Below are 57,671 nucleotides of genomic sequence, written 5' to 3'. Positions count from 1 at the left end.
ATTGAATATGCCCCGCAAGGTAGCCAACAAATGCCACCACCATGATCAGGGGACCTGGTGTTGTCTCGCCGAGCGCCAAACCATCAATCATTTGATTAGCGCTGAGCCAATGAAAATGCTCTACAGCCCCTTGATAGACATAAGGTAGAACTGCGTAAGCGCCGCCAAAGGTTAGAAAGGCGGCCTTAGTAAAGAACCATGCAATATTGGGGTATAGAGTCTTCCAACCAAAAATTGCTACTAATGCAGTAATAGGAATTAGCCAACAAGCAAGTGCAACAAGACTATGTCGAATCGTTTTTGAATAAGTAAATTTCGCATGCTCAGGTGTAGGGGTATGGTCATCAATGATGGTGCTGCCAAATTGTTTTGCTTCTTTTGCGTCATGCCCGCTACCTTGTTGGAAATATTCTGGATAGCGTTTGCCTGCCCAGTAACCAATTGCTGCTGCAATGAGTACGATGATTGGAAAGGCCAGATTCAGAATAAAAATAGCAAGAAAAGATCCCAGAGCAATCCATTGGAGCGCTTGATTGTGAATTGTGCGTTTACCAATTCGTACGGCAGCATGTAAAACGATCGCAGTAACTGCAGGCTTGATGCCAAAAAAGATTGCAGCAATCCAGGGAACCTGTCCGAAGGTGAGGTAAACCCACGATAGGGCAATCAAAATAAGCAAGGAAGGTAGTACAAAGAGGGTGCCTGCTAGGATGCCACCCCAACTGCGATGCATGAGCCAACCAATATAGGTCACTAGCTGTTGGGCCTCGGGCCCTGGTAATAGCATGCAGTAGTTCAGCGCATGTAAAAAGCGCCGCTCAGAAATCCAGCGACGCTTTTCAACCAACTCTTGGTGTAGAACGGCAATCTGTCCTGCGGGCCCACCAAAACTGATGAAGCCTAGCTTAGCCCAAAACTTCAGGGCCTCGCGCAGTGGAATGCTCAAACCTCATCCATTCCGCCAACTACTTGGCTAAAGCCGTTATCAACATAAATGATTTCAGCGGTAATGCCATTTGCAAGGTCAGATAATAAGAATGCAGCCGTATTGCCCACATCATCAATTGTTACATTGCGACGCAGTGGAGCCGTTTCCTCAACTGCTTGCAAGATCTTGCCAAAGCCTTTGATGCCGGAAGCGGCTAGAGTTTTAATTGGGCCAGCGGAGATGCCGTTAGCACGAATCCCTTTAGGACCAACTGAGCCAGCGAGGTAGCGAACAGAAGCTTCAAGCGATGCTTTTGCTAAACCCATAGTGTTGTAGTTAGGAACATTCTTCATTGATCCCAAATACGTCAAAGTGAGCAATGAAGATTTGTCGCGCAACATTGGGAGTGCTTCTTTTGCCATTGCTGGGAAGCTGTAAGCAGAAATGTCGTGAGCAATCTTGAAGCCTTCACGTGAAAGACCTTCCAAAAAATCACCCGCAATCGCTTCGCGTGGAGCAAATCCGATCGCATGTACAAAACCATCAAACTGAGGCCAGGATTTAGCTAAATCCTTGAAAAGTGCACTGATTTGTTCATCGCTGCCCACATCGCAGTCAAAAATGAGTTCGGTATTGAATTCTTTTGCAAAATCAACAATACGGTCCTTAAAGCGCTCGCCCACATAAGTAAAGGCTAGTTCGGCACCTTCACGGTGGCAGGCCTTGGCTATGCCATAGGCAATAGAGCGGTTAGAGAGGAGGCCGGTAATGAGGATTTTTTTGCCGGTGAGAAAGCCCATGTTTTGTCCTTTACTTCAAATATGATTAGCTATCTACAATTGTTGCATATATGCCCACCCTAAAGCCCATTCGACAAATTGCCTATTTCTTGCTGCTAGCCCTGCTAGTCGGGCTTGGGGCCAATATAGCTCTTGCAGGACAGGGGATTGCGCAATACGGCAAGCCCAAATATCCCGAGGGATTTGCCCATTTTGATTACGTCAACCCCACCGCTCCCCGCGGTGGAACCCTGGTCTTGCCAAACCCAGGGCAAAGAACGAGCTTTGATAAATTCAATCCATTCACTCTCAGGGGTATTACCGCCCCTGGAATTGAACTCATGTTTGAGTCCTTGGCCGAAGGAAGCGCCGATGAGGTCTCCAGTATTTACGGTTTATTGGCAGACGATATTCAAGTGGCTAAAGATCATAAGTCGGTCACCTTCCGTATTCGCCCTGAGGCAAAATTTTCTGATGGCAGTCCAGTCTTGGCTGCTGACGTTAAATATAGTTTTGATACCCTGATGAGCGGTAAAGCTCACCCTCGTTATAAAACAACGTTTGCCGATATTAAAGAAGCAGTTGTTTTATCTGATCGATCTATTCGCTTTGATTTTAAGAATGACAACGCTGAACTACCTATCTTGGCGGGGACTTTCCCAGTGTTCTCACGTAACTGGGGTAAGCAAGCAGATGGAACGGTTATTCCGTTTGAAAAGCTTGCCTTTGAAACGCCGATCGGTAGTGGGACGTATTTGATTGAATCTTTTAAAGCAGGCAAATCGATTGTTTATAAAAAGAACCCAAACTATTGGGCTGATCAACTCGGTAAACCGTTAAATGTCCGTGTTGGTTTTTATAACTTTGATCGTGTTCTTTACAAACTCTATAGCGACGATGCTGTTAGGCTGGAAGCCTTTAAAGCAGGCGAGTTTGATGCGCTAGTTGAGTATCGCGCCAAGATCTGGGCCAAAGGATATGTGGGCTCTAAGTTTGATCAAGGTATTCTCTTAAAGAAGGCATTCTTAAATCACAACGGCGCTGGCATGCAAGGTTTTGCCATGAATGTGCGACGTCCTATTTTTAAAGATGCGCGCGTACGCGAAGCTTTAGGTTATGCACTCGATTTTGAATGGCTCAATCGCCAAATATTTTTTGATCAATATAGCCGCATCAATAGTTACTTCACTAACAGTGATTTGAGCGCTAACTTTGATGACCCTCGTAAGCCTACGGAGTCAGAGCTCAAGTTGCTTAAACCTTTGAAGGCTAAATATCCTCAGTGGGTGCCGGATGCGGTTTTTGGCCCAATGCCTGCAGCGCCATCAACCAAGCCACCTGGTAGCTTGCGCCAGAACTTAAAGAAAGCCCGTGAGCTCCTTCTCCACGCAGGCTGGCAATATCGCGATGGCGCATTGCGTAATGAAAAGGGCGAGCCATTTCGCTTTGAGATTGTGGAGGATGGCGGATTCTTCTTGAGGGTGATCTCTGCTTATGTACGCAACTTAGAAAAGTTGGGGGTGCAAGTAGATATTCGGACCAGTGACTTTGCTTTGCATCAAAAACGGATGAATGAATACGACTTTGATATGACTACCGTCAGATTTCAGGACTCCCAAAATCCAGGCAATGAACTCTGGGATCGCTTTGGCAGCCAGGCTGCCAAAGAAAAGGGCTCTGACAATGTGATTGGTGTGCAATCACCCGTGGTTGATGCTTTGATTGACGAAATTACCAAAGCACAAAACCGGGAACAGTTAAGAACCGCAACAAGAGCTCTGGATAGAGTCCTGTGGAATAGTTATTACGTTGTCCCACAGTGGTACAACCCAACTCATCGGGTCGCATTCCGCCAGGAGATGCGCTACCCAGAACCTCCTTTGTATTACTCGGCCGAGGCATGGATCATGCAAAATTGGTGGAAAGAAGAGGGCAAATAATGCAAGGTCAAATGCGCGCCTATATTTTTAAACGTTTGCTCCTAATGATTCCGACAATCTTGGGGGTATTAACTCTTACCTTTGCAGTAGTGCAATTTGTCCCAGGTGGTCCAGTAGAGCAAATGGTATTGGAGTTAAAAGGGAAGGGTGGTGCTGCAACAGGTGGCTCAGAATCTTCCGGCTCTGGCTCAACCTACCGCGGTCGTCAAGGCGTCGATGCACAGCGTCTAGAGGAAGTGAAGGCTTTATATGGTTTTGATAAGCCGCCACTCGAACGCTATTTCATGATGTTAGGTCGCTTTGCCAGATTCGATTTAGGTGAAAGCTACTATCAACACGAAAGCGTTTGGACATTAGTGGTCTCTAAGCTACCAGTCTCGATCAGTATTGGACTGTGGACCTTCTTTATTACGTATTTAGTCTCGATTCCCTTGGGTATTGCCAAGGCGGTCCGGGATGGCTCTCGCTTTGATGCAGTTACCAGCAGCATGATCCTGGTTGGTTATGCGATTCCTGGATTTGTGCTGGGTGTCTTATTACTCGTTCTCTTTGGTGGCGGTAGTTTCTTGCAACTCTTTCCACTGCGTGGTCTTACTTCAGACAATTGGAGTGATCTGAGTTTGATTGGCAAAGTCATGGATTACTTGTGGCATTTAGTGTTACCGATTACCGCTTCTGTTTTGGGTAGCTTTGCCGTAGTCACTATGCTGACTAAAAATTCTTTCCTGGAAGAGATTCGTAAACAGTATGTTTTGACTGCGCGCGCAAAGGGCCTTACTGAAAAGCAAGTATTGTGGAAGCATGTATTCCGGAATGCACTTTTGCCTTTAGTGACAGGATTCCCAGCTGCATTTATCGGCGCATTCTTTACTGGTTCGCTGTTGATCGAAACGCTATTCTCATTGGATGGGCTTGGCTTGCTTTCATACGAGTCTGTGATGCGTCGTGACTACCCAGTAGTTTTCGGTACGTTGTATTTATTCACGCTGATTGGTTTGTTCACCAAGTTAATTTCCGATCTTTGCTATGTCTATGTAGACCCACGTATTCAGTTTGGTGCGGGAGGCGGCTCATGAGTCGTTGGCAGCGCTTCAAGAATAGTCGCATGGGTTATACAAGCCTATGGATCTTCATGGTCCTGTTTGGCTTATCGATGTGTGCTGAATTGATTGCAAATGACAAGCCTTTGGTAGTTCGCTATGAAGGCCATTTCTATTTCCCAATCGTAAAGAGTCAGCCCGAAACGGTTTTTGGTGGTGACTTTGCAACACCGACTGATTTTTTGGATCCAGATATTCGCCAGAACATTACTAGCAATGGTAATTGGGCAATCTACCCGCCGATTCACTATAGCTATGAGACGCTCAATTACTTTTCACAAGTGCCCAATCCGGCACCACCCTCCTGGGAGAACTGGCTAGGGACCGATGATCGTGGGCGCGATGTTCTGGCGCGCCTGATATACGGTTTCCGCTTATCGATTCTATTTGGCCTTGCTCTGACGATCGTTGGGGTGAGTGTGGGCATCATCACTGGATCTTTAATGGGCTTCTTTGGGGGTAAGTTTGACCTAGTTTCTCAGCGACTGATTGAAATCTGGTCCGCTATGCCAGAGCTGTACTTGCTGATCATTTTTGCCTCAATCTTCAATCCTAGTGTTTCGCTGTTGATCATTTTGTTAGCCGCTTTTGGTTGGATGGGTTTGTCAGATTACGTCCGGGCTGAATTTTTCCGAAATCGTGCTTTGGAATATGTACGTGCGGCACGAGCACTGGGCTTAACTAATTTACAAATCATGTGGCGTCACATCTTGCCGAATAGCTTGACTCCGGTGATTACCTTTTTGCCATTTCGCATGAGTGCCGCCATTTTGTCTTTAACCAGCTTGGACTTTTTAGGCTTAGGCGTTCCTCCGGGAACGCCAAGCTTGGGTGAACTACTGTCTCAAGGAAAAAGCAATCTTGATGCTTGGTGGATCTCCTTATCAACCTTTGTTGTCTTGGTTGCCACGCTACTGCTATTAACATTTATGGGCGAAGCATTGCGTAATGCTTTTGATTCTCGTAAGGCTGGCGTTATGAGTGGAGGGCGCTCATGAGCTTGCTACGTTATGAAGATCTTTGCATCTCATTTGGATCAGGTCGCCGCGAAAAGTTTGCAGTGAGCCATCTCGATTTAGCAATTGGCATCGGTGAACGTGTGGCATTAGTTGGGGAATCTGGTTCAGGTAAGACACTGACTGCATTAGCGCCATTGCGACTGGAGCCTGAGGGCGCAAAGGTTTCCGGCAAGATTCTGTGGAATAAAAAAGATGGGAAGGGCACGGTAGACTTGCTCTCGATGTCTATGCAAGATATTCGCGAGATTCGTGGTCGCGAAATTGCGATGGTGTTTCAAGAGCCAATGACGGCTCTGAACCCACTCTTTACTGTAGGCAATCAAATTATCGAGGCAGTGCAGATCTATCAACCTTTGATTTCTAAAGCAGACTCGATTGATGCTGCAATTGATTTACTCCGCAAGACTGGAATACCTGAGCCCGAGCGCCGCTTTCACTCTTATCCACATCAACTCTCGGGCGGTCAAAGACAGCGCGCCATGATTGCGATGGCTTTGGCATGCAAGCCACGGCTACTAATTGCAGATGAACCTACGACAGCTTTAGATGTGAGTTTGCGTTTGCAAATCTTAGATTTGCTCAAAGAGCTCCAAGAAGAATCCAAGGATCATGGCGGCATGGGAATTCTGTTGATTACCCACGATCTCAATTTGGTGAAGCATTTTGCACAACGCGTAGCCGTGCTCAATCAAGGCAACTTGATGGAGGCTGGACCAACTAAACAAGTGTTTGAGCATCCAGAGGACCCCTATACACGCGCCATGGTCAATAGTGAGCCGGTTCGCGACATAGCGCCACTGATGCCATTAGCTCCAGTGCTATTGAAAACAGAGGACCTCTCCGTTGCCTACCCAAGCTCAGAGTCCGTCTCTTGGTTTAAAAAAGCGCCATCACATAAAGTATTGAAAAAAGTCAGCTTTGCATTAAAGCAAGGTCAGACCATTGGCGTGATTGGTGAATCTGGCTCTGGCAAAACCACTTTGGGGATGGCTGTACTTGGTTTATTAGGCGACTCCATGGCAGAGGTTAGCGGCAGCGTTGATGTGCTTGGTAGTGACTGGCAAAAACTCAAGCCCATTGAGCGACGTGCAATGCGCTCTAGCCTACAGGTGATCTTTCAGGATCCTTTTGGTTCGCTATCACCGCGCATGAATGTATTGCAGATTATTTCTGAAGGCTTGGATGTGCATTTTCCAAAGCTTTCTGCTGCAGAACGAGAGACGCGTGTAGTGGACATGCTCAAGGAAGTAGGTTTAGATCGTTCTGCGCTTCTGCGCTACCCTCACGAATTTTCTGGAGGACAGCGCCAACGAATCGCCATTGCGCGCGCCTTAATTTTGCGTCCTCAAATTTTGGTCTTGGATGAGCCCACCTCAGCATTGGATGTTTCTATTCAAAAGCAGGTGCTTGCTTTATTGACTGAGCTGCAGAAAAAGTACAACTTAGCCTATCTCATGATTAGTCATGATTTGGCTGTGATTAGAGCAATGTCCCATGAGGTCATGGTTCTCAAAGGCGGCAAGGTGGTGGAATTTGGTGATACCGAAACCCTCATTAAGCATCCCCGTCAGACCTATACCAAAGAGCTATTTGCAGCTGCCGAACTGACTTAGGAGCAAATAAGGGGGTGGCGTAAAACCCTATTTAATGGGCTACTTTGGTGCATTTGCCCTGAATTAAAGCAAATTTACCTTAATAAACAATGGCTTAAGCATAGAGTGAAGGCTTGGTTAATTAAGAGTTCTTTGTTAAACTGATCGGATGTCATTGAAAAAAGCACTTCTTTTGAAACTGCTGGGCCTGAGTTTAGGTGCCATCATCTCTGTATCTGCCTATGCGGTTGATGCAACGGTAGAGGCATCCGCAGATGCGGTGGTTCCTAAAGAAAGCATGTTCCAGGCAGGGCGCTCCTACATTGCTCGAGTATCTGATCGCTTGGCTGATACCGTGACTGGCAAATCAGAAGAATTGATTAACCGCGCTATGGAAGTGATTGGCGTGCGTTATCGCTGGGATACGGAATTACCTCAGTCTGGACTGGACGGCAGTAGTTTTGTTGGCTACGTCTTCAAAGATAAGTTGGGATTCTTATTGCCGCGTAAGTCAACGCAAATGAGTCGTGTTGGCAAGCCAATTACCCGTGAAGAATTGCAACCAGGGGATCTCGTATTTTTTAATACGATGCGCCTCACTTTTTCTCACGTAGGAATCTATGTGGGTGATAACAAATTCATTCACTCACCCTCTAAAGGTACCAATGTTCGAGTAGATGATCTCGGTAGCCTCTATTGGGATAAACGTTTTGATGGAGCGCGTCGTTTAGATGGTAGCGACAATCTGGATGACTCTGAACGCCAAGAGCTTTTCAACGAAGTCAAAAATCTCAAGCGTAAGTCACGCAGCCTTTAAGTAAAAGCTTTTGAGGCTGATGCTTGCTAGCTCTTAAGCTTCTCTTTAATTAATCCCATTTGCTCTTGTGCTGCAGCTTCGCCGGCAAGTATGGCGGAATTTCTGGATTTGAAATCACCACTGCCCATTTGTTTTAATTGCGGCTGAATCACGATGTCTGCACTTTTAAGTTCGTACTGATTGATACTTCTTTGCATGATGGAGATGGTTTGTTGCAAGACGCCCAAGGTTCCGCTGGCATCTTGGTGAACAGGTTCCGAAGAAATATTCACAGCAATGACTAAGGTTGCCCCCATCTGTCTTGCGTAGCTGACTGGTACTGGCGCTACTAAACCGCCATCCACATATTCTTTACCGCTGATCACTGCCGGCTGGAATACTCCAGGTACGCTGCAAGATGCGCGAACAGCTAAGCCGGTATTGCCTGTTCTAAACAAAACCCCTTTGCCCGACTGCAGATCAGTGGCAACAATTCCCAGGGGGATGCGCATTTGTTCAATCGATTTGTTTTGCACTTCTCGGTTAACCATGTTTTGTAGGGCATCACCCTTGATGAGGCCGCCAAATCTGCCAGCAAACGGAAGTCCCCAGTCAGCAATCGTGGCCTCATCTAGATTGAGGGCTAGGCGATTGAGATCATTCCCGGAGGCGCCTGATGCGAGCAGGGTGGCAATAACGCTGCCAGCGCTACTACCCACAACAATATCGGGTCTGATGCCCTGAGCTTCTAATGCCTTGATTACGCCCACATGAGCAAAGCCTCGAGCTGCTCCAGCGCCCAGAACCAAGCCAACAACGGGTTTTTTGCTCCCTACGAGGCTGCAAGAGCTTAAACCTGCACCTCCAAGAAGGGCTCCCATGCCAATTCCGAGGCCCAGTAGGCTACGTCGCTCCATGGAATCTATGTTCCTGGGCTGCGATAAAGGGGGTTTGGTGGAATTCTTGTGCATGTAGCTATTGTATTGAGCCTACCTTATAATGGGTGCAAGGTGAACGAAAAGTACTTCGTTTCAGCGCGGGCATATCCCAAGAAGAACTGATGAGATGGATTGTCCGTAGTAGCTTGAAAACACCAAAACCCATTACTAAATACATTTTTAAAGCCTAATCAGGATTGCTCCTGGTAGCCCGGATTTTATGGACGATCACAATAAGCGCGTCATTGAAACAGCCCTCCTATGCGCACAGGAACCACTCACCGTTGCTGATTTGTCTCGCTTATTTATAGAAGACATCACTACGGCAGATATCGACGAGGCTTTAGTTGAGCTGCAACGCGCTTGGGATGACAAGGGCATGGAACTAGTGCATATCGCAACTGGCTGGCGTTTTCAAAGCCGTCTGTCGATGCGCGAGTACCTTGATCGCTTGACTCTTGAAAAGCCACCGAAGTATTCACGTGCTGTGATGGAAACTTTAGCCATCATCGCTTACCGCCAGCCCGTAACCCGTGGTGAGATCGAGGAAATTCGTGGTGTTGCTGTCAGCAGTAACGTCATGAAGCAGTTAGAAGATCGCGGTTGGGTTGAGGTGATTGGCCATAAAGAAACGGTTGGTCGACCAGGCTTATATGCCACTACCAAACAATTTTTAGATGACCTTAGTCTGACTAATTTACAAAGCTTGCCGATGTTGGAAGATGCTGCGCCAATGGCTGCTGCAGCGCAATTGGGTCAAGCCGTAATGGAATTTGATCCATCTGCCACCGTAGAGACAGTAGTAATCGATGCTGATGCTCAAGAGGTGAGCGAGATTGAAGAAGAGACAACTGAAGTCACTGTAGAAGAAACCATCATCGAGGTTTCTGTACAAGGTGCTGAAGAAGTTACCCCTGAGTCTGAAGATAATCCAGATGAAACCAAATAATAATTAATGACAAGCTCTAGCGAAAACGATTCATCCCCGGTAGTTAATTCATCGGCAACTCCCTCCAATGCGGACGCTGCGCCATCGAACTCAGATGGGCAAAAGCCTGAAGGCGGAGAGCGTGGCGAACGTCGCCCACGTCGCCAAGGCGCGGGAGGCAGTAAGCACCCATTTAACAAGAAACGCCCATTTAATAAAGATCGGCCACGCCGCGAGGATGGTGAGGGTAATGGCCCCCGAGAAGGCGCCAAACATCAAGGGAATAACCAATCCACTAAATTGGCACCCAATCCAGCTGACAGTGAGGCTTTGTTTGCTTCAGTTGTCTCTGGTGAGTTTGATGCTGCTTTAGATGCTCCTGAAGTTGAGGATTTAAAAAATCCCGATGGTGTGAATGAGAATGAGGTTTCTCATCAAACTGGTGCAGAGCGTCACGCTCAACGTGCACAACGTTCACGCGAAGATGAAGATTCAGATGCGCCAACAGAAGAAGAGATGAGTAGTTTGCAATTTGCAAACGTAGATGATTTACCGCTGAGTTTGCGTGATGAAGTTTGGTCTGACCTCGATGGTTTAGATGATGATGCCGATGATGAAGATACCGTTAAGTTGCACAAGGTATTGGCTGATGTTGGCATGGGATCCCGTCGCGATATGGAGGACTTGATTATTCAAGGGCGCGTATCGGTTAATGGATTACCGGCCCACATTGGCCAGCGTATTGGGCCAACAGATCAAGTGCGCATTAACGGTAAACCAGTGCATCGCAAGATTCAGACTAAGCCGCCACGCGTGATCATGTATCACAAGCCTGCCGGCGAGATCGTGAGCCAGTCTGACCCCGAAGGTCGTCCAACTGTATTTGATCGTTTGCCTAAACCGCGTCAAGGTCGCTGGATTGCCGTAGGTCGCCTGGACTTTAATACTGAAGGCCTTTTGTTGTTTACCACTTCTGGTGAATTGGCTAATCGTTTGATGCATCCACGTTACGGCGTTGAACGTGAATACGCCGTGCGTATCTTGGGCGACTTAAGTCAAGAAAATACATCGCTATTAAAGAGTGGTATTACGCTCGATGATGGCCAAGCTAAATTCTTACGTTTAGCGATGGGTGGCGGTGAAGGTGCTAACCGCTGGTACCACGTTGCATTAAGCGAAGGTCGTAATCGCGAAGTGCGTCGGATGTTCGAAGCAGTTGGTCACACGGTATCTCGCTTAATCCGAACTCGTTATGGCATTTTCTTATTACCCCCTCGCTTGAGGCGCGGCAAATGGGAAGAGATTGAAGCCGGTGGCATCTATAACTTGATGAAGTCTGCAGGCTTAAAAATGCCTCAGCCACAAGACAAGGGCCGCAACCCGAATCCTAATAATCGTGATCGTCGCCCTATGGGTGAAGATTTCCAGCCGGATCCAATGCAAACCTCTGTTTCTTACTGGGGATCCCGTGATGCTTTAACCCTTGCTAGCGGCCACAATGGCCTCACGCATCAGGGTCGAGGTGGGAAACCAGGCGGAGGCGGTGGTTCGGCTGAAGGGCGCGGTCCTTTCCGAGGTCGCACCCAAGGCGGAAGGCCTGGTCAAGGCCAAGGCGGTCGAAGTGGACAAGGTGGTCAAGGCGGACAAGGCGGTCAGGGTCAAAACCGTAGTAAAGGCGGCAAAGTTCACCATGGGCAGTCTGCTTTTGTGACTGGCAATCCTCAGGCTCCTGGAAATGGACCTAAACGAAGCGCACCAAAAGGGCGCAAACCCTTCAATAAAGGACCAAGAAAACCCCGTAATCCAGGCGAAAGCTTCTGATTTGTATCGGTTTTCTGCCAAATAGGCTATAATTTCGGTCTTACGGCAGGATTCTGCTGTTTTTAGTGGTTACCGACTGATGTTGCGATCAACGTAAGTCGGCCTGTTCTGAATTTCGAGAATATGGGCTTTGAAGCCCATTTTTTTTTGCCATTTTGGTATGAAGGGGTGTCGTGAAGGATCAGCAGGTTATTTCTGCAGAGCTAGAAAACTTGGGTTACACGCTAGTGGAGATAGAGCGTGAAGCTGGGGGATTGCTGCGCGTCACGATTGAAAACCCGGATTACGAACGCTTGATTTCCGTATTGGATTGCGAGAAGGTGAGTCATCAGTTGAGCTACACCTTGCCAGTTGAAAACATCCCTTATGAGCGTTTAGAGATTTCCTCTCCAGGATTGGATCGTCCAGTAAAAAGTGCTGCTGATTATGAGCGCTTTGCTGGAATGCAAGTAGATTTGAAGTTGCGTGTTGCCGTTGGCGGCCGTAAGAATTTTCGTGGTGAGTTGCAAGGTTTGCTGAGCGGTGAGTTGAATTCACCGGATGCAAAGTTTGGTTTGGTATTTGAGGGTGCTGATGGTCAGCCCTCTCAATTGGAGTTCTCTTTAGCCGAGGTCGATAAGACTCGGTTGGTCCCTGTTATTGATTTCAAAGGAAGAAAGTCATGAGCCGAGAAGTTCTCATGTTGGCAGACGCGTTAGCGCGTGAAAAGAACGTTGATCAAGCGATCGTATTCGAAGCGCTGGAGATGGCATTAGCCTCTGCGACCAAGAAGCGCTACGCTACAGAAGATGTGGATATCCGCGTTTCGATCGATCGCGAAACTGGTGAATATGAAACCTTCCGTCGCTGGTTGGTTGTTCCCAATGAAGCCGGTCTGCAAGAGCCAGATAAAGAGATTCTGCAATTTGAAGCTCAAGAGCAACTTGCTGACATGGAAGTTGGCGACTATATCGAAGAGCAAATCGAATCTTTAGCCTTCGGTCGTATCGGTGCACAAGCTGCTAAGCAAGTGATCTTGCAGCGCATTCGTGACGCTGAGCGTGAACAGATTTTGAACGACTACCTTGAGCGTGGCGAAAAAGTCATGACCGGTACCGTTAAACGTGCTGACAAGAATGGCCTCATTATTGAATCTGGTCGTGTTGAAGCATTGCTCCGCCGTGATCAAATGATTCCAAAAGAGAATTTGCGTTCTGGCGATCGTGTACGCGCATACATCCTCAAGGTTGATCGTGAAGCACGTGGCCCACAAATCGAACTCTCACGTACTTGCCCAGATTTCTTGATCAAGTTGTTTGAGAATGAAGTTCCTGAGATGGAGCAAGGTTTATTAGAGATCAAAGGCGCTGCCCGTGATCCTGGTATTCGCGCAAAAATTGCTGTGATTACTTATGACAAGCGTATCGATCCAATCGGAACTTGCGTTGGCGTACGTGGCACACGTGTAACCGCGGTTCGCAACGAAGTTGCTGGCGAAGCAGTGGATATCGTATTGTGGTCTGAGGATCCAGCCCAGTTTGTGATTGGCGCTTTGGCTCCAGCCCAAGTTTCATCAATCGTGGTTGATGAAGAGCGTCATGCAATGGACGTAGTGGTTGACGAGGAGAATTTGGCAATCGCTATTGGCCGCAGTGGACAGAACGTTCGCCTGGCGAGTGATTTGACTGGATGGCAGATCAACATCATGACTCCTGAGGAGTCTGCTGAAAAAACTGAAAAAGAAGCTTCTTCTGTACGTCAATTGTTTATGGACAAGCTAGACGTAGACCAGGAAGTGGCTGATATTTTGATTGAAGAAGGTTTCAATACATTGGAAGAGGTGGCTTACGTGCCATTGTCTGAAATGTTAGAGATCGATTCATTCGATGAAGATACTGTGAATGAATTGCGTACCCGCGCTCGTGATTCTTTGCTAACTATGGAGTTAGCAAAAGAAGAGCGTATTGGCGAAGTGTCGCAAGACTTGCGTTCCTTAGAAGGAATGACCACAGAGCTGATTGCTAAGCTTGCTGACAATCAGGTACATACCCGTGACGACCTTGCTGAACTAGCTGTTGATGAGCTGGTTGAGGCGACACAAATTGACGAAGAAACTGCGAAAACGCTCATCATGAAAGCGCGCGAACATTGGTTTACTTCATGAGAGGAAGTAGTGCATGGCAACAACAGTAAAAGTACTCGCTAAAGAATTAAAACGTACCGCGCCAGACCTCTTGGAGCAGTTGAAGGCGGCCGGTATCGAAAAGGGTTCTGAGGACGATAGCATTACCGAAAAGGACAAAACTGTCCTGCTTGAGCATTTGCAAAAAGAGCATGGCAGCGCAGATACTGGCGCGCGTAAAAAAATTACTCTCATCAAGCGTGAGAGCTCAGAGATTCGTCAAGCAGATTCTGCTGGGCGTACTCGCACCGTGCAGGTTGAAGTGCGTAAAAAGCGTGTGCTTGTTAAGGCTGGCGATAAGGCGCCTGAAGAGACTCCAGTTCCAGCGGCAAAAGAAGTAGCTCCAGCAGCGCCCGCTAAACCTATTATTTCAGAAGAAGAATTAGAGAAACGCGCGGCTGAAGCAACACGCCAGGCTGAGTTATTGGCTCGTCAAGAAGCAGAAATGAAGGCCGCTGAAGAAGCACGCCAAAAAGAAGTGGCAGCGCCTGTCATTGCTAAAGAAGAAGTGCCCGTAAATCAGGCGCCAGATGCTGCTGTAGCTGCTGCAGAGAAAAAAGCGGCCGCAGATAAAGCAGCCAAAGATTTGGCTGCTAGCAAAGAAAAAGAGTTGGCTGACATTCGTGTCCGTCGTGCCGCTGCTGAAGCCGAGGCTTTGGCAATTCGCGACATGATGAGCGCTCCTGCGCGTGTTCTAAAAGCACCAAGTGAAATTGCTGCTGAAGAAGCGAAAAAAGGCACTCTACATAAGCCTGCAAAAGTTGAAGGTGCTGATGACAAGAAGAAGGCTGTCGCTAAGGTTGGCGGCAAGACCATTAAATCTGCTGAGACATCATCTACTTGGCAAGAAGAAGGCGCTAAGAAGCCTGGCGGCTTAAAGACACGCGGTGATTCATCCGGTGGTGTTGGTGGTTGGCGCTCAGGCGGCGGTCGTAAGAAGCAGCGTCAAATTGCTGAAGCGAACGTAGATACCAACTTCCAAGTGCCAACAGAAGCTATAGTGCGTGATGTTCATGTACCAGAAACCATTACTGTTGCTGAGTTAGCTCATGCAATGGCAGTAAAGAGCGCAGAAGTGATTAAGCTTTTGATGGGTATGGGCCAAATGGTTACCATCAATCAAGTACTTGATCAAGATACAGCTATGATTCTCGTAGAAGAGATGGGTCATAAGGCCTTTGCTGCGAAATTAGATGATCCAGATTTAGATCTTGGTACTGATGGTCACGATGCAGAGTTGTTGCCACGTCCCCCAGTAGTTACGGTGATGGGTCACGTTGACCACGGTAAAACCTCCTTGCTCGATAAGATCCGTGCTGCCAAAGTGGCTACCGGTGAAGCTGGTGGCATTACTCAGCACATTGGCGCATACCATGTGGAAACTCCACGCGGCATGATTACCTTCTTAGATACTCCGGGTCACGAAGCCTTTACGGCAATGCGTGCTCGCGGTGCTAAGGCAACGGATATTGTTATCTTGGTTGTTGCGGCTGATGATGGTGTGATGCCCCAAACTAAAGAAGCGATTCACCATGCGCTTGCAGGTGGCGTTCCGATTGTTGTGGCAATTAATAAGATCGATAAACCAGAAGCCAATTCCGAGCGCGTTAAAACTGAGTTGGTGGCGGAGCAAGTGGTTCCTGAAGAATACGGTGGCGATGTGCCATTTATTCCAGTGTCCGCAAAAACTGGCGAAGGCATTGATGCTTTGTTAGAGAACGTACTCTTGCAGGCTGAGATTCTGGAATTGAAGGCGCCTAAAGATGCGCCCGCTCAAGGCCTAGTCATTGAGGCACGTTTGGATAAAGGTAAGGGTCCTGTGGCAACCGTATTGGTTCAATCAGGCACGCTCAAGCGTGGAGATATGTTGTTGGCAGGTTCAACCTACGGACGCGTGCGCGCCATGTTGGATGAAAACGGCAAGCCATGTAACGAAGCAGGCCCATCCATCCCGGTAGAAATTCAAGGTTTAGCCGATGTTCCTGCCGCTGGTGAGTCAGTTCAGGTGGTTCCAGATGAGCGTAAGGCTCGTGAAATCGCATTGTTCCGTCAAGGCAAGTTCCGTGATGTGAAGTTGGCGAAGCAGCAGGCATTCAAACTTGAAACCATGATGGAAAACATGGAAGAGGGTGCGGTTGAAGCTAAGTTGTTGCCGTTGATTATTAAGGCTGACGTACAAGGTTCTCAAGAAGCTTTGGCGCAGTCATTAATGAAGCTTTCTACACCAGAGGTGAAGGTTCAAATTGTTCACGCAGGTGTGGGCGGTATTACTGAAACTGACGTGAACTTGGCTGTTGCATCTAAGGCCGTTATTTTTGGATTTAACTCCCGCGCAGATGCGGCGGCACGTAAGTTAGCCGAGAACAATGGTGTGGATATTCGTTATCACAACATTATTTACGACGCAGTAGATGAAGTGAAATTAGCGCTGAGCGGCATGTTGACTCCAGATAAAAAAGAAGAAATCACTGGTCTCGTTGAGATTCGTCAAGTCTTCTTAGTGTCTAAGGTTGGTGCAATTGCAGGTTGCTTGGTGGTTGATGGAATCATCAAACGCACATCTAGCGTTCGTCTCTTACGTGACAACGTTGTTGTTTGGACTGGTGAGCTGGACTCTCTCAAGCGCTTCAAAGATGACGCTAAAGAAGTTCGTGCCGGTGTCGAGTGCGGCCTGTCATTAAAAGGCTACAACGACATCAAAGAAGGCGACCAGCTTGAAGTGTTTGAAGTTACTGAAGTTGCACGTTCACTCTAAGCAATATGCATAAAACTAGTCCGCATCGCAACCAGCGTCTCGCCGATCAAATTCAGCGAGACCTGGCCGAACTTATTCCGCGTGAATTGCGTAGTCCGAGTTTGGGCTTGATTACTTTGCAAAGTATTGAGCTCACACCCGATCTAGCGCACGCTAAGGTGTTCTTTACAGTTTTGGGTGCAGAGCCTGAGCATGCATTAAAAGCACTTCAAGAAAAAGCGGGATATTTGCACTCACTCTTGTTTAAGCGTTTGCATATTCACACTGTTCCTACCTTGCATTTTCACTATGACAGCTCAGTAGAGCATGGCATAGAGATGTCTCGATTGATCGATCAAGCAGTAGAGAGCGATCATAAAGACGAGACTAAGTAATTCATGACTATACGGATCGACGGCGTAGTGCTACTAGATAAACCCGCTGGAATGAGTTCGCAGGGTGCGGTTACTGCCGTCAAGCGCGCCTTTAATGCTGACAAGGCTGGCCATACCGGTACATTAGATCCAATGGCGACTGGCTTATTGCCTATCTGCTTAGGGGAAGCAACCAAGTATTCGCAAGATCTGCTTGAAGCTGATAAGACCTATATTGCTCGAGTAAAGTTTGGCTCGCGCACTGATACCGGTGATGCTGAGGGTCTGACCATTGAAGAATTACCCTTGCCTGTATTTGCAGGTGAAGTTGAAATCAGATCCGCATTAGATGCGTTACTCCCTAAATTTACAGGGCCGATTTCTCAAGTTCCGCCAATGTATTCCGCACTCAAGCGTGATGGCAAGCCTTTGTATGAATATGCTCGTGCTGGTGTTGAGTTAGAACGTGCCCCGCGAGATATTACGATTCACTCCATTCGTTGGACTGACATTGCTTGGCCGGAAGCTACATTAGAAGTCAGCTGTAGCAAAGGAACTTATATTCGTGTCCTAGCTGAAGATATTGGTAACGCCCTAGGATGTGGTGCTCATTTAGTTGGGTTGCGCCGAACCGAGGTAGGACATCTCAATCTTGAGCAGTCCTTTACGATTGAAGCGATTCAAAGCGGCCTTCAAAATAGTGCTGACTACATACTGCCTGTTGATGCCCTATTGCAAACATTGCCCCACTTAACGGTGGATGAGCAACAAGCTAAACGTCTTGAGATGGGACAGCGTGTTCCTCTTAATTTACCTTCCATTGAAGCATTGGTGCGTATTTATCGCGCTACCGCTGCTCCTCACAACTTTATTGGTACTGCTGATTGGCGCTCTGGTGTTTTACATCCAAAGCGCTTAATTTCGCAGGCACAGTAACTAACCCTTTTACTTATCTTTAACTTTAGAAGCTTCACATGACTAAACGCGCACTACGTAACATTGCCATCATCGCCCACGTTGACCACGGAAAAACTACCTTGGTTGACCAACTCTTACGCCAATCCGGCACATTCCGCTCAAATGAAAAAATGACCGAACGCGTCATGGACTCAAACGACTTGGAAAAAGAGCGTGGCATTACTATTTTGTCCAAGAACTGTGCGGTGGAGTATGACGGTACACACATCAACATCGTTGATACCCCAGGACACGCGGACTTCGGTGGTGAAGTAGAGCGTGTTCTCTCGATGGTTGACGGTGTATTGCTCTTGGTTGATGCGGTTGAAGGCCCAATGCCTCAGACCCGTTTCGTAACTAAGAAAGCCTTGGCTTTAGGTTTGAAACCAATTGTGGTGATTAACAAGGTTGACCGTCCAGGCGCGCGTTGCGACTACGTTATCAACGCAACTTTTGAGTTGTTTGACAAGCTTGGTGCAACTGAAGAGCAGTTGGATTTCCCAGTTATCTATGCATCAGGCTTGAATGGTTATGCAGGAGAGTCAGAAGATGTGCGTGAAGGTAATATGCGCCCCTTGTTTGACGCTGTTCTGAAGCACGTCCCTGTGCGTGATGATGATGCAGACGGTCCCTTGCAATTCCAGATTTCTTCAATCGACTACAACAGCTATGTTGGCAAGATCGGTGTGGGTCGTATTAGCCGGGGACGCGTGAAGTCTGGCATGGAAGTAGTCTGCATGAATGGTCCTGATGGCACACCATTCAAAGGCCGTATCAACCAGGTATTGAAATTTAAAGGCCTCGAGCGAGAAATCGTTGACGAAGCGGTTGCTGGCGACATTGCCCTCATTAATGGTATTGAAGAGTTGGCCATTGGCACAACAGTATGTGCAGTTGATAAGCCAGTTCCACTACCAATGCTCAAGATTGATGAGCCTACTTTGACCATGAACTTTATGGTGAACACTAGTCCATTGGCTGGTCGCGAAGGTAAGTTTGTAACTAGCCGCCAAATTCGTGAGCGCCTTGACCGTGAATTAAAGGCCAATATGGCTCTGCGCGTAAAAGAAACTGATGATGACACTGTATTTGAAGTCTCAGGTCGCGGCGAGCTGCATCTCACCATCTTGGTAGAGACCATGCGTCGTGAAGGCTATGAGATGGCAGTTTCCCGTCCACGTGTTGTCTTTCATGAAGAGAATGGCGTCAAAATGGAGCCGTATGAGAACTTAACAGTGGACGTAGAAGATGCCACTCAAGGTTCCGTAATGGAAGACTTGGGTAAGCGTAAAGGCGAGCTGCAAGACATGGTGAGTGACGGAAAAGGCCGTACTCGTCTTGAGTATCGTATTCCTGCACGTGGCCTGATTGGGTTCCAAGGTGATTTCATGACTATGACTCGCGGTAACGGCTTAATGAGTCATACATTTGATTCTTATGCGCCTGCAAAAGATGGTATCTTGGGTGAGCGTCATAACGGCGTATTGATCAGTCAAGATGATGGCGAAGCAGTTGCTTACGCTATTTGGAAACTACAAGATCGTGGTCGCATGTTCGTAAAACATGGCGATCCTGTTTACGAAGGTATGGTGATTGGTATTCATAGTCGTGACAACGACTTAGTTGTGAACCCGATCAAGGGTAAGCAATTAACCAACGTACGTTCTTCAGGTACTGATGAAGCAGTTCGCTTGGTAACGCCAATTGATTTGACTTTGGAGTATGCGGTTGAATTCATTAGTGATGATGAGTTGGTTGAAGTAACGCCGAAAAGCGTACGTATCCGTAAGCGTCACCTGAAAGAGCATGATCGTAAGAAAGCATCTCGCGAGTAAACTCTCTCTAGCTACACAACAAAAGTCACCTCCGGGTGGCTTTTGTTCTTCATTGAAATCAAAACTATAAATTAATCATTTATTAGTTAAATAAATAAAACTAGATATACATGCTGCCATCGATTGAACAACGCCTTGCCCAAGAACTTTCCGCTAAACCTGCTCAAGTAGCTGCTGCAATTGCATTAATGGATGAGGGTGCTACCGTGCCATTCATTGCCCGTTATCGTAAAGAAGCTACCGGCGGCTTGGACGATACGCAGTTACGATTGTTAGAAGAGCGCCTTAGTTATCTTCGTGAGCTAGAGGATCGTCGTAAGACAATCGTTGCTTCTATTGAAGAGCAGGGCAAGATGACGCCAGAGTTACTGAAATCCATCATGCTGGCAGAGGACAAGACTCGATTAGAAGATCTCTATCTGCCATATAAGCCTAAGAGAAGAACCAAAGCGCAAATCGCTTTAGAGGCTGGCTTGGAACCATTGGCAAATGACCTGCTTAATAATCCCAAGCTTGATCCAGAAACAGAGGCCGCTAAATATCTCAAGGAAGCGTTTCAGGTTGATGGTGTTGATAATCCTGGAGTCCCAGATACCAAGACCGCCCTTGAAGGTGCTCGCCAAATTTTGATGGAACGCTTTGCGGAAGATGCTGCATTAGTTCAGTCTCTCAGGGAGTATTTGCAGGATCATGGAGTTGTCGAATCCAAGGTGATCACTGGTAAAGAGCAGGAGGGTGAGAAGTTCGCTGATTACTTTGATTACTCCGAGCCAATTAAAGCAATTCCATCACATCGTGCCTTGGCTTTATTCAGAGGTCGTCGCGAACAGATGTTGATGGTCAATCTGCGCCTAGATACCGAAGAAGAAAAGCCCAAATGGGATTCAGCACACAATCCTTGTGAAAACCGGATTGCCAATCATTTCAAGATCAAGAATGATGGTCGCCCGGCTGATGCATGGCTAGCCGATACCGTACGCTGGACTTGGCGTATCAAGTGCTCACTCCATTTAGAGTCTGAACTCATGACAGCGCTGCGTGAGCGCTCAGAAACTGAGGCGATTAATGTATTTGCCCGTAACCTCAAAGACCTGCTACTAGCAGCGCCTGCTGGCCCAAGAGTAACCATTGGCCTTGATCCCGGAATGCGCACTGGTGTGAAGGTTGCGGTAGTTGATGCTACAGGCAAAGTGGTTGATACCGAGGTCATTTATCCCCACCAGCCAAAAAATGATTGGGCAGGTTCATTGCATACCTTAGCCAAGTTAGCTGAAAAGCATAATGCCACTTTGATCTCAATTGGTAACGGCACCGCATCTCGCGAGACTGATAAATTGGCTCAAGAACTCATTAAAGCTAAGCCAGAACTTAAGCTCACTAAGATTGTTGTCTCAGAAGCCGGTGCATCGGTTTACTCGGCATCAGAATACGCATCAAAAGAATTACCGGGTATGGATGTTTCGCTTCGCGGCGCAGTATCGATTGCTCGTCGCTTACAGGATCCCTTGGCTGAGTTGGTCAAGATTGATCCTAAATCGATTGGCGTAGGCCAGTATCAGCATGATGTGATGCAAACCCAGTTGGCTAAATCATTAGTCGCAGTTGTGGAAGATTGTGTGAATGCTGTCGGTGTTGATGTGAACACGGCTTCAGCCCCATTACTAGCAAGGGTTTCAGGTTTAAGCACCACTGTGGCTGAAGGCATAGTGGCCTATCGCGATAGCAAGGGCGCATTTAAATCGAGAGCTGATCTCAAGAGCGTTCCGCGTCTCGGCGATAAAACATATGAACAGGCTGCTGGCTTCTTGCGCATTATGAATGGCGATGATCCATTAGATGCCTCTGCAGTGCATCCTGAATCCTATCCTTTGGTAGAAAAGATTCTGAGGGATATTAAGAAGGGCGTAAAAGAAGTGATTGGTGATGCCGGCTTGCTGAAGTCACTTTCGCCGGAAAAGTATGCGGATGGTCAGTTTGGTGTGCCTACCGTTACTGACATCATTAAAGAGTTAGAAAAGCCGGGCCGTGATCCACGCCCAGAATTTACAACTGCCACCTTTAAAGACGGCGTTGAAAAAATTAGCGACCTGAAGCCTGACATGATTCTTGAGGGCGTTGTTACTAACGTTGCCGCCTTTGGCGCATTTGTGGATATTGGTGTCCATCAAGATGGTCTGGTACATATCTCCGCTTTATCCAACACCTTCGTAAAAGATCCCCATAGCGTAGTGAAGGCAGGGCAGGTAGTTAAGGTTAAGGTGCTGGAGGTGGATGAAAAGCGCAAACGTATCGCACTAACGATGCGCTTGACGGATGAGGCCCCAAGAGAAGGAGCTAAGCCTGAGCAAAGAGCCCCTAATCGTCCTAGAGCGCCGGAAAGCAGAAAGCCACCAGAAGAAAGGCGCTCTGCACCCCCAATCAACAATGCAATGGCGGCCGCTTTTGGCAAGCTTAAGAAATAATTATTTTTTAGAGAATTTCTCCCCGCTGGGGCGTCAAATTCTCTAAACTATTACTTTGTATGTTTAACCACGAAAGACAAGGATTATCGTGAAAATTTCCCAATCAATTTTCCGTATTGCAGCGATTTCGCTGTGTGCACTAGGCGTAAGTATTTCTGCTGCAAAAGCGGCTGATTTTCCTGGCGATCGTCCGATTACTTTAGTAGTGCCATTCTCGGCTGGCGGTCCAACCGATAAAGTGGCTCGTGAGCTAGCTTTAGCAATGGGCAAGCAACTCAAAGGCCAAGTAATTGTGGATAACAGTCCTGGTGCCGGCGGCACGATTGCAGCTAAGCGTGTCATTAATTCCAAGAATGATGGTTACACATTACTGATTCACCATATTGGCATGTCTACAGCTCCAGCTTTGTATAAGAACTTGGGCTTTGATCCAATGACTGATTACGAATACGTTGGTCAGGTTGCCGACGTTCCGATGATTTTGGTTGGCAATAAAGATTTACCCCCAAAGAACTACCAGGAACTTCTCCCGTACATGAAAGCAAACGTAGGTAAGATTGCTTACGCTAATGCGGGCGTAGGTTCAGCTAGCCACTTGTGCGGTTTGCTCTTTATGAGTCGTATTCAGTTGGATCTAACTACTGTTCCTTACAAAGGTACTGCGCCTGCATTGACCGATTTAATCGGTGGCCAAGTGCAATTGATGTGTGATCAGACAACCAACCTTTCAGGTCAGTTGGCAACTAACGCAGTGAAGCCTTATGGCACAACCACAATGCAACGCATTAAAGCCTTTGAAAAGATTCCGACTCTTAATGAGCAGGGCTTGAAGAACTTTGAAGTGAAGGTATGGCATGGTGTTTATGCGCCTAAAGGCACCCCAAAAGCAGAGATGGATAAGTTGGCCAAAGCATTGCAAGGCGCTATTCAGGATCCGCTTTACAAGCAACACATGGCTGAGTTGGGTGTTGAGATTCCATCTCAAGCGAATGCCACTCCAGAGGGCTTGAAAAAGCATCTGAAGGCACAGATCGATTTGTGGACACCAATCATTAAGGCTGCAGGTATTTACGCAGACTAAGATGTGAGTGGCACACTCTTTAAATAATAAAACCGCCTTCGGGCGGTTTTTTATTGAGAACGGAATGGAGGGGAGGGGTTTTAAGAGTTAATGGGCATCACCGTTACCGCTACCTCTAGCGTATGGTCTGCTCCACCATGAATCACGCCACGAATAGGGGAGACATCTGAGTAATCCCTTCCTTGAGACAAGTGAACATAATCTTCCCCAGGAGTTCCATACCCCCAACGGTTATTAGTTGGGTCTAGATCACACCAAATGCCCTTACCTAGAGCGCCGTTTTCATCAATGCTGGGAACATAAACTGATACCCAAGCATGTGAAGCATCTCCACCAATCAGCCTTGCTTGACCGGGTGCAGGATTGGTCAGAATATAGCCGCTCATATATTTTGCTGGAATGCCGATACTGCGGAGTGATGTAATCAAAATATGTGCAAAGTCCTGACATACTCCCTCTCGCTTATTCAGCGCCTCTAGTGCAGGGGTGTTGATATCAGTACTTTTACTAACGTAATGGAATTCACTATAGATGCGTTTCATTAAATCAATGGCAGCATCCAGGATGGGTCTACTAGCCGTGAAATTTGCCCGAGCAAATTCGGCGAACTCTGGCCTTAAGGTAATAAATGGAGATGTGAATAAGAATTCTGAGGCAGCATCCCATTGGGTATTGGAGTGATAGCGAAAGTATTCGCGGACCTGCTCCCAGGCTGCCGTTTCCTGCGGCTTTGGACCATATTCAGCGCTAGTTGTTTCAATCAGCGACTTTGCTGTAATGAGCAATTCACCGTGCCTATTCTGTAAAGAAAAGAAGGTGCAAATATTTCCATAGCTATCTATATTATCTTCGCTCCAAGACGGCCGAGGACTCACCTGGACTTCGGATTTTAGTACTCGTTGTGTCTCCAGATCTGCCGGTTTGAGGTGGGCAAGGTGCTGAGCAATCTCGACGTTGGGGTCGTAGGAGTAATGTGTATCGTGGGTAATTTCTAGCAACATAATTGGCGCATTACATTTGGATGCTGTATTCATTAGAGTGAATCAGATTGAAATACCTTGCGCTAATTTCATCAGAAACATTCCAGGCCGATTGTGAGCAATTACTCAGGCAATTACTCAGGTTGGAGAGGTTGCCAAACCCATCAGCAGTCGATAGGGTATATAAGTCGTAATCTAGTAGATTGATGACGCTGCGGGTCAGTTCATCTGGGCTATTTCGCTCGGTGCCCGCAAGTTTAGATAGTCTGGCGCGGAGCGCTTTACTAACCCAGGCGAGAGAGCGTGGGTTTTCATCATCCATCACCAGCAAGCTAATTAAAGGGGCTATCTCTCGACTTTGTTGATGCTGTGCATGAAAGGTAATCGTACTGTCAAATAAATTCAGTAGGGTGGTATAGCCGGAACTATCTGCATTTGGATTATTTAGTAAACCAGAAGCAATGGCCGAATCTAAGGCGTTTGTAAGAAAGGCAAGTCTCTCAATATGTCTTCCAATCGAAAGTAATTGCCAGCCATCATCACGTGTCATGCGGTCGGTTTGAGCACCGGTAATCGCGGCTAAGCAGCTACTCGCACCATTTAATGCGTCGATCGCGAGCGAAGCAGAAAAATTATTAAAGGTGCTAGCTTTATGGCAATCTGCCTGGAATTGCTCAATGCAATGATTGATGGTGCTCCACTGCTCTGGTGAGAGCCGTTCTCTCACATTAGAGGCTGTGCGCTTCATGGCGTTAAGGTTATAGCCCACGCTGGTGACGCTATCGCTCGCATCTAGAGAGTTAATTAATGTGCGCTCAAAAATTCGGTGACGCATAGCACTCTGATCAAAGTTGCTTGGAACACCTTCGGGCACAAGTCCATAGTAATGACATAGGTTTTCTAGCCAGGACCATAATGAGCGGGATGGGGTGTATTCGCTATTAATATTTTCAAGGTAGAGCTTAGCCAAGCGCAGAATATTTTCACTGCGCTCGGTATAGCGCCCAAACCAATAGAGATTCTCGGCTGCGCGACTAGTAACTAAGCGCTTGCGCATCACTTTTTCGGGCGTTTGAATCGGAAGCTGTAGTTGTTGTCCTTGACCTTGAGGGGCCTGCGGGCTTTGAACCCATACATCCGCACTACTACCGCCCCGTTGCATAGAAGCAATACCTGAATCGGTGCTGGCGATACGGGCAAGTCCCCCGGGTAATACTTGCCAGCTATTAGGACCATCACTTAAGGCAAAGACTCGCAACATATAAGAGTGAGGCTCAATCAAAGAGGCATCATTGAGATTAAATGCATTTAACCAGGTTGGCATTTGTGCTAATGGAATGTAGGTTTGCACGGTGTGCTCATCGGGCCGCCTAGTAATGCGTCCAACCCATTCGTCTAACTGAGCCTGATTCAGGTCGCAGCCTAAGGTAGATTCGTAACTTTGATGGCCTGTGCCATTCGGAAAGGTTGGCTTAATCGCGCTATGCCCTAAATTCGGAATGGCAGCCTCTAGTGCAGCGCGTTCACCGCACCACCAGGTATCCATTGCAGGAAGCTGAACTTTTTCATTTAAAAGTCGCTCGCTAATCGCCGGTAAAAATCCCAGTAGTGCGGGTGATTCTAGGAAGGCCGAGCCAGGAGCGTTTGCCAATACAACATTACCAGCGCGTATCACTTGTAATAGACCGGGGACACCTAGTGTGGAATCAGAGCGCAGTTCTAATGGATCTAAAAACTCATCATCCAAACGCTTCAGCAAAATATGGACAGGCTCTAAACCGCGAACTGTTTTCAAAAACAAATGTTGGTCGCGTACCGTTAAGTCGCCACCCTCAACCAGCGTTAGACCGAGATAACGAGCAAGATAGGCATGCTCAAAATAGGTCTCGTTATAAGGCCCGGGAGTAAGCAGGGCAATATGGGCATTAGCGCCTGCTGGGCTTTCAAGTTTTAATGAATCGATTAAGTCTCTATAGGCATTGGCTAATGGGGCAATCTGCATGAGCTCATATGCTTTGGGAAATTGCCTTGCAATGAGATTGCGATTTTCTAGAAGATATCCAAGGCCAGAAGGCGCTTGGGTGCGTTGAGATAGCACTGACCATGATCCATCAGGCGCTCTCGCTAAATCGAAAGCCATGATGTGAAGATGTTTTCTCTTATTCAGATTGATGCCATGCATAGAGCGCAAGTAACCAGGATGCCCATGAATTAATGCCGGAGGAATCCATCCTTCCTTCAACAAATTTTGCGGCCCATACACATCCGCCATAATCGCTTCAAGTAAGCGTGCTCGCTGCAAAACCCCGGACTGAATTTTTTGCCAAGAATCAGGGCTAATGATGAGAGGAAATAAGTCTACTGACCAAGGGCGCTGCGGACCAAACTCATCGGCATAGACGTTATAGGTAATTCCGTTATCCCGAATCTGTCTATTGAGCTCTTGGGTCCGCTGATCTAGATCGCTTAAACCAGAGGGGCCAAGGGATTCAAAAAAAGTTTCCCATTGGGGTAGTAGAAAATCTGATTCCCCGCGCAACTCATCAAAGTGCCCCACTTTGGGAGTGGGGGATAGACGGTTGATCTCCTCTACCATAGAGGGGTTGCTGGTGTCTTTCAAGGATTGGGTCTGAGGGTTATCCACAAACTATTGTCTCATCGCCGCATATCTAGCGTAAATGGAAATTCCCTGCTAGCTGGGAGGTCAATATTGGCCTGAACTCCCTCAATAGTTCCTGGGGTGTGACCCATGCGGAAGAAGCGGGAAAGACGGCGACTCTCGGCCTCATAAGCATTGATGGGGAAGTTGTCATAGTTTCGGCCACCAGGGTGGGCGACATGGTACTGACAGCCACCAACTGAGCGTTTCATCCAGGTATCAACCATGTCAAATATCAATGGAACATGAATGCCAATACTCGGGTGTAGGCTTGATGGAGGATTCCAGGCCTTATACCTAACGCCCGCAATATATTCCCCGGCAACGCCTGTAGGTTGCAGTGGCAAAGGTTCGCCATTACAGGTAATGGTGTAGCGGCTTTGGTTTAAGCCGGTAACTCTTAATTCAACACGCTCTAAAGAGGAGTCCACATAGCGGGCAGTTCCACCAGCAGCACTTTCCTCTCCCATCACATGCCATGGCTCAAGCGCATTACGCAAAGTAAGTTCCGTACCCATGACCTGCACTTGTCCGATGAGCGGGAAGCGGAATTCGAGGTGAGGCGCAAACCATTCAGGCTTAAAGGCATAACCATGCTTTTGCATCTCTTCAATAACATCATCAAAATCCATCTTGATAAATGTCGGTAAGAGACAGCGATCATGAAGTTCTGTTCCCCAGCGCGTCATTGGCGCGTCATAAGGATTATCCCAGAAGCGGGCAATCAAGGCGCGAATAAGTAATTGCTGAACAATGCTCATTTGGGCATGTGGAGGCATTTCAAAAGCGCGAAGTTCTAATAAGCCTAAGCGACCCGTTTGGCTATCTGGTGAATACATCTTATCGATACAGAATTCGCTGCGATGCGTATTGCCGGTGACATCAATCAATATGTTACGTAAGGTTCTGTCAACCAACCATGGCGGCATACTTTGACCAAACTTCTTGCGATTCTCCCGAATTTCTTTCAGTGCAATTTCTAATTCATAGATTTGGTCATTGCGTGCTTCATCAACACGAGGCGCTTGGCTGGTTGGGCCAATAAACATACCGCTAAATAGGTAGCTCAAACTCGGGTGGTTATGCCAATACAAAATCAGGCTCGCCAGAAGTTCGGGCCTCCTTAAAAATGGGCTATCAATCGGTGTAGCGCCACCCATCACAAAGTGGTTACCTCCACCCGTTCCGGTATGGCGGCCATCAGCCATAAACTTTTCAGCGGAAAGTCTGGATTCAAAAGCAGCTTGATATAAGAATTCAGTATGCTCAACTAACTCATCCCAGTTATGTGCCGGATGAATATTGACTTCAATAACACCTGGATCTGGCGTTACTTGCAATAGCTTTAGGCGGGGATCACGTGGCGGGGTATATCCCTCTAGGACGATTTGAAACTGGAGCTCTTCCGCGGTAGCTTCTACTGCCTCCAGTAAATTGAGATAGTCTGCAAGACGAGCGAGCGGTGGCATAAAGACATACAACACACCCGACTTACCGCCATGTTCATTCTCAGCCTTAGATCCATTTGAGCGCATCGGATCACGCGCCTCAACGCACATGGCTGTTCTGGTAACCCATGCAGCAGATTCTTGTCGCTCAGGACTTCTAAGCTCTGACTGACTCCAAATCGTTTTGCCGGACCCTGTAAATTCTTTACGAGTCGGTTGTTGTTGGTGAACAATTGATGCTCGACTGCTTAATGGCTGTCTAGGGGCAAATGGATCTTGCTCAATCAGATAAGGGTATTCTGCTTTACTGACCCAGGGTAGTGATTCCAAGGGGAGTCGATAGCCCATTGGCGAGTCACCTGGCAGTAGATAGAGGCGATCATCACGATATTCCCAAGGACCCGTCTTCCAAGAAGTATCAAGATAGTTTTTTCCTTCATTCGCTTCGATAGGAAGAACGTAGCCCACCACGGAATCTAATTTCTGGGTGAAGACCCGCTTTAAGCGAGTGCGCTCCATCTCATCATCTAAGTTTGATTTAAAAGGATCAACGTTGACTGGTAGCTTGGACTCTCGCCAGAGGTAATAAAAAACATCCTCATATGCAGGCTCTATAAACTTATCTTCTAATCCTAATTTTTTGGAGAGTGTGTAGACAAATTTCTCAGCATCTTTGCTGGTGTAGTTGGTAGGGTGGCGTTCATCTGCGAAGAGTTTGGAATTCTTCCAAATAGGTTGTCCATCAGCCCTCCAGTAGATAGACAAAGCCCAGCGAGGAAGCTGCTCTCCTGGATACCATTTGCCTTGACCAAAATGAAGGAAGCCACCATCACCATATTCCTTACGAAGTTTTTCAACTAAATCGGTTGCGTAACCTCGCTTAGTTGGTCCTAATGCATCTACATTCCATTCGCGTTCATCGCGACCGTTAACCGATACAAAAGTAGGCTCACCACCCATGGTTAATCTAACGTCGCCCGCAATTAATTCTTTGTCAACTTGATGGCCCAGTTCGACAATCGCCTGCCACTGTTCTTCGGTATATGGTTTCGTTACTCGGGGCGCTTCATAAATGCGAGTGACTTCCATGGAATGAGCAAATTGCACATCACATTCGTCAACACCGCCTTCAATAGGTGCCGCACCTGAAGGTTCAGGTGTGCAGGCAACGGGAATATGACCTTCGCCAGCGAATAGGCCAGAAGTAGGGTCTAAACCAATCCATCCCGCACCTGGTAAATACACCTCACACCAGGCATGTAAATCTGTGAAGTCCACTTCGGTTCCACTCGGTCCATCAAGCGCCTTCACATCTGGCTTGAGTTGAATGAGATAGCCTGAAACAAAGCGTGATGCGAGTCCGCATAGACGCAAAAGGTTCACCATTAACCAAGCAGAATCACGACAGGAGCCGCTACGAAGTTTTAATGTCTCTTCTGGAGTTTGCACTCCAGGCTCCATTCGAATGGTGTAGCTAATATCTTTGTGAACTTTTTGATTTATAGCAACCAAAAAATCGATGGTGCGCATCTTACTGCGATCAACTGTTTTAAAGTATTTATTGATGCCATCATTGCGCTTTTTACCTAAGTAAGGGCGTAACTCTTTCTTGAGATCTTGACTGTATGTAAAGGGGTAGTCTTCAGCATCTGGTTCTAGAAAGAAATCAAATGGGTTGTATACGGCCATTTCTGTAACAAGATCGACCGTTACTTTAAAGCGTGTTGTTGGTTCTGGAAAAACCAAACGCGCTTGATAGTTTGAAAAAGGATCTTGTTGCCAGTTAATGAAGTGACCTTCAGGCTCAATCTTTAGAGAGTAGGACAGAATATGGCTACGGCAATGGGGTGCCGGTCGAAGGCGTATAACCTGCGGCCCCAGCTTTACAGGGCGATCATATATATATTCGGTGACGTGGTGTAGGGCGGCATGTATAGACATGCATCAAAGTCTATAAGTTCACCACAAGGGTGCATTGTTGCGGCGCACAAGATGGGTGCGTAAAAGTAAGGAATGCCCAGATTTGGGTAGAGCCCGTCAAAAACGGGGCATTTAGCGAGCCACATCCATTTCAGCAGGAATAAGTTGTAGTTGTACCTCATTTGAAAGCTCTTATGTCTAAGCAAACTACTTTGACGATTAGTAGCAAAAATTACTCTTCATGGTCATTGCGCGGTTGGCTGATGCTGAGGTTATCTGGCCTACCTTTTCAGGAAGTGCAGGTTCACCCGGATGATGTAGATAACCGCGCCGAACTTTTACTTCTGTCACCATCCATTCTGGTTCCCCGATTGGACCATGATGGCTGCAAGGTATGGGACACCATGGCTATTGGTGAGTACCTAAATGAATTAAATCCTAAAGCGCATCTACTACCCAAAGATCCTGTAGCAAGAGCGCATTGCCGTTCTATCTGCGGTGAGATGCATTCCGGCTTCTCTGCCTTGCGCGCTTCTTTGCCCATGAATGTCAAGGCGAAGTTTGAGTCATTCAAGGTTTGGTCAAAAGCGCAAATCGATATCAATCGTATTTTGGTTATCTGGCAAGACTGCTTAACAACATATGGTGGGTCTTTCTTATTTGGCAAGGAGCCCACATTAGCTGACGCCATGTTTGCGCCAGTGGTCACAAGATTCCTAACGTATGACGTCGAGCTAGACAAGGCGAGCAAGAGTTATTGCGAGCACATCATGGCGATGCCGGAGATGAAGGAATGGGTGATGGGCGCCCTCGAAGAACCCGATGACATTGAAGAACTTGAAGTGGAGTTTTAAAAATGAACGCATCAGTGAAATTTAAAAGTGATACTGAGTTTTCCCATGTAAAACCAGCCGATACTCAGTTTTTGCCAGGCGGCCTGAGAGATTTCTTCCTCTATAAAGACTTAGGAGTTGCCAAGGCGACTAAGGGTAAGGTTATCGCCCATCTTGTTAAGGCTAATAAGCCCCCAGAGAATGGTACTGGCTGGCACTATCACGTAGCAGAGTTTCAAATTGTCATCATGACTAAAGGGTGGGCCAAGTTTATGTATGAAGATAAGGTCACCCTGGTTGAAGCGGGTGATGTCGTTCATCAAATGCCGGGTATCACCCATTTCCTCTTCGACTATTCACCTGATATGGAGTATCTCGAGATAGTGGGTCCTGCGGACTTTGGAACCATTCCCGTTTCTGTGGCTCCAGCCGAGGTCCCAGGGGTAACTCTATGGAAGTAGTCAAAAATAATCCGCTAGCATCAGACTTCGCTGTCTTATTTCAGCGGATTATGACTATTGCTGAAGAAGTCGATAGTATGAAAAGTTACTATCGCGAGCTTTATCAAAAAATAGAGGCTGGGGAAGTTGCTTCAGGCGATGAAGAGCCACCCGACCTTCTCAAAACTTTTAATGTTGCCGGTTTTATAAATTTATCAATCGTTGCAGCTCGTTCAGCACAAACCGCAGCCACCATCGCAAATGATGTGTCATTGAGTCGGGTAAATGATCCAGTCCTCAAAACCACAGAACGAGCATTGCGTCACATAGAAAGCGGTGCCCATAGATGATGTACAAGGCATATCAGACCTTTGCTAATTTACATAATCCGGTCCGGATGTTTGCAAAAGCGTCAGAGCGCGTCTCTACTAATTGGTTTGGAAATTACTCTCTAAACCCTATGCAACGATTGGCTGCGCACTATGAGCAAATTTCTTTGCTTGGATTTACGCATTCAAGACCTGATTTTAAAATTCAATCCATCATTGATTCATTTGGGGTAGAGCAACAAGTGGTCGAGGAGCTGATTTACTCAACCCATTTTTGCAACTTGATTCGCTTCTCAAAGGACAATATTTCAGGTCAGCCCAAAATCCTCTTGGTGGCTCCAATGTCAGGACATTTTGCTACGCTACTGACAGGAACCATCAAAACACTGCTAACCGATCATGAGGTTTACGTGACGGATTGGTTAAACATTCGCGACATTCCATTAAGTTGTGGTGACTTTGACTTTGATGCTTATGTTGAGCACATCATTAGCTTCTTGCAATTTATCGGACCACAAACTCACTTGATGGCGGTATGTCAGCCAACCGTGGCTTGCTTAGCGGCTACAGCCATCATGTCAGAAGATAAGAGTCCTTATGCCCCTGCAAGTTTGACCTTAATGGCTGGGCCGATTGATGTAAGCCAAAGCCCCACTAAGGTAAATGAGTTAGCCACTAGCAAACCCATGTCCTGGTTTGAAGAGAAGCTCATTGGCATCATCCCGAGCCAGTTTAATGGCACTGGGCGCAAAGTCTATCCGGGCTTTTTACAACTCATGGCATTTATGAGCATGAATCCCGATCGCCATGCCGAGTCCTTCAGAAAGCTGTATGAGTATCGCGTGAATGGTGAAGATGAGAAAGCAGATGTGATTCATGATTTTTATGAAGAGTATTTTGCAATCATGGATTTGTCAGGACCCTTCTATTTAGAAACCATTAAAAAAGTATTTATGGATCGCGATCTAGCCAATGGAGCTTTGACATACCAAGGCAGGCTAGTGAACCCAAAACTGATTAAGAAAACATTCCTACTTACAGTTGAAGGTGAGCGAGATGATATCTGTGGTATTGGACAAACTTTAGCAGCGCAAGATCTCTGTTCTGGCCTACCTGGATACAGGAAGTCACATCATCTGCAGGCAGGCGTTGGCCATTACGGGGTGTTTAATGGCAAGCGCTGGGAAAGTCAGATTTATCCAGTTGTCCGTAACCACATTCAGTCAGCACTTTAATCAGGGGGAAATATGGTCGTCTATATCACTCGAAATATCATTGCCAGAATGCGTCGTAATGATGGCACCGATAATGGCTGCATGCCTCTGAATCCTGGAAAGTACGAGGCTAACAAGACCAATGATGGGGCACTGGAAATTCTTCAGGATGCTGGTGAGCCAGTCTATCTTTTACCCTTTATCTGGTGGGAGAAGATGGAGTTAGGTGACATATTGATTGCAGCTTAGAAAGCGATTCAGAGACGTCATTAGCTGCGTAATCAATACTTCAGGGAGTCATTTAAAATAGCAAGCTCTAGGCAGTAGTTTATGGAGCTTTATGAAAGTCAATTCAGAAGGAGTATCAGCATCGCGGGTTTATTTGCCTGCTGATCAGACTCATCTGAATTTACTGGCATTCTTTATTGCCCAGTTTCCGCATATTACCGAAGTAGAGTGGATCGATCGCTTTAATGAAGGTCTTGTTCTCGACCAAGAGGGCCATGCTCTTAGGGCAAGTGATGCGTATATGCCCAATATGCACTTGTTGTACTTCAGGCGGCTTGCTCGTGAGCCAGAAATTCCATTTGAAGAGCACATCATCTATCAAGATGAGCACATCCTGGTCGCAGATAAACCCCATTTTTTGCCAGTGACGCCTAGCGGACTATATCTGCATCAAACACTGCTAAACCGACTCAAGAAAAAAACAGGGATACAAACGCTCAGTCCCATTCATCGAATTGATCGTGATACAGCAGGGCTAGTCATTTTTTCAGTTAACCCAAGTGAGAGAGCTCAATACCAAAATTTATTTAGAGATAGGGCGGTCACAAAAGTGTATGAAGCGATAGCACGATACTCTGAAGAATTGGAGAAGCAACTTCCAATGACTTATCAAAGTCGAATTCAGGAATCGGAACATTTCTTGCAGATGAAAGAAGTTGAAGGGGCTCCAAACTCGGATACCTTAATTGAGCTCATGGAAACAAAAAAGCCATGGGCTAAATACCGATTAACACCAGGTAGCGGCAAAAAGCATCAACTGCGTTGCCATCTTAACGCTATCAGCATCCCCATAAAGCATGATCAGATCTATCCAATTCTTACGCCTTATCAAGAATATGACTTAGATTTTTCAAAGCCATTACAGTTGCTCGCAAAAGAAATTGCCTTTATTGACCCTATTGATGGCTCAAAGAGAGTCTTTAGTAGCCCTCAAAACTTAGTGCTTTAGTTCTACGCCCCTTGATTTCAAGGCCTAGAGCCTACTTTGCACTAAAAATAGGCACAAAAGATAGTACGACATTAGCTCTTAAGCTAGTATTTTTGCTATGACGTCCAAACCCCGCTACCGTTGGCTATTGAATCGCTTGAGGCACCAATCAACGGGTTTGGAGGAATGCAGCCCCGATCTGATTGTGGAATATGCAAAAGCAACTGGAGCAAAAGTCTTTTACTGCTCCAATGAATATCCGCGCTGCCCGCAATTAAGTCGTGACTTTAGTAAGCTCGTAAAACATAAATTAGTGGCGCGCAAGAGGTCGTTTTTGTATGACCTCAATGGATTTATGGTGAGGCCGCAGGCGACCTACGTTTATCGCTTAACGCCTATTGCTGCAAATTCTCTGATTTGGGTTGATAGGGAGTGATGCAAGTGAACAGTATCGATAGCCTATTTGGAATAAAACCAAAAATAGCAGTGCTGCTTGGATTTGGTTTATTGCTTGCGATTTTATTGCTCGATATCGTATCGCCTGATGACTACCGATTTGTCTTGTTTTACTTATTTCCCGCGGCAATCATCACATTAAACGCAAAGTCAATGAAGGTGGTTATCGCCGCTCTGATTATCTCCACCTTATTTGAAAACTATTTTCTCTTTAGGGATGGTTATTTCCCCCTCTACTTTACGAAGATAGAAGTATTCAATATCTCAATTCGTTTTCTTTCAACCCTGCTAATAGTATGGCTCGCCCGATCTCTGCGTCGGAGCCAACTTCGTGTGAATCTCCTAGCGAATACTGATTCGTTAACGGGTTTATGGAATAGGCGATGGGCTCGCATCATGATTGAGCAAGCGATTGCAAAGCTAGCAGAGGACCGGGAGGTATTTTCTGTTGCGCTGATTGATGTAAATGACTTTAAAAAAATTAATGATATTCATGGGCATTTGGTAGGCGATCAGGTTCTGACAAAAATTGCGCATACCCTGATGACGTTTTCTTCCGAAAATACTATTTTTTTCCGGTTGGGTGGCGATGAGTTTTTGATTGTTGCATCCAAGGTAAATGAGCAGCAAATGAATCAGATGTGCAGCGACATTGTTCAAACAGTCAATCGAGCGATGAATGACTCTGGGTACCCGGCTACCTTAAGTATTGGTATGGCAACATACAGCGAGGCACCAAGAACTGTCTCAGAAATTTTGCATGAAGTAGATCTAGAGATGTATCGCCATAAAACTGAAGGCAAGAACACTCAATAAGGCTCTTCTATTGAAGGGGTTTAGATTTACGCCTTCAAAGCAGAAAAGCTTTGGGCTTGGGAGCGGTGCCAATACAGCTCAAATACTCTGGGCAGATTTAGGCTTGGATCTATGTGTTCCGCCTTGAGTAATAGGCCAGCAGGCATCTCCGGAAGCAAGAAGGACAGAAGGCGCACTTCATGCTTACTAATGCGTCGAATGATATGAGGGGCGTCAATTTCACCGGGGTGATTTAAGCCGGCTGCCTCGACGAGCTCCTTTAAGGTCTTGAGTGTTTCATTGTGGAAGTTGTATACACGCTCAGCTTTATTGGGGACCACCAAGGCTTTCTGGCGCAATGGATTCTGAGTGGTTACACCGGTGGGACAATTGCCGGTATTGCAAACCTGAGCCTGAATACAGCCAATCGAGAACATAAAGCCACGTGCACTATTGCACCAATCGGCCCCTAAGGCAAAAGCAACAGCCATATCAAAAGCGCTAATGATTTTTCCGGCGCAGCCGATCTTAATTTGGTCTCGTAGATTTACACCCACTAGGGTGTTATGAACAAGACGAAGGCCTTCTTGCAGCGGTGTGCCTACGTGATTCGAAAATTCTACTGGGGATGCGCCAGTTCCACCTTCAGAGCCATCAACTACGATGAAGTCTGGATGAATACCAGTCTCCAGCATGGCTTTGACAATGCCAAACCATTCCCAAGGATGACCAACGCAGAACTTAAAGCCAACTGGCTTACCACCCGATAGATCACGTAACTTCTGCACAAAGTGAATGAGTTCAAGCGGTGTAGAGAAGGCGCTGTGCGAAGCAGGGGAGATGCAGGCTTCACCTTCTTTGACGCCACGCGCTGCAGCTATCTCAGCAGTTACCTTGGAGCCAGGTAGGATGCCGCCATGACCAGGCTTAGCCCCTTGGCTCAATTTGATCTCGATCATCTTCACTTGAGGATCTAAAGCATTCTCTTCATACTTTTTCTCATTAAAGCTACCATCGGTATTGCGACAACCAAAGTAGCCAGAGCCAATCTCCCAGATGAGATCACCACCATGTACGCGATGGTATTGAGAGATGGAGCCTTCACCGGTGTCATGAGCAAAGCCACCCTTCTTGGCACCAAGATTCAAAGCTAGTATGGCGTTAGCACTGAGAGACCCGAAGCTCATGGCCGAAATATTGAAAATACTGGCTGAATATTTCTGTTTGCAATCCATCCCGCCAATCTCAACCCGGAAATCATGGCTAGGTAGACGGGTGGGGGCTAATGATTGATTAATCCATTGGTAGCCAGGAGCCATGACATCCAGAGTAGTGCCAAATGGAATTTGATCGGGAACAGCCTTAGCGCGTGAATAGACTAACGTGCGCTGCTCCTTTGAAAAAGGGGTTTCATCATTGTCGCCTTCGATAAAGTACTGGCGTATTTCAGGGCGAATAAATTCAAGCATGAAACGCAAATGGCCAATCACTGGGTAGTTGCGCAGAATGGCTATTTTGGTTTGAGAGACGTCATACATACCCACAAATGACAAGAAGCCAAATACCAGGAACATATTCCAAGCCTGTGGGTGCAGTTGTAAAGAAGCAAAACTAACGATAGCACCCGCAATGCAAATTCCAAAAGGGATGTAGCGAATAGGCAGGTATTTATTGGGGGACATGGTCATAATGAGCTTAAATGAGGGTGGTCTGAGTATACGAATTTATTACTTATGCAAACAATTTGACTTAAATCAAGTCAAATAGCACTTCATCAGGGGGTTTCCGATGATTCTTAGGCTTTGCAGGAGTATTCTTAAAGTGTAGTTAATACTAAAGATAGGAAGAATATGTCACTAAATCACGCGGTAATTTGGATTGACCACAAAGAAGCTCACGTCATGTTTTTGAGCGAAGAGGCTAGCGAAGCAGAGGTGATTCGCAGCAAAAGCACCCATACCCATCTGCATCACAAGGCCAATGAAGTCGGTAGCGGTAAAGTTGCTTTGGATTCCAAATATCTGCATTCAGTCATTAATGCCGTGAATGAATCTAAAGAAATTTTAATTCTGGGACCTGGATCTGCAAAATTAGAGCTTATCAAGCATGCGCATAAACATGATGCCAGTATTGCCGAAAAAATTGTTGGCGTAGAAACGGTTGACCATCCTACTGATAAAGAAATTCTTGCCTATGCACGTAAGTTCTTTTATAAGATTGATCAAATTCTATGAAGATTGAATTTATCGGACCTGCTAGCTTGTCTGTGGATGACGGCGTGGTTTATTTAGCTAAAGTAGACGGCAAAGAGGTTGAGTGCTGTTTTACCTATGAAGCGCTAGAGGATGTTGATCCTGATGCTGTATTTGGCAATGCTTTAGAGCATTTTACAAAGCATCAGCTTTTACTGTTATCTGCGGCAGAAAGAAAATTGCTTAAAGGATTGGCGCACAGTGGAAAGCTGCTGATTAACAGCAGCGATCTCAAGCTTGAGCAATAAAACCAGTAAGCGATGAAAGGGGAGTAAATGATAAGAGAGCCATTAGATTCAAACGGATTACCGGGGCATGACTACTTCTTAGAAGCGGTAGAGCATATCGATGAGGCGGTGGCCAATAAGGCGATTGCTGAAGGTGCCGCCAAAGGAATCATCTACAGTCTCATTGAAACACTGGGCTCTATGGTTGGAGATCCAAACTTGCCAAGTCATTTGCGTTCTGGGTACGAGGGCGCTTTGCAGTTAGCAAGAGAGTTGCAGGCTAAGTTATAAGAAGTATCTAGTAAGTAGGTTATAAAATCTACGGATTGTTAAAAGGGTGATTCGTCACCCTTTTTAACGTCATATCAAGAGTGCGACTTTCGATCTATAGGGCTGGAAAGGCCCCTATGCGCATGCTTAGCCATTGATCTCATGATTGGTATTCGGTGCCTCTTGAGGATATTTCGAGATCGTGGTCAGCTTCATCTTCTTCATAATGCCTTTGCAATAAAAACCTTCTTTTTTGTACATAGCAGGGGTAATATTGGAATGTATGTTTTGACGCTTTCTGATACTGCGATATGACAATAGATTCCAATAGTTTCCAGCAGGCATTTGAAGAAATGGAAGATCCAGCCTTCTTCCACGACTCCCAATTTAGATTGATGCTTGCCAATGCAGCTTACTATCGTAAGGCTGGTATTTCTGAGTCTGAGGGCCTAGGAAGGCCCTATTGGGAGGTTTTTCCTAAGGGCGATGGCCCATTGACCGATTGCAATGCCAGTATTGTTGATGGTAAGCACGCATCGAATGCGGATGAGTTTTTCGTGGATGGTAGGGGGTATATATCTAGAGGATATGCCATTCGCAATAACCTAGGCGAACCCGTTTATTCACTTCATATTATTAGCGACATCACGGATAAATTAGCTTCGGAAAAAAAGCTGGCAAAAATTGCCTCTCAGTTCAAGGTTCTTTTTGACTCTTCACCGGACGCTATTATGTTGCTCGATGAAAAGGGTTACTTTGATTGCAATCCCGCAGCTTTATCTATATTTGGCTGTAAAGACCGTAGTGATTTTATCGGGCGGCATCCCTCTGAGTTTTCTCCGCCCTTACAGCCAAATGGCATTGATTCGATCACTTCTGCTGGAGATCGAATTGCAGAGGCATTTAGGAATGGCAGCGCAATTTTTGAGTGGACACATTCAAAGCTTGATGGCACCCCCTTTCCAGCAGAGGTTTTACTGGTTGTTTTTGAGCGTGAAGGAAAACAGGTTCTGCAGGCAACGGTGAGGGATATTACCGCCCGTAAAAACTATGAGCAAAATCTCGCCAATGAGGCTGTAAAGTTAAATAAGGCACTGGCCGGGACCGTGACCACAATGTCCAAGGCAATGGAATTAAGGGATCCTTATACAGCAGGCCATCAAGCTAGGGTTGCAGAGATTGCTTGCGCTATTGCAAAAGAGTTAGGTTGGGATGATTATCGAATCACTGGATTACGTATGGCTGGATTAGTGCATGATATTGGCAAGATAGGGATTCCTTCTGAAATCCTAACAAAGCCTTCATCACTATCTGAGTTTGAAGAAAAGTTAGTGCAACTTCATCCTGAACATGGGTATGGACTGCTAAAGGATATTGAATTTCCTTGGGCAATAGCGGATATGGTGCGCCAGCATCATGAGCGAATGGATGGCTCAGGCTATCCATTGGGGTTGAAGGGTGAGGATATCCTGCCTGAGGCAAGAGTGTTGGCGGTGGCTGATATGTTGGAGGCGCTATCGACTCACCGTCCTTATAGGGCTGCTCGTGGATTACCTTTTGCCTTAGATCTCATTAAAAGCGAATCCGGTAAGCAGTTAGATTCTGAGGTGGTTGCTGCCGCAGTGAGGTTGTTTGAGGGTAAGGAGAGTTTGATTGTTGAGAATGCCGATACTTAAGGCATCCATTCGCGTTCAAGTGGTTAGAGCTTTTCCCTGCCCGGATTTCTACTAATAAAGGCTTTTGAATATTTTGAGTAATACAAAAAACTATGTTTACCGTACTAGAGCTAACAGCAATCACAAGGAAGAGCTTTCAAGGATATCGGTAGGCGTCATGATTGTGAGGGGATTGGAGCCCGAATTTTCTCCTGCGGTGCATGAACAGTTAAAAACAATCAATAACCCTGCTCAAGAGGGAGATCCCTCTATTCGTGATCTGCGTGATCTTCCTTGGTGCTCTATTGATAATGACGACTCCAGGGATTTAGATCAGCTGACAGTCACTCGAAAAGCGGATGGTGATAACTACTGTTTATTGGTTGCTATCGCCGATGTGGATGCGCTGGTTAAGAAGGGTAGTGCAATTGATATGCATGCCTTTATTAACACGAGGTCGGTATACACCTCTGCACGTATTTTTCCGATGCTCCCATTGAAGTTATCCACCAATCTGAGCTCCCTGAATCCCGACGAGGATCGCCTCGCCATGGTTTGTGAGATGCATTTTTCAGGGGATGGCCTCCTCAAGTCATCCTCCATTTATAGAGCCCTGGTACGCAATCATGCTCAGCTTGCCTATGACGCTATATCTGACTGGTTTGATGGTCGTAGCGAGCTTCCTGCTGCAGCTAGGAGCATTCCAGGACTCGATTTACAGCTGCGAATTCAGGATGGTTTGGCTCAAAAGTTAAGGGTTGCACGTCATGAGAATGGCTCTTTAGAGTTTGATATTTTTCAACCCAGGGCTAGCTTCGTTAATAACGAGATCTCAGAAATTAAACAGCAGCCCCATAATCGTGCCCGGCAATTAATCGAAGAATTTATGATTGCCACTAATGGTTGCACTTCGAGGTTTCTTGCTCATGCTGGGATTTATTCAATGCGCAGAGTAGTGAGATCTCCTGAGCGGTGGTTACGCATTGTCAAAGTGGCTCTCGAGCATAGCTACATATTGCCAAATGAGCCAGATGCTCAAGCGCTCGAAGTGTTTTTAGCAAAACAACATCAAGAGGATCCGATCCGATTCCCAGATCTTTCGCTATTAATTGTGAAGTTAATGGGCTCCGGAGAATACATTGTTGAGAAACCCTCAAATCACCCCATCGGGCACTTTGGGCTTGCAGTGAGCGACTACATGCATTCAACCGCACCCAATCGCCGTTATCCAGACCTCATCACCATGAGGTTAATCAAGGCTGTACTGGCCGGGGAACCACCGCCGTATTCTCATGAAGAATTAAAGTCGCTTGCGCTACATTGCACGCTACAAGAAGACTCATCAAAAAAGGTGGAGCGACAGTTACGTAAATCAGAAGCTGCGCTATTACTTCGCTCCAGGATTGGCCAGTACTTTAATGGAATCATTTCCGGGATAAATGAAAAGGGAACATGGGTCCGAATTTTTGACCCACCGGTAGAGGGACGCTTAATCGGCGATTTTGAGGAATACCCCGTTGGTCATTTACTGCGCGTAAAACTAACTTCAACCCATGTTGAGCGTGGATTTATTGATTTTGCAGCGGTATCAGGGGAGCATTAGTAGATTGTGCTGTCAATTCAATATTGCTTTATGAGAGTGCCAGGGTCTTATAGAGAGTAGCGATCTCGTCCCGCTTGTTTAGCCCTATACATCGCTTGGTCAGCTCTATCAACCAGATTATTTTCTGGTAATGGTTGGTGCTGGTGTGCACAGGCAATGCCGATGCTGACGGTAATGTGGATGGGCGGATGGCCGTTTATTTCTATGGGTGTAGTTCTGACGGTATCTAAAATTTGTTGTGCGACATTGGAGGCGCCTGCTTCGTTGGTATCGGGTAGCAGCGCAACAAGCTCTTCCCCGCCCCAGCGACAGCAAAAATCAAATGGCCTACGCATGCACGATTGAAGAATCTCTGCTAGACGCTTGAGAACTATATCTCCATTCTCATGGCCATAGTCATCATTGCAGTTTTTAAATTTATCAATATCAATGAATAGAATGCTAATGTCGGAACGACTGCGGATGGAGTCTTTTAAAAAGAGTTCATATCGTTCATCAAATGCTCGGCGATTGGGTAGTTGGGTTAGCTGATCGGTTGATGAGAGGATTCTGGCATTTTCGGCCTGAATGAATTGTCGATAAATAAACCACATTAAGTAGGTAAAGATAGTGTAACTAATTCCAGCTAGAAAAAATACTTTTGCATTTGAATTTAAGAAATCAGCAAATAATTCCGCTATGGATTCTGTGGAAATGAATTTAATCTGTAATTCTGGGGAATTCAGGTTGGCAACGATGGTGTTGTTATTTCTCACCCAAGAGTCATCAGAGTTGATCTTTAGACCCTGAAATGCATCGGCAGAATTTAAGGCGATATTTGAGTTTGGATGAATTTCATTGGTTAGAGTGGAAAAAATAATCTCGTTATTTTCTGTAAGAGCGGTAATTACTTCATCAGGGTTTTTGGTGATTTGTCGAATGGATCTCACAACGGAGTCTTCGCTGATTTGGAGTACCAGAGCACCATTAAATTGCCCATGAGTATCTCTGATAGGTACCGCCAAATGGAAGACGCGTTTTTGAGTTGTTCGCGCGAGTAATAGGGGGCCAATTACAAAGGACTTTTCAGGATGATTCTTTAGTGTTTGAAAGTAGTACCTGTCGCTAAAATTAATGCCAGATATTGGAGCGTCATCTGATCGGGCAATAAGGAGTCCGTCTTTATTGGTTACTGCCAAAATTCCATAATTTTTTACTTCGTTATCGAGACTGAAAATGGAGGCAGCGCCGGAGATTGCCTTTTGAATGGCCTTTGCTTCATATTTATTGGTTGCAATGAGTTGGTGTAGATCTCGGTTAGTGATATCCAGCAATTTAGAGGCATTTAAAAGAATATTTCTGGTTGTGCCAGAGGCAATATCCAGATCTTTTTGGGCAATGACGCCTGCATTTTCTATGGAATCATTCCACTGGTCATTCAAAAGAACTCCAGAGCCCATCAAAACCATCGCTGTTGACACTAGGTAGACAAACAACAACTTACCTATGAATTTTTTGCGAATTTCCATTCGGGTTCCAGTTAGTAGGTAATATCGCTAACGAGTAGTTTCTCAAATTCATTGGCGGGCAATGGTTTTGAGAAGAGGTAACCTTGGCCTTCCTCACAATGGTGCTGTGAGAGAAATTGTCGTTGACCATCGATTTCAACGCCTTCAGCAACAATTAAAAACTGAAGTTCTTTAGCCATGGCAATAATGGCACTCGTGATGGCGGCAGCATGTTTATCGGTAGTAACGCCCTGAACAAAGGAAATATCAATCTTGAGAATATCAATTGGAAATTTCTCTAAGTAGGCGAGGGAGGAGTAACCGGTGCCAAAGTCATCAATCGCAATGAGAATACCGAGTTCTTGTATTTGATTGAGAAGATTGGCGGTTCTTTCGGGATTCTGCATGGCTGCAGATTCTGTGAGTTCCACTTCTAGATATTTGGATGCCAAACCATTTTTCTCTAATGTTTGCTTCAGTTGGGTAATGATGTGGTCGTCTTGAAACTGTTCGGCGACTAGGTTCACTGATACTGGAACAGCGGCAATTCCCTGATCGAGCCATACTTTTTGTTGGTGACACACTTGATCTAGTGCCCAAAGAGTAATAGGGCCGATAAGCCCAATTTCTTCTGCTAGCGGAATGAAGTCTTTAGGAGGGATGATTCCCTTGATGGGATCTCGCCACCGAATTAAGGCTTCTGCGCCAGATATTTTTCCAGACCTCAAGTCCACTCGCGGCTGAAAAAACATCTCCAGCTGTCCTTTAGCAAATGCAGTTCGTAATTCATTTTCTTTGCGTACGAGATTTTCAATTTGCTCGTTAAGCTCTGGTGAGGCTAAAACAATGGCTTTGCGATTGCCTTGCTTTGCCTTGAATAGGGCAGCCTCAGCTGACTGAAGCAGCGACTCTGCATCTTGGGCATCTTTCGGGTAGACGCTGATGCCTATAAAGGGCTCAAATTCTAGGCTTGACCCCTCCCACTCAAAGGGTGTGCTGGTTGCCTTGGTAATGCGATTTAGCAGCTCGGTTAACGGACTAGGATCAATCGAACCATCCACCATAAACATAAAGTCTTGATTGTGAACTCTAGCGATCATCCCTGCTTTAGGTTGAATTGCTCTGAGACGTTCAGCCAATTCCACCTGAATGGCCTCGGCTGCTGGGTGGCCCAGGCTAGCCGTAATGGTATTGAGGCGACCCAAATCAATTGCGCAAAGGGTGATCGTGCTTTTATTGCGATCGGCAATGTGGATTGTTTGAGTCAATGTTTCTAGAAGCAGGGCCTTGCTTGGAAGATCGGTAATAAAGTCATGCGTTGCTTTATGCTCAAGCTCACGTTCCATTTTTCTAGCGCGATTGATATCTGAAATATCGCGAAAAATACAGTTCAGTAATTTGCGACCATCAAATTCAACCTGTCTTGTACGTACATCCACCTCTAGTGGCACTCCATCCCTGGAAAGCAGATTCATAGTGAAACTGGATTGGGGGTATAGCAAGGCTTGACTGAGATGCTCCATCAATACTTCTTTTTCGCTTGGTGCAACCAAATCTAAGAGTGATAAATTTTCGAATTCATTGCGTAGGTAGCCAAGTTGGCCGCAGGTTACGTCATTGAATTCAATAAATTTCCAGGTTTCTGTATTGAGAAGCCCAACTCCCTCGGGAAGAAGTGCGAAGAGGGTGCGATAACGCGCTTCTGCATTGCGAGCACGTTTCTCTTCTAGTATAAGGTCAGCAGTTCGTTGGACAACTTTATTTTCGAGCTCTTGATTTAATGAATGAAGATCTTCTTCTAGCTTGCGCAGTAATTGATTTTGATGTGCCGCATTGTCATAGGTTGAAACCAACATTTGCAGAATCTGTTCTCGATCTGCTTTTACGCTGTAATGTGTTTGATTAATTTCTACATCTAATGGGGGAACACCGTTTCCACTAATTTCTCTTTTCGGGGCATCTAAGAGGCGATGAACCTGCAATAAGAGACGTTCATTATCATAAGGTTTTGTAAGGTAAGCTTCTGCCCCTGCATTTAAGCCTCGGATCACATCAACGGGATCGGATAAACCAGTTAGCAATATGACTGGAATTGTTCGCAATGATACATCTGCTTTAATGCGTTCACACATCTGATAGCCATCTAAAACAGGCATCTGAATGTCGCTGATAACTAAATCTGGGCGGCTGCTTTTAATTGCAAGAAGTCCAGCTTCACCATCAGTTGCGACAGTGCACTTAAATCCATGGCTAGCAATGAATCGACGGAGTAGCTCTGCCTGTATGGGGCTATCTTCGACAATCAATATATTGGTTACATTGAATTCTTTTTCCATATCCTTAAAGCATACCTCTAATTCAAGCTATTGCCTTCAGGGCTTCTGCTAAATCGAGGGCCTCCCAGCTGAAATTGACATCTTTACGCCCAAAGTGACCATACTTGGCTGTTTGCCTGTAAATTGGCTTTAAAAGATCTAGTTTTTGAATAATCATTTTGGGTCGCCAATCAAATACTCGGGCAAGCATTTCCCCTAATTTGTCATCGGACAAAATACCCGTGCCAAAGGTTTCCACCATTAAAGAGGTGGGTTGTGCGACCCCAATCGAATAAGAGACCTGGAGTAAGCATCTTTTTGCCAAACCGGCAGCCACTACGTTTTTAGCAACGTAACGAGCAGCATAAGTAGCTGATCGATCTACTTTGGAGGGGTCTTTTCCTGAAAAGGCGCCGCCTCCATGAGGGGCTGATGAGCCATAGGTATCAACCATCAGTTTTTTTCCTGTGAGACCCGTGTCGCCTTGGGGTCCTCCTGTGATAAATCTACCCGTAGGATTGACGAGGTAGCGAATATTCTCCTTAGACAAATCGGGTGGGAGGATTGGTTTAATGCACTCCTCAATAATGGCTTCCCGAAGTTTCTCCAGCGAGACGTCAGGAGAGTGTTGAGTGGAAATAATGACAGTTTCTATAGCAACCGGTTTGTTGTCCTTGTATCGCAGGGTAACCTGGGATTTGCCATCAGGCCTGATCCAATCAAAATGACCGCTACGACGCAATTTCGCCTGCTGTTGAACTAGTTGATGTGCCAAGGCGATGGGCATAGGCATCAGCTCCGTTGTTTCATCCACCGCATAGCCAAACATCATGCCTTGATCTCCAGCGCCTTGGTCCAATGGGTCATCCTGCGCTTGATCAACGCCTTGAGCAATATCTGGGCTTTGTTTCTCAAAATTCATGAGAACGGCACAGCCTTTATAGTCCATGCCTAATTCCGTGTTGTTATATCCAATCTCCTGCAAAGTGCTTCTAGCAATTTGGGGGTAATCTGAAGTTGCCGTAGTAGTAATTTGCCCTGTCAATAGCACTAGACCTGCGCTACAGACGGTGTTGGCGGCAACCCTAGCATTGGGATCTTGTTCTAGGATGGAATCCAGAATCGCATCTGAAATTTGATCGCATACTTTATCGGGGTGACCTTCGGTAACCGATTCAGAGGTGAAGAGATATTCGCCAGTCATAACCAACCTTTGCAGAGAGGTGCTTCCATTTGTTACTATAAACCTAGAAAGTGGCATTGTTAAGTGGCTAAGGCTCGACTAAGCAGCCCTAAAAAACGTATTCAAATCCAAATGAATTCCCTAATATCCATTGAGTTGATCCAAAAGATCCGAGACCTAACGGGTTTGCGTGTCACTGAATTTGATCATGAAAAATTAAGCTTGTGGGTTGGTAAGCGTTTAGGCGAACTGCTGTTGAAGAATGCTGGCGACTATCTCAATTACTTGGGTAGCTCAAACGACTTATCCCTAGATCGGCAAATGTTGAGTGAGCTGCTCACAACGGGTGAGACATTTTTTATGCGCGACCCAGGTCAAATGAGCTTAATTAGGCGTGAAATTCTGCCGCGCATGATTGCTAAAAAGGCTGGGCAAAAAAAGATCCGAATTTGGGCCCCAGCCTGCGCTACAGGTGAGGAGGTCTACTCGCTCATCATTTTGCTCGAAGAGGTTCTAGGCAATGATGCCGGCTGGGATATTGATGTCATCGGCAGTGATATTAATCCGGAATTCATTAGACAAGCAAAGCTGGCTGTATATAGGGAATGGGCGTTTCGGGGATGTGATCAGAATTTCAAAAAAAGATATTTTGATAAGACAGATGAAGGCTGGAGATTGATGGATCGCATTCGGTCACGAGTTCGATTTCTGGTGTTGGATTTGGTAAGCGGGCAATTGCCCGATTCCTCAAAAAAACTATTTGATATTGATTTCATACTCTGCAGAAATCTATTCATTTATATGAATCTAGATGCCATTAATCTAGTGACAGATAAATTGTCATCCTGTTTACTCGTTGGTGGCGTCATGATTACTGCCCATGGAGAGCTTCATGCGTACAGGCAAAGCGGACTTCGAGTCAAAATTTATCCTGAGTCCCTAGTTTATGAAAAAGCAGGGGAGTTAAATCCCCCTGACCCAATCAAGATTGATGAACCTTGGATTTTTAAATCGGTAACGTTTGGGCAAGTTGAGGATCGGACTAACAAGACGCCGGAAGTGGCAGCGAAAGCATCTTTAAAGCCTATTCAGGAATTAATGGAAGATGCCTGGTATTTGGCAGACCGAGCTCGATTTAATGAGGCTTTGGATATATGTCGGGAAATCTTAGCGCGAGACTCTATGCTGGCCGAGTTGCACTATCTACATGCGGTCATTTCGATCGAAATGGGCGATGTCGATCGTGCTAAGGAGGAATTAAGGAAAACCCTGTATTTGGATGCTAATTTCATAGCAGCCTATTTAGAGCTGATTACGCTGCAGATCCAAGAGGGTAAAAATTCAGTGGCCGCAAAGTACTGTGAGCAAGCCCTCAGATCCTTGGAGCTCTTGCCTAGAGATATTGCCCTGCCAGGCCTAAGAAATAGCAGTCCAGTAGTTGTCAAGGAATACTTGAGTAACCTTCAAAAGAGTTTGACTTCACCCCTTTAATAACCTACATTGAAATATACAGTTCAATAAGAAAAATATGCCTAGTTTTTTGGTATTTGAGTCTGAGTCAGTGCAATACGCTATTCCCGCAGAGAGCGTGGAGAGTATCTCTTGGTTGCCTGAGTTATCTCCTATTGAAGCTGCGCCCCCATGGTTTATTGGTCTAGCAAATTGGCATGGCGAAGTTGTACACGTTCTTGATTTGGGGTTGCGTTTCAAACATCAGCCTAGGGCGTACTCAACTACAACCAATATTATTTTGGTCAGTACGCCGCAAATGCGCTGCGGATTAATTGCCGATAGTGTTAGAGGTTTGGCTGAGGTATCCAGCGAGGCCATTGTTAAACGCGAACTCACAGTGCCAAGCGATTTTAATGTTGCCTATTCAGATCTCATAGAGGGTGAAATTAAGCAGGGGGATGACATCATCCTAATGCTTAATTTGCAAAAGTTATTGACGGTGCAAATTGGTCACGAGCGTATCAGTGATGGTGACGAGCCCCCATATGAGCCGGTTAACTTAATAGCAAAGCATGATGAAGTTATTTTTCGCGCCAGGATGCATCACTTAGCCCTGCCCATGATTGATCATAAAAATGAGAATCAAGATGGTTTTGCTCTTGTTATGATTGGTGGTATTCGATATGCGATTGAAATTTCCTACATCACAGAGTTTACGCATCTGAAGCAATGTGTGTCGCTACCCTGTTGCCCATCCTATATTTTAGGAGTAATTAATTTGAGGGGCGAGATCTTATCGGTTATTGATATGACCTCCTTATTAAATATTCAGAATATTGTAGATAAGCAAGACATTGTTATTTTGCAGTTTGAATCCAAAAGAATTGCCTTAGCTGTACAAAAAGTAGAGGACTTGCGTTATTTTGATCGCCATTTGATTTCTACTTTGCAGGATGCTGAAGAAAATCATGCGCGCTGTAAGTCGCTGCTAAGGGTTGATGAAGGTGTAGCTGGAATACTGGATATAGAAGCAATATTGCTTGGAAGTCTACTTGAAGTTGATGAGCAAGTTTAAGTAATTAGATTAAGGAGAAATTCATGCTAAATAAACTAACGTTACGGTGGCGCATGCTATTGAGTTATTTAATTCCATTGCTGGTGCTATTAGCGATTGTTGGAGTGAATCAATCCAAGATGAATGCCGCCATTGAAAAGTCGAATTTACTCAATGCAACGGCGAATCTAGCGCCTGATGTTTTAAGAATTAATGAAAATATTACGCGTATGCAAAGGGCTTCCTATGCTTATATCCTTGCCGGCGGGAGCCAAAGCCAGGAACTTAGCTACTCTAGAAAAATTTATCAAGAATCATCTGCCAATATCGATGCTATTTTTGCGAAATTAGATCAAGGTACTTATTCTCCAGAATTTACCACCAATCTTAATAAGCTGAGGGGCGTATTTAAATCCGTAAAAGAGGCCAACGGACAGTTGGTGAAATTGGCTGATGAGGGCAGGATTAAGGAGGCTGCTGACGCCTTTAAATCCGGAGGTAGTGCCCGAATTGCCGGTGAGAGCGATTTTATTGCCGACGAGACCGCTAAGTATGACTTAGCTACAAGAGATCAGTTGCGGGAACTGGTGACGCAAAATATAGAAAGCGCTAAAAGCATTGTCTTGTATGGAACGATTGCCGCCATTCTGGTGCTGATGGGCTTTGGCATCTTGGTCTCCCTTATCTTAAGTCGCGATATTTTTACAAATTCAAGCCAAGTTTCCGCTACTGCGGCTGCTATTGCGACCACCTTAGCGCAACATGAAAAGGCCGTTGCTCAACAAGGATCTTCTGTCTCTGAAACTACTAGCACTGTAGAGGAGTTGGTCTCATCGGCACGACTGTCTTCCGAGCAAGCGGACTCTGCAGCAACTGCCGCCAAATCTGCCCAAGATACTACGATGAAAGGGCTTGAGTTGGTTAGTCGAAACCAAGCTGATATGAGCGGCCTCGAGGCTAAGATGGCTGCGATTGCTAAGCAAATTTTGAGCTTATCGGACCAGGCTGGTCAGATTGGAAATATTTCTAAATTGGTTGGTGAGTTGGCTGGAGAAACCAATATGCTGGCACTGAATGCCGCTGTAGAGGCAGCGCGCGCCGGTGAGCATGGCAAAGGCTTTGCTGTAGTGGCGAGCGAAATTCGTAAGCTGGCCGATCAAAGTAAGCAATCGGCTGAAATGGCCAGTCAAATTGTGGCAGATATCCAGAAATCAACTAATACGATGGTGATGACTGCTGAGGACGGTTCTAAAACTACCCATCAAGTATCTGAAAGCGTAGAGCAAGCTGCTAAAGCATTCGAAACTTTACGGCAATTATCAGAAGGGGTATTTCAAAATGCTCAACAGGTGCTTCTCAATAGTAAGCAACAGGCTGCAGCCTTGGTGCAAATTAATGAGGCTATGCAAAACATTAATAATGGTTCACGAGAAATGATTGCTGGGACTTCGCAAGCGAGAACTGGAGTTGAAGAGTTAACTAAAGTAGCCAATCATCTGCGCAACATGGTCTAACTTTTACACATGCCAAAGATCGAGGATCTAGAACTCTGCAATCTCTTTAGAATAGAGAGTGCGGAGCATTTGCAAAAACTAGATGCGGGTTTGCTTCAGCTTGAAAAGACGCCGGGGGACCAGTCTTTAGTCCAGGAGATCTTTCGTGAGGCTCATAGCTTGAAGGGTTCGGCAAGAATGCTTGGACTCATTGATATTCAGGGCTTAGCTAATACTGTCGAGGATATGCTCGGTGAGGTGAGAAGCGGTAAATTAAATGTCACTGTCGACGTTATTAAGCCTCAGCTCGTTACACTGGACCGCATTCGGCAACTGGTAGCTGAGGCAGTTGGCGATTCTCCCGCTACAACTGAAATGGCTCAGGCTGTACCCCCAAATAAAGCTGTTGAAGTCCCATCCTCATCATTCAACCCCGTTCCGCCAGCTCCATCTTTTATTCAGACGTCTGATGTCTCTCAAGTCGATTCGATTAATAAGGGGCGCCAGATACCCGCAGAATTTCATATTGATACCTTGCGGGTGGATGCTAAAAAGCTAGACTTTTTATTAAGTCAGACGGGTGAGTTGGTAGTTAGTCGAAGTCGTATTGTGCGTTGGCAGGATGAATTTAATCGATTTATTGGTCGATTGGATAGCCGGGAGATTTCCGCTGATGAATGGGTTAAAGAGGCCCAGTTGATGCGCGCTAAGTTAGATGAAGATGCCAGTAGGTTAAGTGTTATTGCCGAGGCGATAGAAGGGGGTATTCGTGGATTGCGCTTATTGCCTATCTCCACATTATTGGAGCAATTTCCTCGCATGGTTCACGATCTTGCGGCGGAAGAGAAAAAAGAAGTTGAGCTAGTTTTTGAGGGTGAAAGTACGGTTGCTGATAAACGAATTATTGAGGAAATGAAGTCACCCTTAATGCATATGTTGCGAAATGCAATTGATCATGGCATTGAGGTTCCGGAGGAGCGGCTCAGGGCTGGTAAACCAGAAGTGGGAAAAATACTGGTGAAAGTTAGCCAGGATGCGGATCATGTTCGGCTTGATGTAATAGACGACGGTCGAGGATTGGATCTTGAGGCCATACGTCAGCAAGCTGTTAAGCGACATCTCTATACGGAAGATCAGGCTTTAGGCTTGGATGATGCTCAGCTCAAAAGTGTATTGATGACTCCCGGGTTTTCAACTAACAAAATGATTACCGACATTTCTGGACGAGGGGTAGGCTTGGACGTTGTGCGATCAACAGTCGAGCGCATGCGCGGAACCCTAGAAATTGACTCCCGCCCAGGCCTAGGAATGACTTTCACGCTTAATCTGCCAGTCTCGTTAACCTCTACTCGCGTGATGATCCTACGCGAATGGGGTGAAAGTTATGCATTGCCTTGCGATGCTATTTATTTCTCAAAGATATTGCAACCTGGCGAATTATTAATACGTGAGGATAGGCAGTGCTTCTATCACGACGATGAAGTGATCACGGTCAATCGTTTAGGTTCTTTGCTGGATAAACCATTGCATCTTGTGGATGCTCAAGCTGCAGTAATTTGCGTGGTTGTCCGTGTGGGCGAATTTAGCTTTGGCTTAATCGTGGATGAATTGCGTGATGAAGAGGAGATCGTTTTAAAGGCACCTCCTGCGCCTATTAAAAGATTGCGTAATGTTTCAGGGCTTACCATCTTGGACTCTGGCATGGTTTGTGCTGTTCTCAATGCAGGCGATCTTGCCAAGAGTGTTCGTCATACACACCAAAAATCAGCCGGTGCTGGGGATGCTGTTCCGGCTATAGAACCTTCAACCAAAAAATCTTTACTGCTAGTTGAAGATAGCATTGTGACGCGGATACAAGAGAAGAGAATTTTAGAGGCTGCTGGTTATGAAGTCGTAACCGCAGTGGATGGTGTGAATGCCTGGAATATATTGGCCTCACGGTCTTTTGATGCCATTGTCTCTGACATCATGATGCCCAATATGGATGGCTTAGAGTTGGCAGCCAAAATTAGAGCCAACAGAAAGTTTTCCGATATTCCTATTATTCTGGTGACTTCATTAGCATCGGAAGATGATCGTCGTAGAGGTCTAGAGGCTGGTGCGGATGCCTACATTTCAAAATCAGACTTTGATCAAACGGTATTGTTAGATTCCATTGCCAGACTTATATAAAGAATAAAGAGCCTATTTCAATGCCAAATAATGGTGAAGCCGCCCCGATTCGAGTTCTGCTAGTTGAGGATTCACCATTACAGCTGCATATCATCAAATCTGTTTTAGATGCTGATGCTCATATAGAGGTGGTTGGTACTGCAATGAATGGTGCAGAGGCACTCAATTTACTTCCAGTTGTAAGGCCGGATGTGATTTGCACGGACTACCATATGCCTGTGATGGATGGGCTTGAGTTTATTCAAAAAGCGGTCAAGATTTATCCGTGCCCCATTTTGGTATTAAGCATTTCTGTCCAACCTGATCAGGTGGATAACATCTTTAAGTTGCTCTCGGCAGGGGCTATTGATGTGATGCCGAAACCGCGAGCGACAGGCGGCATTATTGGTAAGGAGGATGGGTTAAAGCTGGTTGAAAGAATTCGTATTATTAATGGTGTTAAATACATACCAAGGAAAAAAGGGCAGCCCATACCTCCCCCAAGTGCAAAATGCCTTATTCCCAGACTTGTCTTGCCTAAAATCATTGTCATGGGTGCCTCTACGGGTGGCCCTCAGGCCTTTGAAGTAATTTTATCGGGACTCAAGAATCACTTTTCGATTCCGATTGTATGTATTCAACATATTAGCCATGGATTCTTGGCGGGGATGTTAACCTGGTTGAGGGGGATCTGTCCTTTAATCATTGAGACTGCAACTGAGGGTGGATTCCCGATGCCGGGGCATATCTATTTTCCGCCCGATGGTATGCACCTTACTTTTTCTAACAATGGTGCCTTTGTAATATGCCCTCCAAATTTAGATGATATGTATTGCCCAAGTATCGACAAGTTGTTTCATTCAACTGCGGAGGTGTATGGGAATAGTGCAGTGGCTGTCATTCTCAGTGGCATGGGAAGGGATGGGGCAAATGGCATGAAAACTATTTTTGATGCTGGCGGTGATACCGTTGCCCAAGATGAGGATTCCAGCATTATTTTTGGCATGCCAGCTGTAGCAATTAATTTGGGCGTCATCTGCAATGTCTTATCTGCCAATGAGATAGCCCCTTATTTAAATGACTTGCCGGGAAATATATCACCATAGATATCGTGCGGCACTCACATTTGAGTTTAAAAAATACTCCTTCAGTTGTTGTGTTGCACCTTAAAAAGAGTAGAGTGAATTGAGTGGACCGAACATAATTTAACGCTCTATTTTTATTTTGGTCGGTGCAGTTTCTATTTTCAGGGAGCAGTCTAGTGATCTTGATCGGCCATTCTGAGAGGCATCGGATTCATCGCATAGGATGGCTACGTGCGGCAGTCCTTGGCGCAAATGATGGGATTATTTCCATAGCCAGTCTTATCTTGGGTATTGCTGCTGCAGGCGCTAGCCATAATGCAGTTGTTATCTCTGGGGTTGCTGGCCTACTAGCTGGCGCGATGTCCATGGCTTCGGGAGAGTATGTCTCCGTTAGCTCACAACTAGATACCGAAACTGCGGATTTAGATAAGGAAAGGCTTGAGTTAATTCAGAATCCAGAGCTCGAGCAAGAAGAGCTTATCCAGATATATATCAAGCGAGGGTTAAGCATTCAATTGGCCAGGCAAGTAGCGATTGAATTAATGAGTCAAGACGGCTTAAAAGCGCATGCAAGGGATGAGTTAGGAATTACCGAGGTCAGTAGTACTAGCCCACTATTTGCAGCATTAAGCTCGGCACTGGCATTTTCTGTTGGAGGTTTTGCGCCATTAATGATCGGATCGCTAGTAAGTATGGATAAGCTGGTATTGATCGTAAGTCTTGCGGTTGCAGTATTGCTTGCATTCTTAGGAGGTATTTCTGCTTATTTGGGTGGTGCAAGAATACCGATAGCCATAGCCCGAGTCGTTTTTTGGGGGCTGCTGTCTATGGGTGTGACCAGTGCTATTGGTGGTTTGGTGGGTGGCGCCGGATAATTTTGGCAATCATCTTTGACTGCGATCCAACTGGGATTGCGCGGTCATTGTATTAATGACCTTACTTAGTTGGGATGGAATATATTTGGATTTATCTGCAGATGCTGATAAGGTTATGTAGCTATTCCATTAGGGAGTAGGCGCTCATATTCGTGTTTAACGATTCCATAGCACTCACAAGTGCGGCGCTCTAAGCCTGCTCGGTCGAGAATAGTAATGTGCCCACGAGAATATTTAATTAAGCCATCCTTTTGGAGCTTCAGGGCGGCTTCCGTTACCCCCTCCCTGCGAACACCCAACAGGCTGGCGATCAGTTCTTGAGTCATCGCTATCTCATTGCCTGGCAGCCTATCAAGATTAACAAGCAAAGCACGGCAAAGTTGTTGCTCCATCAAGTGATGGCGATTGCAAACTGCCGTTTGAGTCATCTGAGTCATTAGGGCTTGGGTGAAGCGTAAAAGTAAATGCATGAGTGGTGCGCATTGACTAAATTCGCGTAACAAGATTTCAGATTTAATCCGGTAGCCCATTCCTGCGCTTTTAACCATAGCGGTGCTGGTGGTAGTGCCCCCATCCATAAAAATAGATATTCCTACTAGGCCCTCATTGCCTATTACAGCAACCTCAGTTGAGGCGCCATCTTCAAATTCATAGAGAATGGAAATAATCGCGGTGACGGGGAAGTAGGCGTGGCTTAATTTCATGCCTGGATTGCACAGTACTTTACCCAGAGGTAAATCAACCGGCTCAATATGGGGTACGAGTCGCTCCCATTCCCCTGGGGGGATTGAGTGAAATAGGTGATTTTGATCCTTCAGGGTTTCTACTGACAAGGCAAGCTCCAGCAACTATTACTTCAATATACATTATGCAAATATATCTAAGAGTCAGTTTATATGTGCGGTATCGAACGTACGGCTAGTATGACATATGTAAATATATCAACGTTCCTTTAACTCAAGCTACGGTAACTAATGATGAATGAGTCCGATTTAGTCGAACTAAGATATCAAAGTCAGGCGGTGCATGACATGGGCATATTGGGCTTAACCAGAATACTTGATGTGGCGATCCCTAGAAATGCACGCCTTGGAATTACTGGCATCCTCTTTTTTGACAAAGGCTATTTTGGTCAAATTCTAGAGGGCAATAGGGCTGATATTGAGGTGCTTTGGGCCAGCATTCAAAAAGACCAAAGGCATCACAAAATTGAATTGCTAGGAATTTCTACGATTACAAAACGCCGCTTTCCAAAGTGGGCAATGAAATTATTTGACGTGCAGGAATTTTCATCGGCTTTCCCTAAATTTTCTGAAGTCATTGACAGCATGACTGACCAGGATTTAAAAGCTCTGGATTCGATGAGCTCTCTCTGGTTTCCGGCATAAGCGCTTTTTAGCTTATGCATCAAATAGCACCAAAGCTGTCGAGATATGGGGTGGCTAGTCTAAAGATATTTCGTCCCCCGCACATAGCTATCAATTACAGCGGGACACGTAAATGAACGCCGATAATAGATGATCCAGTTGATTGCAATTGAGGTAATGCAATCGCACAAATCCATTCATAACAAAATTCTGGAAATATCATGGGCATCAAGCCCCAGCCGTTATATCCAGTCACAGCCCCAATGCCAACGCCTAAATCCCAGCCATCTTTGCGATAGTAAGAGTAGCGACCATAAGCATATGCACTTCCGCGATAGTCGCTGTTGTAATACCACCCACCGGCTATATTCCAATTTTCAGAAATTGCTCTTTCAATACCTAGACCTGGATTAAAGCCATTATTTCCGGGTCTTGAATGAATGCTAACCCCATTTATCTGTAAATATGTTTCCTCTGTATAGCCAGAAATACTGGGCAAAACTAGGGTGATAAAGGCTAGCAGTTTGATTAATTGCGTGTAAGTAGACATTCCCCCGCATCCTTCTTTGTGGTACCCACATGATTTTGAAGGTAGAGGTTAAATCTAATGCATCACCTGCAAATTAAAATGTTCGGTATCGAACGCATTGGTAGCACGCAAACATGGCGAGGCTTTTTAGTTTGGTGGAGTGGGGTATCTAAGCGACAGCATAAAACAAGCTGCCGATCTTCTTTATGGTCTTTGTACTGATGATTGAATGTTAGCGTGCTCATTGATCGCATCCTCGCTATGACGAAGTGCGGCAAGGGCGTGAGCGTGGGCGGTTAGCGCATGAGAAGCAGAAGCTTCACGGATCCCTAATTCATTCAATCTTGCTGCTTCTAAGTGGCTCTTCATAGCTTGTTCATGATGATTTGCTGCATGCTTGTGATAATGCTCTGCAGTATTTTGATGCTGAACATGATTTTTATCTTGCGCATGTGAATGATTGGGGTGTAGATTTTGCATAGAATGCTCCTTGAAAAGAAATTATCAAAACATCACAGCGGAATATGGATTGCTAAGAACTAGCTTCGGCCATTACTGTGTCCTTAGCATCAATATTTTGTATCCACTGCGTGTAAATCTTAAGGAATGCGCCTTCGGATTTCCGTCTGATAGCGCACACTTCGTGATCGGCAGAATTAAATACTGATGTAATCAAACGGCCCTGAAGTCATGCCTTTGCTGATAAGAAAATTACTAGCTCTTTTTTAATCGATGTCTTTTGAGAGGATGTTGACCAATCTATCTTTGGAGATAAATTATTTATTCCATATGTTTGATAGCGAACATGAAATTTGAATCGCTACTACTTCTATAGACACTTTCTAGCCTAATATTTAGTCTATTAGGAGGTGTGTCATGAGTACAAGAAGACGGTTTACTGAAGAGTTCAAGTTAGAGGCAGTCAAACAGGTAGTTGA

At 45.9% G+C, this 57,671-nt stretch carries 49 protein-coding genes (1 of these 49 running past the window's edge); 36 read left to right on the top strand and 13 right to left on the bottom strand.

Annotated elements, in window-relative coordinates:
• Both chrA and fabI read right to left on the bottom strand, forming a co-directional pair.
• Positions 1-946 carry the 5' portion of a chromate efflux transporter gene (gene chrA, locus ICN39_RS09470; RefSeq protein ID WP_216233784.1) on the bottom strand. The gene continues 383 nt to the left of window position 1, outside the view, so 946 of the gene's 1,329 nt are visible here — the first part of the coding sequence; its start codon is at positions 944-946; its stop codon lies off the left edge, out of view.
• Positions 943-1,728, bottom strand: coding sequence for an enoyl-ACP reductase FabI (gene fabI / locus ICN39_RS09465; RefSeq protein WP_072583474.1), 786 nt, complete (start codon positions 1,726-1,728; stop codon positions 943-945). Before fabI ends, chrA begins: the two co-directional genes overlap by 4 nt.
• Positions 1,729-1,778: 50 nt before the next feature.
• Here fabI and ICN39_RS09460 point away from each other — a divergent pair, with 50 nt between their 5' ends.
• From ICN39_RS09460 to ICN39_RS09440, 5 genes are all read left to right on the top strand, one after another.
• Positions 1,779-3,647: an extracellular solute-binding protein gene (locus ICN39_RS09460; RefSeq protein ID WP_216233783.1), complete on the top strand. Its 1,869-nt coding sequence runs from the start codon at positions 1,779-1,781 to the stop codon at positions 3,645-3,647.
• Between the two features lie 11 nt (positions 3,648-3,658).
• Positions 3,659-4,723 carry a microcin C ABC transporter permease YejB gene (locus ICN39_RS09455; RefSeq protein ID WP_216233796.1) on the top strand — a complete coding sequence of 355 codons (1,065 nt, stop codon included), beginning with the start codon at positions 3,659-3,661 and terminating at the stop codon, positions 4,721-4,723.
• Positions 4,720-5,745, top strand: coding sequence for an ABC transporter permease (locus ICN39_RS09450; protein ID WP_216233782.1), 1,026 nt, complete (start codon positions 4,720-4,722; stop codon positions 5,743-5,745). The genes ICN39_RS09455 and ICN39_RS09450 overlap by 4 nt, the downstream gene beginning before the upstream one ends.
• Positions 5,742-7,379: an ABC transporter ATP-binding protein gene (locus tag ICN39_RS09445; RefSeq protein ID WP_216233781.1), complete on the top strand. Its 1,638-nt coding sequence runs from the start codon at positions 5,742-5,744 to the stop codon at positions 7,377-7,379. Before ICN39_RS09450 ends, ICN39_RS09445 begins: the two co-directional genes overlap by 4 nt.
• 148 nt (positions 7,380-7,527) lie before the next feature.
• A complete protein-coding gene (locus tag ICN39_RS09440; protein WP_216233780.1) occupies positions 7,528-8,175 on the top strand; it encodes a C40 family peptidase in 648 nt (215 codons plus the stop codon).
• A 26-nt stretch (positions 8,176-8,201) separates the two neighbouring features.
• On the opposite strand, the gene ICN39_RS09435 is transcribed toward ICN39_RS09440, so the two are convergent.
• On the bottom strand, positions 8,202-9,071 hold the full coding sequence (locus tag ICN39_RS09435) for a patatin-like phospholipase family protein (RefSeq protein ID WP_370623725.1): 870 nt from the start codon (positions 9,069-9,071) through the stop codon (positions 8,202-8,204).
• Between the two features lie 241 nt (positions 9,072-9,312).
• Between ICN39_RS09435 and scpB the strand changes: the two genes are divergently transcribed.
• The 10 genes from scpB (at position 9,313) to ICN39_RS09385 (ending at position 23,445) form a co-directional block, all read left to right on the top strand.
• Positions 9,313-10,041 (top strand): SMC-Scp complex subunit ScpB, encoded by a 729-nt coding sequence (gene scpB / locus ICN39_RS09430; RefSeq protein WP_216233778.1) that lies wholly within the window; start codon positions 9,313-9,315, stop codon positions 10,039-10,041.
• A 6-nt stretch (positions 10,042-10,047) separates the two neighbouring features.
• Positions 10,048-11,841, top strand: a complete 1,794-nt coding sequence (locus tag ICN39_RS09425; RefSeq protein WP_216233777.1) for a pseudouridine synthase — start codon at positions 10,048-10,050, stop codon at positions 11,839-11,841.
• Between the two features lie 173 nt (positions 11,842-12,014).
• Complete coding sequence (gene rimP, locus ICN39_RS09420) at positions 12,015-12,506, top strand: ribosome maturation factor RimP (RefSeq protein ID WP_072583483.1); 492 nt, start codon at positions 12,015-12,017, stop codon at positions 12,504-12,506.
• Entirely contained in the window at positions 12,503-13,984 is a 1,482-nt protein-coding gene (gene nusA / locus ICN39_RS09415; protein ID WP_215361312.1) for a transcription termination factor NusA, read from the top strand. Before rimP ends, nusA begins: the two co-directional genes overlap by 4 nt.
• A gap of 13 nt (positions 13,985-13,997) precedes the next feature.
• Positions 13,998-16,757: a translation initiation factor IF-2 gene (gene infB, locus ICN39_RS09410; protein ID WP_216233776.1), complete on the top strand. Its 2,760-nt coding sequence runs from the start codon at positions 13,998-14,000 to the stop codon at positions 16,755-16,757.
• A gap of 5 nt (positions 16,758-16,762) precedes the next feature.
• The gene (rbfA, locus tag ICN39_RS09405) at positions 16,763-17,131 is read left to right on the top strand and encodes a 30S ribosome-binding factor RbfA (RefSeq protein WP_215346622.1); all 369 of its coding nucleotides are present in this window, start codon (positions 16,763-16,765) and stop codon (positions 17,129-17,131) included.
• Between the two features lie 3 nt (positions 17,132-17,134).
• Positions 17,135-18,046, top strand: a complete 912-nt coding sequence (gene truB, locus ICN39_RS09400; RefSeq protein WP_216233775.1) for a tRNA pseudouridine(55) synthase TruB — start codon at positions 17,135-17,137, stop codon at positions 18,044-18,046.
• Between the two features lie 38 nt (positions 18,047-18,084).
• Positions 18,085-19,902, top strand: a complete 1,818-nt coding sequence (typA, locus tag ICN39_RS09395; protein WP_216233774.1) for a translational GTPase TypA — start codon at positions 18,085-18,087, stop codon at positions 19,900-19,902.
• Positions 19,903-20,012: 110 nt separating this feature from the next.
• Positions 20,013-22,364: a Tex family protein gene (locus ICN39_RS09390; RefSeq protein ID WP_216233773.1), complete on the top strand. Its 2,352-nt coding sequence runs from the start codon at positions 20,013-20,015 to the stop codon at positions 22,362-22,364.
• Positions 22,365-22,458: 94 nt separating this feature from the next.
• Positions 22,459-23,445 carry a tripartite tricarboxylate transporter substrate-binding protein gene (locus tag ICN39_RS09385; protein ID WP_216233795.1) on the top strand — a complete coding sequence of 329 codons (987 nt, stop codon included), beginning with the start codon at positions 22,459-22,461 and terminating at the stop codon, positions 23,443-23,445.
• A gap of 80 nt (positions 23,446-23,525) precedes the next feature.
• Here the strand turns inward: ICN39_RS09385 and ICN39_RS09380 are convergent, their stop codons facing one another.
• From ICN39_RS09380 to ICN39_RS09370, 3 genes are read right to left on the bottom strand one after another with little or no spacing between them, the layout of a single operon-like run.
• A complete protein-coding gene (locus ICN39_RS09380; protein WP_255532431.1) occupies positions 23,526-24,479 on the bottom strand; it encodes a transglutaminase family protein in 954 nt (317 codons plus the stop codon).
• Positions 24,457-27,021, bottom strand: a complete 2,565-nt coding sequence (locus ICN39_RS09375; protein WP_216233793.1) for a circularly permuted type 2 ATP-grasp protein — start codon at positions 27,019-27,021, stop codon at positions 24,457-24,459. The genes ICN39_RS09380 and ICN39_RS09375 overlap by 23 nt, the downstream gene beginning before the upstream one ends.
• A 59-nt stretch (positions 27,022-27,080) precedes the next feature.
• Entirely contained in the window at positions 27,081-30,473 is a 3,393-nt protein-coding gene (locus ICN39_RS09370) for a DUF2126 domain-containing protein (RefSeq protein WP_216233772.1), read from the bottom strand.
• A 173-nt stretch (positions 30,474-30,646) separates the two neighbouring features.
• On the opposite strand from ICN39_RS09370, the gene ICN39_RS09365 reads away from it, so the two are divergent.
• The 8 genes from ICN39_RS09365 (at position 30,647) to ICN39_RS09330 (ending at position 35,756) form a co-directional block, all read left to right on the top strand.
• Positions 30,647-31,306 (top strand): glutathione S-transferase family protein, encoded by a 660-nt coding sequence (locus ICN39_RS09365; RefSeq protein ID WP_216233771.1) that lies wholly within the window; start codon positions 30,647-30,649, stop codon positions 31,304-31,306.
• 2 nt (positions 31,307-31,308) lie between these two features.
• Positions 31,309-31,746, top strand: coding sequence for a cupin domain-containing protein (locus tag ICN39_RS09360; RefSeq protein WP_216861032.1), 438 nt, complete (start codon positions 31,309-31,311; stop codon positions 31,744-31,746).
• Positions 31,737-32,075 carry a hypothetical protein gene (locus tag ICN39_RS09355; RefSeq protein ID WP_216233770.1) on the top strand — a complete coding sequence of 113 codons (339 nt, stop codon included), beginning with the start codon at positions 31,737-31,739 and terminating at the stop codon, positions 32,073-32,075. The genes ICN39_RS09360 and ICN39_RS09355 overlap by 10 nt, the downstream gene beginning before the upstream one ends.
• The gene (locus ICN39_RS09350) at positions 32,072-33,289 is read left to right on the top strand and encodes a polyhydroxyalkanoate depolymerase (protein ID WP_216233769.1); all 1,218 of its coding nucleotides are present in this window, start codon (positions 32,072-32,074) and stop codon (positions 33,287-33,289) included. The genes ICN39_RS09355 and ICN39_RS09350 overlap by 4 nt, the downstream gene beginning before the upstream one ends.
• 12 nt (positions 33,290-33,301) lie before the next feature.
• Positions 33,302-33,517, top strand: coding sequence for a hypothetical protein (locus ICN39_RS09345; protein ID WP_216233768.1), 216 nt, complete (start codon positions 33,302-33,304; stop codon positions 33,515-33,517).
• Positions 33,518-33,608: 91 nt separating this feature from the next.
• Positions 33,609-34,505, top strand: coding sequence for a pseudouridine synthase (locus ICN39_RS09340; RefSeq protein WP_216233767.1), 897 nt, complete (start codon positions 33,609-33,611; stop codon positions 34,503-34,505).
• 97 nt (positions 34,506-34,602) lie between these two features.
• Positions 34,603-34,920, top strand: coding sequence for a hypothetical protein (locus ICN39_RS09335; RefSeq protein ID WP_216233766.1), 318 nt, complete (start codon positions 34,603-34,605; stop codon positions 34,918-34,920).
• Positions 34,920-35,756 (top strand): GGDEF domain-containing protein, encoded by an 837-nt coding sequence (locus ICN39_RS09330; protein WP_216233765.1) that lies wholly within the window; start codon positions 34,920-34,922, stop codon positions 35,754-35,756. The genes ICN39_RS09335 and ICN39_RS09330 overlap by 1 nt, the downstream gene beginning before the upstream one ends.
• 26 nt (positions 35,757-35,782) lie before the next feature.
• Here ICN39_RS09330 and ICN39_RS09325 read toward each other — a convergent pair whose 3' ends face one another.
• Complete coding sequence (locus ICN39_RS09325; RefSeq protein ID WP_216233764.1) at positions 35,783-37,423, bottom strand: FMN-binding glutamate synthase family protein; 1,641 nt, start codon at positions 37,421-37,423, stop codon at positions 35,783-35,785.
• 162 nt (positions 37,424-37,585) lie between these two features.
• On the opposite strand from ICN39_RS09325, the gene ICN39_RS09320 reads away from it, so the two are divergent.
• From ICN39_RS09320 to ICN39_RS09300, 5 genes are all read left to right on the top strand, one after another.
• Complete coding sequence (locus ICN39_RS09320) at positions 37,586-37,969, top strand: translational machinery protein (RefSeq protein WP_216233763.1); 384 nt, start codon at positions 37,586-37,588, stop codon at positions 37,967-37,969.
• On the top strand, positions 37,966-38,235 hold the full coding sequence (locus tag ICN39_RS09315; protein ID WP_216233762.1) for a DUF1488 family protein: 270 nt from the start codon (positions 37,966-37,968) through the stop codon (positions 38,233-38,235). The genes ICN39_RS09320 and ICN39_RS09315 overlap by 4 nt, the downstream gene beginning before the upstream one ends.
• 27 nt (positions 38,236-38,262) lie before the next feature.
• Positions 38,263-38,505 carry a hypothetical protein gene (locus ICN39_RS09310; protein ID WP_216233761.1) on the top strand — a complete coding sequence of 81 codons (243 nt, stop codon included), beginning with the start codon at positions 38,263-38,265 and terminating at the stop codon, positions 38,503-38,505.
• A gap of 290 nt (positions 38,506-38,795) precedes the next feature.
• A complete protein-coding gene (locus ICN39_RS09305) occupies positions 38,796-40,160 on the top strand; it encodes an HD domain-containing phosphohydrolase (protein WP_216233760.1) in 1,365 nt (454 codons plus the stop codon).
• A 73-nt stretch (positions 40,161-40,233) separates the two neighbouring features.
• On the top strand, positions 40,234-41,742 hold the full coding sequence (locus ICN39_RS09300; RefSeq protein ID WP_255532430.1) for an RNB domain-containing ribonuclease: 1,509 nt from the start codon (positions 40,234-40,236) through the stop codon (positions 41,740-41,742).
• Between the two features lie 47 nt (positions 41,743-41,789).
• On the opposite strand, the gene ICN39_RS09295 is transcribed toward ICN39_RS09300, so the two are convergent.
• From ICN39_RS09295 to metK, 3 genes are read right to left on the bottom strand one after another with little or no spacing between them, the layout of a single operon-like run.
• The gene (locus tag ICN39_RS09295; RefSeq protein ID WP_216233759.1) at positions 41,790-43,250 is read right to left on the bottom strand and encodes a sensor domain-containing diguanylate cyclase; all 1,461 of its coding nucleotides are present in this window, start codon (positions 43,248-43,250) and stop codon (positions 41,790-41,792) included.
• Positions 43,251-43,261: 11 nt separating this feature from the next.
• The gene (locus ICN39_RS09290) at positions 43,262-45,565 is read right to left on the bottom strand and encodes an EAL domain-containing protein (RefSeq protein ID WP_216233758.1); all 2,304 of its coding nucleotides are present in this window, start codon (positions 45,563-45,565) and stop codon (positions 43,262-43,264) included.
• Between the two features lie 22 nt (positions 45,566-45,587).
• Positions 45,588-46,748: a methionine adenosyltransferase gene (gene metK / locus ICN39_RS09285; protein WP_216233757.1), complete on the bottom strand. Its 1,161-nt coding sequence runs from the start codon at positions 46,746-46,748 to the stop codon at positions 45,588-45,590.
• A 111-nt stretch (positions 46,749-46,859) separates the two neighbouring features.
• On the opposite strand from metK, the gene ICN39_RS09280 reads away from it, so the two are divergent.
• The 6 genes from ICN39_RS09280 (at position 46,860) to ICN39_RS09255 (ending at position 54,837) form a co-directional block, all read left to right on the top strand.
• Entirely contained in the window at positions 46,860-48,218 is a 1,359-nt protein-coding gene (locus ICN39_RS09280; RefSeq protein ID WP_216233756.1) for a protein-glutamate O-methyltransferase CheR, read from the top strand.
• 37 nt (positions 48,219-48,255) lie between these two features.
• Positions 48,256-49,254 carry a chemotaxis protein CheW gene (locus ICN39_RS09275; RefSeq protein ID WP_216233755.1) on the top strand — a complete coding sequence of 333 codons (999 nt, stop codon included), beginning with the start codon at positions 48,256-48,258 and terminating at the stop codon, positions 49,252-49,254.
• A 23-nt stretch (positions 49,255-49,277) separates the two neighbouring features.
• Positions 49,278-50,747 carry a methyl-accepting chemotaxis protein gene (locus ICN39_RS09270; protein WP_216233754.1) on the top strand — a complete coding sequence of 490 codons (1,470 nt, stop codon included), beginning with the start codon at positions 49,278-49,280 and terminating at the stop codon, positions 50,745-50,747.
• Between the two features lie 9 nt (positions 50,748-50,756).
• Entirely contained in the window at positions 50,757-52,898 is a 2,142-nt protein-coding gene (locus ICN39_RS09265) for a response regulator (RefSeq protein WP_216233753.1), read from the top strand.
• Between the two features lie 20 nt (positions 52,899-52,918).
• On the top strand, positions 52,919-53,983 hold the full coding sequence (locus ICN39_RS09260; RefSeq protein ID WP_216233752.1) for a chemotaxis protein CheB: 1,065 nt from the start codon (positions 52,919-52,921) through the stop codon (positions 53,981-53,983).
• Positions 53,984-54,144: 161 nt separating this feature from the next.
• The gene (locus ICN39_RS09255) at positions 54,145-54,837 is read left to right on the top strand and encodes a VIT family protein (protein ID WP_216861031.1); all 693 of its coding nucleotides are present in this window, start codon (positions 54,145-54,147) and stop codon (positions 54,835-54,837) included.
• 113 nt (positions 54,838-54,950) lie between these two features.
• Here the strand turns inward: ICN39_RS09255 and ICN39_RS09250 are convergent, their stop codons facing one another.
• Positions 54,951-55,670 carry a Crp/Fnr family transcriptional regulator gene (locus ICN39_RS09250; protein WP_216861030.1) on the bottom strand — a complete coding sequence of 240 codons (720 nt, stop codon included), beginning with the start codon at positions 55,668-55,670 and terminating at the stop codon, positions 54,951-54,953.
• A 144-nt stretch (positions 55,671-55,814) separates the two neighbouring features.
• Here ICN39_RS09250 and ICN39_RS09245 point away from each other — a divergent pair, with 144 nt between their 5' ends.
• Positions 55,815-56,225 (top strand): BLUF domain-containing protein, encoded by a 411-nt coding sequence (locus tag ICN39_RS09245; protein ID WP_216233751.1) that lies wholly within the window; start codon positions 55,815-55,817, stop codon positions 56,223-56,225.
• 94 nt (positions 56,226-56,319) lie between these two features.
• Here ICN39_RS09245 and ICN39_RS09240 read toward each other — a convergent pair whose 3' ends face one another.
• Both ICN39_RS09240 and ICN39_RS09235 read right to left on the bottom strand, forming a co-directional pair.
• Positions 56,320-56,754: a hypothetical protein gene (locus tag ICN39_RS09240; RefSeq protein ID WP_216233750.1), complete on the bottom strand. Its 435-nt coding sequence runs from the start codon at positions 56,752-56,754 to the stop codon at positions 56,320-56,322.
• A 183-nt stretch (positions 56,755-56,937) separates the two neighbouring features.
• Positions 56,938-57,213, bottom strand: coding sequence for a hypothetical protein (locus ICN39_RS09235; RefSeq protein ID WP_216233749.1), 276 nt, complete (start codon positions 57,211-57,213; stop codon positions 56,938-56,940).
• A gap of 396 nt (positions 57,214-57,609) precedes the next feature.
• Between ICN39_RS09235 and ICN39_RS11275 the strand changes: the two genes are divergently transcribed.
• On the top strand, positions 57,610-57,671 hold a 62-nt coding region (locus tag ICN39_RS11275; protein WP_370623727.1), incomplete at its 3' end, for a transposase.

Source organism: Polynucleobacter sp. AP-Reno-20A-A9 (genome assembly GCF_018882085.1).
In the GTDB taxonomy this organism is placed as follows: Bacteria; Pseudomonadota; Gammaproteobacteria; order Burkholderiales; family Burkholderiaceae; genus Polynucleobacter.
The sequence above is the reverse complement of the archived record's forward strand: the minus strand, read 5'-3'. Positions and strand labels throughout refer to the sequence as shown.

What these genes read in the sequence shown, in the direction of transcription:
- ICN39_RS09455 (WP_216233796.1), top strand. Translation starts at nt 3,659, where the DNA reads ATGCGCGCCTATATTTTTAAACGTTTGCTCCTAATGATTCCGACAATC.
- ICN39_RS09340 (WP_216233767.1), top strand. Translation starts at nt 33,609, where the DNA reads ATGAAAGTCAATTCAGAAGGAGTATCAGCATCGCGGGTTTATTTGCCT.
- ICN39_RS09335 (WP_216233766.1), top strand. Translation starts at nt 34,603, where the DNA reads ATGACGTCCAAACCCCGCTACCGTTGGCTATTGAATCGCTTGAGGCAC.
- ICN39_RS09310 (WP_216233761.1), top strand. Translation starts at nt 38,263, where the DNA reads ATGATAAGAGAGCCATTAGATTCAAACGGATTACCGGGGCATGACTAC.
- ICN39_RS09325 (WP_216233764.1), bottom strand. Translation starts at nt 37,423, where the DNA reads ATGACCATGTCCCCCAATAAATACCTGCCTATTCGCTACATCCCTTTT.
- scpB (WP_216233778.1), top strand. Translation starts at nt 9,313, where the DNA reads ATGGACGATCACAATAAGCGCGTCATTGAAACAGCCCTCCTATGCGCA.
- ICN39_RS09330 (WP_216233765.1), top strand. Translation starts at nt 34,920, where the DNA reads ATGCAAGTGAACAGTATCGATAGCCTATTTGGAATAAAACCAAAAATA.
- ICN39_RS09350 (WP_216233769.1), top strand. Translation starts at nt 32,072, where the DNA reads ATGATGTACAAGGCATATCAGACCTTTGCTAATTTACATAATCCGGTC.
- ICN39_RS09290 (WP_216233758.1), bottom strand. Translation starts at nt 45,565, where the DNA reads ATGGAAAAAGAATTCAATGTAACCAATATATTGATTGTCGAAGATAGC.
- ICN39_RS09355 (WP_216233770.1), top strand. Translation starts at nt 31,737, where the DNA reads ATGGAAGTAGTCAAAAATAATCCGCTAGCATCAGACTTCGCTGTCTTA.
- fabI (WP_072583474.1), bottom strand. Translation starts at nt 1,728, where the DNA reads ATGGGCTTTCTCACCGGCAAAAAAATCCTCATTACCGGCCTCCTCTCT.
- ICN39_RS09345 (WP_216233768.1), top strand. Translation starts at nt 33,302, where the DNA reads ATGGTCGTCTATATCACTCGAAATATCATTGCCAGAATGCGTCGTAAT.
- infB (WP_216233776.1), top strand. Translation starts at nt 13,998, where the DNA reads ATGGCAACAACAGTAAAAGTACTCGCTAAAGAATTAAAACGTACCGCG.
- ICN39_RS09445 (WP_216233781.1), top strand. Translation starts at nt 5,742, where the DNA reads ATGAGCTTGCTACGTTATGAAGATCTTTGCATCTCATTTGGATCAGGT.
- ICN39_RS09265 (WP_216233753.1), top strand. Translation starts at nt 50,757, where the DNA reads ATGCCAAAGATCGAGGATCTAGAACTCTGCAATCTCTTTAGAATAGAG.
- ICN39_RS09270 (WP_216233754.1), top strand. Translation starts at nt 49,278, where the DNA reads ATGCTAAATAAACTAACGTTACGGTGGCGCATGCTATTGAGTTATTTA.
- ICN39_RS09235 (WP_216233749.1), bottom strand. Translation starts at nt 57,213, where the DNA reads ATGCAAAATCTACACCCCAATCATTCACATGCGCAAGATAAAAATCAT.
- ICN39_RS09460 (WP_216233783.1), top strand. Translation starts at nt 1,779, where the DNA reads ATGCCCACCCTAAAGCCCATTCGACAAATTGCCTATTTCTTGCTGCTA.
- ICN39_RS09315 (WP_216233762.1), top strand. Translation starts at nt 37,966, where the DNA reads ATGAAGATTGAATTTATCGGACCTGCTAGCTTGTCTGTGGATGACGGC.
- ICN39_RS09240 (WP_216233750.1), bottom strand. Translation starts at nt 56,754, where the DNA reads ATGTCTACTTACACGCAATTAATCAAACTGCTAGCCTTTATCACCCTA.
- ICN39_RS09280 (WP_216233756.1), top strand. Translation starts at nt 46,860, where the DNA reads ATGAATTCCCTAATATCCATTGAGTTGATCCAAAAGATCCGAGACCTA.
- ICN39_RS09365 (WP_216233771.1), top strand. Translation starts at nt 30,647, where the DNA reads ATGTCTAAGCAAACTACTTTGACGATTAGTAGCAAAAATTACTCTTCA.
- ICN39_RS09360 (WP_216861032.1), top strand. Translation starts at nt 31,309, where the DNA reads ATGAACGCATCAGTGAAATTTAAAAGTGATACTGAGTTTTCCCATGTA.
- ICN39_RS09375 (WP_216233793.1), bottom strand. Translation starts at nt 27,021, where the DNA reads ATGGTAGAGGAGATCAACCGTCTATCCCCCACTCCCAAAGTGGGGCAC.
- ICN39_RS09425 (WP_216233777.1), top strand. Translation starts at nt 10,048, where the DNA reads ATGACAAGCTCTAGCGAAAACGATTCATCCCCGGTAGTTAATTCATCG.
- nusA (WP_215361312.1), top strand. Translation starts at nt 12,503, where the DNA reads ATGAGCCGAGAAGTTCTCATGTTGGCAGACGCGTTAGCGCGTGAAAAG.
- ICN39_RS09275 (WP_216233755.1), top strand. Translation starts at nt 48,256, where the DNA reads ATGCCTAGTTTTTTGGTATTTGAGTCTGAGTCAGTGCAATACGCTATT.
- typA (WP_216233774.1), top strand. Translation starts at nt 18,085, where the DNA reads ATGACTAAACGCGCACTACGTAACATTGCCATCATCGCCCACGTTGAC.
- metK (WP_216233757.1), bottom strand. Translation starts at nt 46,748, where the DNA reads ATGACTGGCGAATATCTCTTCACCTCTGAATCGGTTACCGAAGGTCAC.
- ICN39_RS09435 (WP_370623725.1), bottom strand. Translation starts at nt 9,071, where the DNA reads ATGGAGCGACGTAGCCTACTGGGCCTCGGAATTGGCATGGGAGCCCTT.
- ICN39_RS09245 (WP_216233751.1), top strand. Translation starts at nt 55,815, where the DNA reads ATGAATGAGTCCGATTTAGTCGAACTAAGATATCAAAGTCAGGCGGTG.
- ICN39_RS09390 (WP_216233773.1), top strand. Translation starts at nt 20,013, where the DNA reads ATGCTGCCATCGATTGAACAACGCCTTGCCCAAGAACTTTCCGCTAAA.
- truB (WP_216233775.1), top strand. Translation starts at nt 17,135, where the DNA reads ATGACTATACGGATCGACGGCGTAGTGCTACTAGATAAACCCGCTGGA.
- ICN39_RS09305 (WP_216233760.1), top strand. Translation starts at nt 38,796, where the DNA reads ATGACAATAGATTCCAATAGTTTCCAGCAGGCATTTGAAGAAATGGAA.
- ICN39_RS09370 (WP_216233772.1), bottom strand. Translation starts at nt 30,473, where the DNA reads ATGTCTATACATGCCGCCCTACACCACGTCACCGAATATATATATGAT.
- ICN39_RS09440 (WP_216233780.1), top strand. Translation starts at nt 7,528, where the DNA reads ATGTCATTGAAAAAAGCACTTCTTTTGAAACTGCTGGGCCTGAGTTTA.
- ICN39_RS09450 (WP_216233782.1), top strand. Translation starts at nt 4,720, where the DNA reads ATGAGTCGTTGGCAGCGCTTCAAGAATAGTCGCATGGGTTATACAAGC.
- rbfA (WP_215346622.1), top strand. Translation starts at nt 16,763, where the DNA reads ATGCATAAAACTAGTCCGCATCGCAACCAGCGTCTCGCCGATCAAATT.
- ICN39_RS09320 (WP_216233763.1), top strand. Translation starts at nt 37,586, where the DNA reads ATGTCACTAAATCACGCGGTAATTTGGATTGACCACAAAGAAGCTCAC.
- ICN39_RS09260 (WP_216233752.1), top strand. Translation starts at nt 52,919, where the DNA reads ATGCCAAATAATGGTGAAGCCGCCCCGATTCGAGTTCTGCTAGTTGAG.
- ICN39_RS09380 (WP_255532431.1), bottom strand. Translation starts at nt 24,479, where the DNA reads ATGAATACAGCATCCAAATGTAATGCGCCAATTATGTTGCTAGAAATT.
- ICN39_RS09295 (WP_216233759.1), bottom strand. Translation starts at nt 43,250, where the DNA reads ATGGAAATTCGCAAAAAATTCATAGGTAAGTTGTTGTTTGTCTACCTA.